The organism is Mycolicibacterium sarraceniae (genome assembly GCF_010731875.1).
GTDB lineage: Bacteria > Actinomycetota > Actinomycetes > Mycobacteriales > Mycobacteriaceae > Mycobacterium > Mycobacterium sarraceniae.
Genome location: NZ_AP022595.1, coordinates 788,907 through 844,284, shown reverse-complemented (window position 1 = coordinate 844,284; position 55,378 = coordinate 788,907). Strand labels below are relative to the sequence as shown.

Below are 55,378 nucleotides of genomic sequence, written 5' to 3'. Positions count from 1 at the left end.
CGGCCCGAGGGCATCGGCAAGACCCCGATCGCCAAGATCGGTGTCCTCGGCGCCGGCATGATGGGTGCCGGAATCGCCTACGTCTCGGCCAAGGCCGGGTACGACGTGGTCCTCAAGGACGTCAGCATCGAGGCCGCCGAGAGGGGCAAGAACTACTCGGAGAAGCTCGAGGCCAAGGCGCTCGAGCGCGGTAAGACCACCAAGGAGCGCAGCGACGCACTGCTGGCGCGGATCACCCCCTCGGCGGACCCCGCCGATTTCACGGGTGTCGACTTCGTCATCGAGGCCGTCTTCGAGAGCGAGGATCTCAAGCACCAGGTGTTCCAGGAAATCGAGGACATCGTCGAGCCCAACGCACTGCTGGGCTCGAACACCTCGACGCTGCCGATCACCGGACTCGCGTCCGGCGTGAAGCGCCAGGAGGACTTCATCGGCATCCACTTCTTCTCACCGGTCGACAAGATGCCGCTGGTCGAAATCATCAAGGGGGAGAAGACTTCTGACGAAGCCTTGGCCCGGGTGTTCGACTACACGCTAGCCATCGGCAAGACCCCGATCGTCGTCAACGACAGCCGTGGGTTCTTCACCAGCCGCGTCATCGGCACCTTCGTCAACGAGGCACTCGCCATGCTCGGCGAGGGCGTGGCACCGGCGAGCATCGAGCACGCCGGCGGTCAGGCCGGTTACCCGGCGGCACCGCTGCAGCTCTCCGATGAGCTCAACCTGGAGCTGATGCACAAGATCGCCGCAGCTTCCCGCAAGGCGCAGGAAGATGTGGATGCCGTCTACATTCCGCACCCAGCCGAGGCGGTCGTCGAGAAGATGATCGAGATCGGCCGGCCGTCGCGGCTGGCGGGCGCCGGCTTCTACGAGTACGTCGACGGAAAGCGCACCCAGCTGTGGCCCGGGCTCAAGGAGACGTTCAACTCCGGTAGCTCCGAGATCCCGATCCAGGACATGGTCGACCGCATGCTGTTCGCTGAAGCACTGGAAACCCAAAAGTGCATCGACGAAGGCGTGCTGATGACGACGGCTGATGCCAACATCGGCTCGATCCTCGGCATCGGCTTCCCGCCGTGGACCGGTGGCTCGGCGCAGTTCATCGTCGGCTATGAGGGACCGGCCGGTGTCGGCAAGGACGCCTTCGTGGCTCGCGCCAAGGAACTCGCGGCCAAGTACGGCGAGCGGTTCAACCCGCCGGCATCGCTGCTCTAGTTCGCCCACGACGCAAAGGCCCGTAGCGACGTCGAGTCTCTGCGGGCCTTCTGCGTCAGCCCTTCTGGATGATCGTGTTGGAGTCGTCGAAGTTGGTGATCACGGGATCGCCGCTGCGGTAGGTGACCACGTTGTGGTCTCCTGATGTGCGGATGCTGTCCGCCGTTTCGAGAACGACCATGTTGTCATTGCCAGAGATCCGGACCTTGCGGCAATGGCCGGTGACGGTCACTTCGTTGTCGTCGCCGACGATGTCGATATCCCCGCCGCCGCAGGCGTAGCTGGCCATCTTGTTGTTTCCGACGACGTCGACGCCGTTGGTCGGCGTTGCGGTCGGTGGCCCGTCGTGCTGATTGGCTGCGGCGACGGCCACGAATCCGGCCAGCGTCAGCCAGCCGATCATCACCACCAGCCAGACAACCATGCCGACCACCAGCCGGGGCCGCAGGCGGCCAACCCAATTGCCGGTCTCGTCGCGGTCCAGGTCGTAGGCGAACGCGGTGACGCACCGCGCCCGGCTTGGCCTGCGGGGGTCGGCGAGCACGACGCCGTCGGTGTATTCGCGGCCGCGCACCACGATGTCGCCTTGATAACCGTTCAGGCGATAGCGGACCTTGGTCTTGGTGCTCGGCCCGCTGTAGCGCGGCCGCTGCACGGTCCAGCCACTGGCCACCGGAAGATACGAGTTGTAATACGTGGTACCGCTGTAATACGTTCCGCGCGTGAGTGTTTCGGTACCATCGACGGTCGCCACCACGCCCCACTTCAACAGTGTCAGTCGCTGGGATGCGCCACAGAGCTGGTAGGCGTAGATCACCACCAGCGTGGCGACCGCCGTCGCGGTGAAGGCCATCGGAAATGTGCCCCAGAGCGCGATCAGTGCGACCGCGATCATGAACATGCCCCACAGGTACCACCAGCGGAACGGCAGCAGCTCGGCGAGTAAGAAGCCTGCGGGCACCCGTCGCGGGGCGGGCGCGAGCTCGCGCTCCCCGATGCGATTCTCCACCTCATCGAACGACGACGCCGGCAAAGCGTGGCACAGCTGTGAGGCGGCTGTATGTCGTTGAGCTGGGGGTCTGCTCTGAACCGGTGGGCTACGGGGTGCGGCGGAAGCAGACGATATCCGCTACATCGGGATTCTTTGGAGCGGTCCAGGACGAACCCGGCCGGCTCGCATAAGGTGAACCGGTCGGCGGGCAGGGGCTGCTCGAAGCCAGGATCGCGGCGGTCAGCCCGGACTGGGTCCGCACGAACGATCTCGTTGCCATCGACGTCGACGGATTCATCACACTGCGTGGCCGCGCCGACACGGCGATCAACCGAGGCGGATTCAAGGTCCTGCCGGAGACCGTTCGCCCCCGTAGGAGGCCGCCCTCGCGGGGCATTGCCAGAAACGTGGCGCGGGTGCTGGGCCGCGGGGCTCACGCCGACGCTCACCGGCCGGACGATGCCATCCCATCGCAAATCCGCTATGCAGACTCTGGTTCAAGTTTGAACTGCGACAAATGTGGACGCCGACATTGTGAGCAAACATCTGCGCGCTGTGCCTTTCGCGCTGCCACGAGCTCAGTTGCTGGCCGAATTGCTCTGCCGGCGGTTGGCACTCGATTTGCCGTCGCACGTCATACCGGCTAAGTGGTCCTGAATTCGACATTCGTCAAGGATGGGTGATCACCGGACGTGCTTGAGTTCATTTGCCTAAGTGTCGAGTGATTTTTGCTGAGTTGCAGCATCTCAGCTTGCTCTCAGTTAGATTTTGCGGTGTGATGAGAGTTTCGCCAGGGGAATGAGGAGGCAAGGGGAGCATTGGCCCCTCCCGTTATGGGAGGGGCCGATTGCTATCCAAGGCCCGTTCATTGAGGCGATATCTTCGGTCAAACCGGGGAAGTCGCCCACCTGGCCCGGATCGACGCCGTCACCCCCACGCTCAATGCCCTGATTGCTGCTGCCGACCCCGAACTGCTCCGACGCTGCGCGGCCAAGGCCGACCAGCCGATGGCGCGTGGCGAAGCGCTGGGCGCCATCGTGCTGGGGATGACCAACGTGCCCGAGATGGGCATCGGCGGCGGCTGGTGCGAGCATGAATGGCGCGCCTACGGATACGCGTTCCCGTCCGCGGGCGTGCGGTTGGCCAACGTCAACGCGATCATCGGCACCTCGGCTGCGAGTACGTGATCTGCTACTTCCCAGAGGCTGGCTACGACCGCTCCGGCATCGAGCTGTTGCGCTGGCGTGAGGTGATCCCCGCGCTGGCGTGACCTCGTGCTGCCGGAGAAGGGCGTGCATCCAGATGAGAATGAGGTTTCCGTACGCGACCAACAATGTTGTACGATCCCGCTAAAGACCTGGACTACGAAGGATGCCGCTATGCAAAAGGCCCTGGCGCCCGAAATCTCCACTTGGCCGGAAGAGAACCCGCAGCTGATTGGCAGTGAATGCGCCAGCTGTTCGGCCGTGGTCTTTCCCCGTCAGGAACGCTGCCCGCAGTGCAGCGCAGCCGGTATGAGCGAGGTCAAGCTGCCCCGCCGCGGCACGCTGGTGGCCTGGACCACCCAGGGCTTCGCGCCCGGTGCCCCCTACATCGGCCCGACCGGTAAGGATTTCGTGCCGTTCGGCGTCGGCCTGGTGCAGCTGGACGACGTCGTGCGCGTCGAGGGCCGGCTCACCGAGAACGATCCGGAAAAGCTGAAGTGGGGCATGGACGTCGAGCTCACGATGATCCCCTTCGCGACCGACGCCGACGGCAATGAGGTCGTCACGTTTGCCTTCGCACCGGTGGGGGCGTGAGCGGCATGAGTAATGACGTCGCAATCATCGGTGTTGGCCTGCACCCGTTCGGCCGGTTCGAGAAGACTGCCATGGAGATGGGCGCCGAGGCCATTGCCCTGGCGCTCGCGGACGCCGGTGCGGACTGGAAGGACATCCAGTTCGGGTTCGGCGGCAGCTATGAGGTGTCCAATCCCGATGCGGTGACGCGACTGGTCGGCCTCACCGGGATCACCTTCACCAACGTCTTCAACGCCTGCGCCACCGCGGCAAGCGCGATCCAGCAGACCGCGGACACGATCCGGCTCGGCAAGTACGACATCGGTATCGCGGTGGGTCTGGACAAGCACCCGCGCGGTGCCTTCACCGACGACCCGGCCAAACTGGCGCTGCCGCAGTGGTATGCGCAAAACGGGCAGTTCGTCACCACCAAGTTCTTCGGGATCAAGGCCAACCGCTACATCCACGATCACGGCATCTCCGAGGAGACGCTGGCGCGGGTGGCCAACAAGAACTTCCGCAACGGTGTGTTGAATCCGAATGCCTTCCGCCGCAGGGAGATCTCCGTTGAGGAGATCATGGCCTCGCCGGTGCTGAACTACCCGCTGCGGCAGTACATGTTCTGCGCTCCCGACGAGGGCGCCGCCGCGGTCATCATGTGCCGCGCCGATATCGCGCGCCGCTTCACCGACAAACCGGTTTACTTGCGCGCCAGCGAGATTCGCACCCGGACCTTCGGCGCCTATGAGGTGCACGGCACCTCCGCGCCGCTCGACGAGGACGTCTCGCCGACCGTCTACGCCGCCAAGGCCGCCTACGAGGCGGCCGGTATCGGGCCCGAGGACGTCGATATCGCTCAGCTGCAGGACACCGACGCTGGGGCCGAGATCATCCACATGGCCGAGACCGGGCTGTGCGCCGACGGTGAGCAGGAGAAGCTGTTGGCCGAGGGTGCCACCGAGATTCACGGCTCGCTGCCGATCAACACCGACGGCGGCCTGATCGCCAACGGTGAGCCGATCGGCGCCTCGGGCCTGCGCCAGATGCACGAACTGGTGCGCCAGCTGCGTGGTGAGGCCGGCGAGCGTCAGGTGCCGGGTAACCCTCGCATCGGCCTGGCGCAGGTCTACGGCGCGCCCGGAACCGCCTCAGCGACAATTCTTTCGCTGTAACAGGCCGGGTAGCTCAGACGTTGGTCTCCTGGCCCAAGAACCCTTGGACCGCCTGAAGCAGCACGAGCGCCTCGATGAGCGCCGCCGTGGTGACCAGCCCGCTGGTGGCGGCGATCGGAAGGCCGATGGCGTTGACGAGGCCGGTGATCACGTCACCGCTGAGCGCTTGCTGAATCCCGCCGAGGAACAGATTGATTCCGTACGCGGGCAGCATCGTGACGATGGCGTTGGCAATGTCCACCGTCGGTAGCACTGCCGCGTACAGAGCCGCCGTGGAGTTGGAGATGTTATAGGCGATGTCGGTGGTCAGCGTCTGCAGCGCGGATATGACCCCGGTGGGAGTCGGGAATACCGGCGCTGGAGCGGGTTTCGGCAGATGCAGCCCCGCCAGCTCCTGCCACATCACGCCGCCCGGGCTGACGTCGGCGACGAAGTTCTGGACACCCTGCGCAACACCGGCAACGAGGAGGTTGGCCACCTGGCCCCAGTTGACATCGGGGATGAAGCCGAAAGTTGTCTGCTGGTTGGCGAATCCCGCGTTGGACCAGCCGTACTGCGGGTCGCCGTAGCCCAGGTTCACGATCACCTTCAGGGCGGGCTGTAGCAGATCCGCGACTGGATTGCCGATGACGGGGATGAGGCGCAGCGGCTCCAGCAGCGGGAGATCCTCGGTCGGGATGATGTAGTACTTCTGGGTCGGATCGGTGGTCGGCAAGGCGATGGCCGAATTGACCTGTGCCGACGTGAGCTCGGCGTACTTGGTGTGGACGAAGATGATGCCCAGTCCGGCGTTGAGGACCGACAAGACGTTGAGCGGGTAGCGCGGGAAATCGGCGAATCCGTCGTACTCAAGGGTGTAGTTCGTAGTGGGGAAGGCATTTTCAGGCGTGGCACCGTAGAACGGCAGGCCGAGGCTCGGCAGGTTCAGCCCCGGGAACCGGGACAGGAGGCCGCCGTTGGGGTTCATCTCGTTGCCGACCAACACGAAGTTCACCGGCGTGCCCGCGGGTAGCTGGCTCATGATGAGTGAGGAGATGATGGCGCTCTGTGAATAGCCGAAAACCGTTGCGGTGTTGTCGTTGGCGACTTGCTGGGCGATCGTGGCGGCCAGGATCTCGATGCCCTGCTGGACAGATACGTTCAGCGGCAGGCTCTTCACTCCCGTGATCGGGTATAGCCCCTCGGGGGTGTCCAGCTGGAGCGGAACCGAGCCCGGATAGCGCGGGCTGATGTAGAGGTTGAAGACGTTCTGGATATAGGTGGGCTTCGGGATCGGGACACCGCTGGGCCCCATGATCACCGCAGTGTTCTGCGCGGCAAGCGCCTGCACCGCACGCTCGGGTGCCGGCGCTGACGCTGCGGCCGGGCGAGCCGACAGGCCCGAGTCGCGACGGCTGTAGGCCAGCGCCGCCTTCTTGGCCGGGCCTGCGGTGGCACCGGCACCGCCCGATGCCGAGTGGGCGGAGCCGGCATGCGTCGATGAATTGCCGGGGCCGGGACTGTCAGCCCAGGCCACCGCACCGCTGAATGCCGCGGCGCCCACTCCGAGCGCAACCGTTAACCCGCTAACCCGCCCAATGAAGCCCGCTGCGCTCATGAACGCCCCTTATTGTCACCCGCCACATATTGTGGCGAAGATTAGCGTGTTGCTGCGATGTTCGCTATCACATTGCTTTCGCGATCGCAGCGTCGATCGAATCGGATGATGAACTTTTGCTAACGGGGGGCTGTGGCTACCTTCCGCATTAGGTCAGATCGCGGGCCCGAGCAGGTCGTCGGCGTCCTGAATGATGTAGCCGTAGCCCTGTTCGGCCAGGAACCGCTGCCGGTGCGCGGCGTACTCGGCGTCGAGACTGTCGCGGGACACCACCGAATAGAACACCGCGCCGCCGCCGTCGTGCTTGGGGCGCAGCAGCCGGCCCAGCCGCTGCGCTTCCTCCTGGCGTGAGCCGAATGTTCCTGAAACCTGCACGGCCACTGACGCTTCCGGTAGATCGATGGAGAAGTTCGCGACCTTCGATACAACCAAGGTCTTCACCTCGCCGCGGCGGAACGCGTCGAATAGGACCTCGCGCTCGGCGTTCTTCGTCGAGCCCTGTATCACCGGCGCGTTCAGTTCGGCGCCGAGTTGGTCCAGCTGGTCGAGGTAGGCACCGATCACCAGCGTCGGCTCGTTCGGGTGCTTGGCCAGAATCGATTTGACCACCGCGATCTTGGAGTGCGCGGTGGAGCAGAGCTTGTAACGCTCTTCGGGTTCGGCTACCGCATAGAGCATCCGCTCGTTGTCGGTCATCGTGACGCGGACCTCGATGCACTCCGCGGGCGCGATCCAGCCCTGGGCTTCGATGTCCTTCCACGGAGCGTCGTAGCGCTTCGGGCCGATGAGGCTGAAGACGTCGCCCTCGCGCCCGTCCTCCCGGATCAGCGTCGCGGTGAGCCCGAGCCGGCGGCGCGACTGAAGGTCGGCCGTCATACGGAACACCGGTGCGGGCAGCAGGTGCACCTCGTCGTAGATGATCAGTCCCCAGTCGCGGCTGTCGAACAGCTCGAGATGCCGGTACTCGCCCTTTGTCCGCCGGGTGATGACCTGGTAGGTGGCGATCGTGACCGGCCGAATCTCCTTGCGCTCACCCGAATACTCGCCGATCTCCTCTTCGGTCAGCGAGGTCCGCGCGATCAGCTCGCGTTTCCACTGCCGGCCCGCGACGGTGTTGGTCACCAGGATCAGCGTCGTCGCCCCGGCCTTGGCCATCGCGGCCGCACCCACCAGCGTCTTGCCCGCTCCACACGGCAGCACCACCACGCCCGAGCCACCGTCCCAGAACGAATCGGCCGCCATCTGCTGGTAGTCGCGCAGTTCCCAGCCATCCTGATCCAGGTTGATCGGATGCGCCTCACCGTTGACGTAGCCGGCCAGGTCCTCGGCCGGCCAGCCGATCTTGAGCAGCATCTGTTTGATGTGGCCGCGCTCGCTGGCGTGGACGATGACGGTGTCCTCGTCGATGCGCGCGCCGAGCATCGGGATGATCTTCTTGTTGCGCATCACCTCCGCCAGTACCGCCCGATCGAGGCTGACCAGAACGAGGCCGTGGACCGGGCTCTTGACCAGCTGCAGACGGCCGTAGCGGGCCATGGTGTCGACGATGTCGACCAGCAGCGGCTGCGGCACGGCGTAGCGCGAGAAGCTGACCAGCGCGTCGACCACCTGCTCGGCGTCGTGACCGGCGGCGCGCGCGTTCCACAGGGCCAGGGGAGTGATGCGATAGGTGTGGATGTGCTCGGGTGCGCGTTCCAGCTCCGCGAACGGCGCGATTGCCGCCCGGGCGGCACCGGCCTGCTCGTGGTCCACCTCCAGCAGCACGGTCTTATCGGATTGCACGATCAAGGGGCCTTCAGTCACGCGCCCACCTGCCTAAAGCTCATAACCGTCCATTATCCAGTGCCGGCCGACATCACCGATGTCACGCGATGTACCGCGAACTCCCGCGGACGGCCCTGAGTGGGATCCCAGGCCAGTAGCTGCCCGCCACTGACCGTAAGGGGGCGCACCACCCGCTGGGTGGCCACGCCCGCCGCATCCACATAACCGATCACCACGTCTTTGTGTTCCATCGCTGCCTGTTGCAGCAGCGCCATCGACACCGCCGGGTCGAGGCGGACGTTGGCGAACGGATTGGCCGAGTCCACCCGGCGCAGCACCGCCACCACCGACGCCAGGGTTTCCACACTCGGCTTGGGCATCGGCCGGAACAGCCGGCGGTGTCCCGGCGCCGACACCCGGGCGCTGTGCGTGCGCAGATCGACGATCGCGCCCGAGGAGTCCTCGGCGGCCGGGGCGAACCCCGCCGCCCGCAACGCGGCGAGCAGCTCGCCGATCGGTGCTTGCGACACCGCCACCGTGGGCGCCAACAGCCGCACCTCGAGGTGCTCAAGGGCCTGCGCTGCCACCGCGTGCGCAAGCAGGCTCGGATCCTCGCAACGCAGGAACGACGATGCAATGCCGACCCGCAGTTGACCGTGCCGGCGCGCGACATCGTTGATCAGGTACGTCAAACCTTGGGGGACAGGGGTTTTCGAATGACCTTCGAAGAAGGCGTGCAACGATCCCGCGCTGCGACCGGTATCCAGTGCGTGCCGGATGGAGGCTTCGCTGACCCGGTACACCATGGCCGCACCCGCCGATTCCACCGCGGCCACCGACGCAAGCTCGTCGGCCAGCTCGCGTTGCAGGGGCCCGGGCGCCACCACGGTCAGGTCGGCCTGTACCAGGAAGTGATCGATCGGCGCGGGCAGGATCTTGTTCATCGCCTCGACGGCCGCGTCCTCGTCGCCGGTGAGCAGCACCCGCGCCGGTGTGCTCAAGGCGCCGCGGCCAACCAGTCCCAGGGTGTGCGCCTCGTCGAGCAGATGCGCGACGGGCTCGGGCTGCAACCGCGCAGCCCAGCGGGGCCGCTGCCAGATCAGCGCCTGCGAAGCGCACATCGCATCGACGCCCGACCCGGGCACCAGGGCGGCCAGCAGTTCCAGCAGCAGTAGGCGGTCCAGTGGCGCGGCCGTCGAGTACAGCGAATCAGACAGTGCCGCATACGGTTTCCCGTCAGGGCCGCGGCTGCCGATCAGACCGGGGCGTGACGGTAGCTCCAGCCAGGTGGTGGCCAGCAGATACCAGCGTGCGGCGGTGGGTGTTTCGAGGAACCGGTCGGCTGCCACCGTGGGCGTCCAGTACGGGCCCGGCCCATCCGCTGGCTGGGGATCGGGTGTGCCGCTGGCGATGAGACCGGCCGCCGCGCTGATCTCCAGGACCAGGCCAAGGCGTTGTTCGTCGATCCCGGTGAGCTTGCTCAGACGCTTAGCCTCGCGGACCCCCAGGCCGCCGCTTCGCAGCTCGGGAACCGTTGTGGTGGAAAGGGTTTCGATCACCATCTCGATCTCGCGGATCACGTCCAGCAACGCACCCGCCGCGGCGGCGTCGGCATCGGCGACGGTGGTGCTGCTCGTTACCGGGTCCGGCGCGCTCAGATCTGCCGGGCCGGGCTCCTCGCCGCGCAGCACCTGGCCGACCTGGCGCGGCAGGATCACCGTCTCCTCGTCGAGCTGGCGCAACAGGCCGGCCGCAAGCAACTGGGGCACCGGGCGGTCGGCAGGCGCGTCCGGTGCGGCGTCGCGGGTCCGGCCGACGGGAGAACCCGTCAACAGCAGTTCCAGCAATTCGGTCTGGGGTTCTGAGAGTGCGTCGATGGCGGCCGAGATCTCGGCGGCGGACTTCGAGGAGTCTTCGAGGATGGCTTGCCCGGGGTACCAGGGCAGCCCGGCGGCGGTCTCTGCCGATACCCGCACCCCGGCGTCGTCACCCCACACCAGGGCGCGGTCGCGCAGATCATCCAGAGCGGCCAGCACAGTTTGCTTGTCGCAACGCTTACCGATCAGCGCCACGACCCCTGCCACCGGCACGGCGGTGGTCTCGGCATGCAGCACCAGTAGTGCGTCGAGGATCGCCAGCCGCAGGAAGTCCAGCTCGTCGGTGGCAGCCTTCACCGACTGGCGGGCGACGGCCCGAGCGGCCAGTGCCGCGATGCTGCCGGGTGCGGGTTGGGCGAGGTCCGGCCGCAGTTCCAAAAGACGGATCAGCCGGTCGTCGGGCATATCCGCCAGCCAGGCGCCCAGCGGCATGCCTGGGGACGACGGTTCAGTCATTGTTGACCAGCGTAAAACAGCCGCCTGTGTGCACAACTTGGCCGTCGGAGTGTCAGAATGTTGCGGTGGCTGAGAAGAAGACTCCGTATGTCGATAATGGCTGGCCGACCCGCGACCCCGAGGACCACGCCGTGAGCGAGCTGGCCGCCGACCGGGTGGGCGCACTGTCCCCGTTCGGCGACATCACGTTCCCGCTGCCCGCCTCCGAACTGCCGTATCTGCACCCGGTCACCGTCGTCAACAAGTAACCGGTGACCAGCGGACCGCAGCCTCGTCTCTCGCACCTTGACGAGCACGGTGCGGCGCGCATGGTCGACGTCACCGAGAAGACCGCGACCACCCGTACCGCGATGGCAGCGGGCACCGTTCACACCACCGCCGAGGTGGTTGCCCTCATCGCGTCCGGCGGGCTGGCCAAGGGCGATGCCCTCGCGACCGCCCGGGTGGCCGGCATTTTGGCCGCCAAACGCACCAGTGACCTCATCCCGCTGTGCCACCATCTCGCGCTCACCAGTGTCGACATCGAGTTCGCGATCGGGGAGTCCGAGGTCGTCGTCACCGCTTCGGTGCGCACCACCGACCGCACCGGTGTCGAAATGGAAGCGCTGACCGCCGTCAGCGTCGCCGCCCTGACGGTGTACGACATGATCAAGGCCGTCGACCCCGCCGCGTGCCTCGAGAACATCCGGTTGCTGCGCAAAGAGGGCGGCAAAACCGGCTTGTGGGTGCGACAGGGGTGAGTAGGTCCGGTCGGGTCGTAATCGCCTCCACCCGGGCGGCGACCGGCGTTTACGAGGATCGCACCGGCCCGATCATCGTCGCCTGGCTCGCCGAACGCGGGTTCACCGTCCCCGATCCGGTCGTGGTGGTCGACGGCAGCGCCGTCGGTGACGCCCTGCGTGAGGCGATCGATGCGGGATCGGATGTCGTGATCACCTCCGGCGGGACCGGGATATCGCCGACCGACGCCACCCCGGAGGCCACGCTGGGCGTCCTCGACTACCAGATCTCGGGATTGGCCGATGCCATCCGCCGCTCCGGGCTGCCCGCGGTACCGACGTCGGTGCTGTCGCGCGGCCTGTGCGGCGTGGCCGGGCGCACGCTCGTGGTGAACCTGCCCGGATCCACTGGCGGGGTACGCGATGGATTGTCGGTGCTGGCCGATGTCCTCGACCATGCGCTGGACCAACTGTCCGGGGGAGACCACCGCTCATGACACGGATCCTGCGGGCCGCGCTCGTCGACGGCCCGATCTCGCTGACCGAACACGAGGAGCTCGTCGCCAGCGATGCCGCCGGCGCGGTGGTCGGTTTCTCCGGAGTGGTGCGCAATCACGACGGGGGCCGGGACGTGGTGCGGCTGGACTACTCCGCGCACCCGCTGGCCGAGCAGACATTGTTCGAGGCGCTGGCTGAGGTGGCCGCGCAATCTCCGGGTGTGCGGGCGCTCGCCGCCAGCCATCGGGTGGGAACGCTGCACATCGGGGATGCCGCCCTGGTGGCCGCCGTGGCGGCCGACCATCGCGGGGCGGCGTTCGAGGCGTGCGCCCTGCTCGTCGACACCGTCAAAGCGCGGCTACCGGTGTGGAAGCAGCAGTTCTTCGCCGACGGTACCGACGAGTGGGTGAATTCGGCCTGAGGGCTTATTGAGCCGGTGCCGGTACGGGCACGACCGGTGCGGGTGCCGCGGGCGCCGGTGCGGGGGCACCAGGAGCCGGCAGCGGAGCGTTCGGGTCAGCCGGCGGCGTACCCATGCTCGGATCGTTGGTCACCGGAGTGTTCAGCGGACGCTGGGTCAGCGCCAGCAGCGCATCGCCGCGGCTGACCTGCTGGGTCTGGACCGCATGCCAGAGTTCCTTGAGGTACGTGACGTTCGGACCGTCTCGCGGGCCTTCAGGAGCGTCGCTGGTTCCCGGCGGCAGGTTGTCCGGGCTCGTCAGGTGTGGGATCCCGTCGGGCGGCTGCGCGGGCTGGCCAGCTGCCACCACGGTGGCGTCCGGTGCGGGGGCAGCGGGAACCGTGGCCGGATCAGCCGGGGCGGGACCCGGCGGGATCGCCGGGTCGGCCGGGGCCTGCGGGAGGAAGTGGATCGACGACGCCTGCACGGTGACCGTCTGCTCGTCCGGGAGGGCCGGTGCGTCGGGGGCGGGCACCTGAAGTGCGGCGTCGACGACGGGCTCGGCGGCCTGCGGTGCGATCTCCTGGGAGACTGCGACGACACCGGCCTGCGGTGCCGGCGGCAGATCCTGCGGTGCCGGCGGCAGATCCTGGGGTGCCGGCGGCAGATCCTGCGGTGCCGGGGGGAGATCCTGCGGTGCCGGCGGCAGATCCTGCGGCGCGGGCGCCAGGTCAGCGGGAGCATCCGGAGCCGGTGCGTCGGGCAGTGGCGTATCGAACGATGCAGCCTGAACTGACAGTGCGTCGGGAGCGGGTTCGTTCACCACGTTGCGGGGCGTCGCACCCGACAGACCGCGACCGCACACCGGCCACGCGCCACGGCCCTGAGTGGCCAGGACATCCTCGGCGATAGCGATCTGCTGGTCCTTGGTCGCCATATTGGCGGCCGGGGCGTACTGGCCGCCGCCGTGCGCGGACCAGGTGCCGGGGGAGAATTGCAGGCCACCCTGGTAACCGTTACCGGTGTTGATGCCCCAGTTGCCGCCGGATTCGCAGCGGGCTACCTGATCCCATTCGGCGTCGGGAGCCGCTTGGGCCTGGGCGGCGAAGGCGATGCTTCCGCCTCCGATGACCGCACCCGTGACCGCGATCTTGGCGACGCTGACAGACGATGAAGTGGGCTTGCGATGCCGTCCACTCATAGAGCGATGTATTCCTCTCGTCGAGGCGCCTGCGAGGTCAGCTGTCGGGTTCGGGCTGGAGAGGTCGCCCGGCCGTGGTCGTCTCTGGTGGAAACGATCTCGGCTTCACCCCAAGGAACCTCGAGCGGTTCCTGGTCTCCTTGTCGGTGGACCGGTGGATCCCCCGCCTCCATCCATGGTTCTCGTTGGTCTCTCCGCTCTTTGGATGGAGCTAAGCGCTAAGAGCGGAGAGGGCCTTCCCCCAGGGGGAGGGGGTGGACCTGGCAGAGACGCTAACTGCAACCGAGAGTGCCGTCACCTTTTGCACATTCGGGCGTTTCTGCTACCGGCAAACCTTATAAAAGATTAAAGCCGCACCACAGGCTTGCATTCGCCCAGGTGATCCGGGCAGAAAATTCCGCCCTGGCCATCTCGTTACCCGATCGTGATGTGACGTAAATCACGATCATCCGCCGGCGAACGGGGGCAAGACGTCGAGAGTCTGGCCAGATCGCAGTTCAATGGCTTGATTGCGCACAGCGACCCCGTCGCACAGATATGAACACCGCAGTAACACTCGTGCCAATTCGTCACTGCGGCAGCGCAGTTCGCTCACCACGTCGGCGATGGTGGCACCCTGGCGCACGCTCAGCAGGTCGGACTCGGCACCGGCGGCGGCGCGGGACGCGGCGAAGAAACGCACAGTCACTTCTACCGGTGCGCTCACCTCAGCCACCGATGGCGCTCATCGACCGCTGCGGCTGCACAAATCCCGGGTCGTTGATGCCGTGCCCAGCCGCCTTGCGCCACATCGCGGCCCGCCAGACCAACTCCAGGGCGTCATCGTCGGCGCCGCCCCGCAGCAGCCCGCGCAGGTCCGTTTCGTCGGCGGCGAACAGGCAGTTACGGATCTGTCCGTCGGCGGTCAGGCGGGTTCGATCGCAGGCCGCGCAGAACGCGTGCGACACCGATGCGATGATGCCGACGGTCGCGGGGCCGCCGTTGACGCGCCACAGCTGAGCCGGAGCCGAACCCCGCGGCGCCGGGTCGGTGCGCAGCTCGAAGTGGGCGGCCAGGGCCGTGACGATATCGTCGGCCCCCAGAGTGGCGTCACGACGCCACAGGTGCTCGGCATCCAGCGGCATCTGCTCGATGATCCGCAGCTGGTAGCCGTAGCGCAGGCAGTAGTCCAGGAGTTCGACGGCATCCGAGAGGCCGGTGACCGGATCCAGCACCGCGTTGACCTTGACCGGCCCCAGCCCTGCGGCGGTCGCGGCCGACAGCCCGTCGAGGACGTCGTTGAGGCGGTCGCGGCGAGTGATGGCGGCGAAGTGCGCGGCGTCGAGGCTGTCCAGCGAGACGTTGACCCGATCGACTCCCGCATCGGCCAGTGCCTGCGCGCGCCGGGCCAGCCCCAGCCCGTTGGTGGTCAGCGCGATCTCGGGGCGTGGACGCAGCGCGGTCACTTCGGCCACCAGATCCTCCAGCCGGCGATACAGCAGCGGCTCGCCGCCGGTGAAGCGAACACTGTCTATCCCGAGCCGGGTGACGGCCAGGGTCAGCAGGCGGGTCAGCTCGTCGTGAGTCAGCAGTTCGTCGCCGGGTAGCCAGTCCATGCCCTCGGCCGGCATGCAATAGGTACAGCGCAGATTGCAGCGATCCGTCAGCGAAACGCGCAGGTCGGTGGCGACCCGGCCGAAGGTGTCGATCAGCGGGCCGGAGCGGGGCATCTCGGCTGCGGGGTCTCCGGCGTCGCGGCGGATCGCCGGCAAGCCCAGCGAGGTCATCGTCATGCGGCCGCCACCCGAGCCTGGTCGGCGGGGACGATCTCCTTGCCCAACGGCATCAGCGACACCGGTATGAGCTTGAGGTTGGCCAGCGCCAGCGGGATCCCGATGATCGTGATCGCCATGGCGGCCGCGCTCACCAGATGCCCGATCGCCAGCCAAAGCCCGAACAGCAACACCCAGATCACATTGCCGACGAGGGCACCCGGGCGCGGGCCGGGCTTATCGGCCAGAGTCCGGCCGAACGGCCACAGCGCGTAGTCGGCGATCCGCAGCGCGGCGAAGCCGAACGGAATCGTGATGATCAGAGCGAAGCAGATGAGTGCGGCGAGCAGGTAGCCAAGGGCGAGCCACAGTCCGCCGAACAGCAACCAGACGACGTTCAAGATCAGGCGCATGTCTCCTCCAGCGGTGTGCCCAGCCTACCGAACTAAACTCAGGTGCTGGCCCCACTTCTTCCCGAGTAGGATCACCGACACGCGTCCTGCACCCGCGGGACGCTTCGTCATGTTGTCATGGACCCGTTAGACAAGCAGGTGAGACCAGTGCCGACCGGCAAGGTGAAGTGGTACGACGCCGAAAAGGGATTCGGCTTCCTGTCCCAAGAGGACGGCGAGGACGTCTATGTCCGTGCGTCGGCACTGCCCGAGGGCATCGAAGGTCTCAAGGCCGGTCAGAAGGTCGAGTTCGGCCTCGCCTCCGGCCGTCGCGGGCCACAGGCGTTGAGCGTCAAGCTGATCGACCCGCCGCCGAGCCTGACCCGGACGCGGCGGGAGGCCACACCGGTCGAGCGCAAGCACACGCCGGACGAACTGCACGGCATGGTCGAGGACATGATCACGCTGCTGGAAGGCGCGGTGCAGCCCGAGTTGCGCAAGGGGCGCTATCCGGACCGCAAGGTCGCCCGGCGAGTGTCCGAAGTCGTCAAGGCGGTTGCGCAGGAGCTCGACGCCTAGGCCCGCCTCGACCCGCACTGGGGGCTGGGGAACACTGGTGTCGTGGGTTCCTCTATCGCCGGCGGCGGCGAGTTCAAGCGCGATACCAACTACATCACCACGCGGATCACCGCCGACGGTGCCGACGGGTACGCGAGCGAACCCGGCCGCTACCGGCTGATTGTTGCTCGGGCGTGCCCGTGGGCCAATCGGACAATCATCGTGCGACGGCTACTCGGTCTCGAGGATGTGTTGTCCATCGGGTTCTGCGGGCCGACGCACGACGAGCGCAGCTGGACCTTCGATCTCGATCCCGGTGGGGTCGACCCGGTGCTCAAGATTCCGCGGTTGCAGGACGCGTACTTCGCGCGCTATCCCGGCTATGCCAAGGGCATCACCGTCCCGGCGCTTGTCGAAATCGCGACCGGGCAGGTGGTCACCAACGACTTCGCGCAGATGACGCTGGACTTCTCCACCCAGTGGCAGGCCTTCCACCGCGACGGTGCGCCGCAGCTGTATCCCGAGCCGCTGCGCGACGAGATCGACGAGGTCGGCAAGAGGATCTACACCGAAGTGAACAATGGCGTGTATCGCTGCGGGTTTGCCGGCTCTCAGGAGTCCTACGAGGCGGCCTACGACAGGTTATTCATTGCGCTGGACTGGCTTTCGGAACGGCTGACCAGTCAGCGTTACCTCGTCGGCGACACGATTACCGAGGCTGATGTGCGGCTGTTCACCACGCTGGCCCGCTTCGATCCGGTCTACCACGGCCACTTCAAGTGCAACCGGTCCAAACTGGCTGAGATGCCGGTGCTCTGGGCCTACGCCCGAGATCTGTTCCAGACGCCGGGTTTTGGCGACACCACCGACTTCGTCCAGATCAAACAGCACTACTACATCGTGCACGCCGACATCAATCCCACCCGGATCGTCCCGAAGGGGCCTGAGCTTTCCAATTGGTTGACACCACACGGTCGAGAAGCCCTGGGCGGCAGGCCGTTCGGTGACGGCACCCCGCCGGGGCCGACGCGCGAGGCCGAGCGGGTACCGGTTGGGCATGGCGCGAACGTCGACTGGGTGTCGACAGGCGCGACGATCGAGGGCGACAACTCGACGTTCGCCGAGAATCCCTAAGGCCAGACCAGCCGAACCGACCACTCCGCGTGCGGAGCGTCCCGCAACTCGCCGCTCGGGTCCTGCACCAAGGTCAGGAGTTGCACCACCACACCGGTCAGCTTCCCGCGCTGCGGGTCGACCGTCGGAATCGTCACTGCCAGTTCGGTGTCGGGCCGGTAGATGGTGGTGGTGGAATTGCGCTCATCCTCGTAAACCCGCAACAGCCGCCACGGTGCCCGCCCGATGGCGGCCGGCACCGACAGCTGGACGGGATCGCGGTCGTTGACCGACAGCTCGCCCTGAGTCTGCGGGCTCTGGCACTCGTTGAGGTTCATCACGTTGCAGTACACGAACGGCCCGACCCGCACGGTACGCCCGTGGGTGTAGGCACTGATCTCGGGCAGCTTCGAACCGGTGTCCCGAGTCAGCGCCCATGCACCGATCCCGGCGCCGACCGACGCGAGAACGACGACCACCACCAGAAGCCAGCGGGCTAACCGTGTCACTGGTTGGTCACCGCCGATGCCCCTTCGGGTTCGGCCAGCACCGGACGGTTACCGCCGAACCCGGGGATCAAGGAATCACCGCGGTAGCTGACGATGGTCTGGGCCAGGCCGGGAATCAGCAGCGCGGTGATCGCGGTGAAGCCCACCCACAGCTGGGTGGACACCAGCACGCCGAGCGCGCCTCCGAGCACCCAGGCCAGCTGTAGCACCGACTCCGAACGCCCGAATGCTGATGCTCGTGATTCCTCGGGCAGGTCGTCCTGCAGCGACGCGTCCAGGGACGCCTTGGCGATCGCGGTCGATGCCGAGGTGATCAGCGCGGCCACTGCCACCACGATCAGACTGCCGGTGACCGCCGCGACCAGGGCAACCACCGTCACCGCCACCGTCATGCGCGCGACGAGCATCGCCGGCCGGCCCAGCCTCATCCGCGCCGCGGTGAAGTTCCCCGCGAAGTTCCCGATCCCGGCCGCCGCACCGATCAGGCCTAGCACGGCCAGCTGCTCCCAGCTGCTGGCGTCATGGGATTTGGCGACGAACGCCGGGTACAAGAACAGGAACCCGACCATCGCCTTGATCGTGCAGTTACCCCATAGCGATGTGATGATGTTGCGGCCCAGCGGTTGTCGCCGGGCGCCCTTCTTGCTGGCCGGCTCGTGGTCGGGCCGTCGCAGCGCCCCGGTGTCACCGTGGTAGGTCAGTGTGGTCGGCACCTCGCCTTCGGTCACCTCTACCCAGCGCGGGATCCGCATGGACCATGAGGCACCCGCGACGGCGACGAAGACGACCACGAACAACGCGCCGGGCAGTTGGAAGACCGTGGTGAGCAGATACTCCGCCCCTGCCGCGATACCGCCCCCGACGATCGTGCCGCCGATCAGGCCGAACATCGTCAGCCGTGAATTCACCCGCACCAGGTCGATCGTGGGTGGCATCACCCGGGGCGTGACCGCGCTGCGCAGCACGCTGAACGACTTGGACAGCACCATCATTCCCAGCGCACACGGATACAGCACCCACGACGGGTAGTTGTTGGTGGCGCCGTCGTAGTTCATGATCAGCACGATCCCCAGCACAGCGCGCAGGATGAACGACATCGCCAGCGCCGCACGCCTGCCGTGCTGCACGCGGTCCAGCGCAGGCCCGATGAGTGGGGCGATCACCGCGAACGGCGCGATCGTGATCAGCAGGTAGAGCGCGACTTTGCCCTTGCTCTCCCCAGATGCAGCGGCGAAGAACAATGTGTTGGCCAGGGCGACCGCCATGGCCGAGTCGACCGCGAAGTTCGCGACTACCGGCCAGGTGAGCGCCGTCAGACCGGACTTGTCGGCGCCATCGGCGGTGGCCGCCCGGTGCACCATCGAGTACATCCGCGAGCCCATTTCGCGGCTGCGCATCGCCGCGGCCCGCGTGACAGTGACGCGTTCGCCCGCACCGCCACCGACGCCGCCACGCGAGCCCGGCGGTGGCCCGGACAGCTTCTCGGTGCGTTGATCCTGATCGCCCAGCGGCGGCAGGTAGCGGTTGGCGCTGGGGATCGGGTTGGACCGCCGGGTGCCTCCGGAGCGGCGGATGCCGTCACCGTCGCTGGGGTAGTTGGCCATGCCGGGGTGTTCGTCGGGGGCGCCGGCCGACGAGCCGCGATAGGGCCCGAAAGCCGGATTCCCGCGGGGTTCGTCACGCCGGCCTCCAGACACGCCACGATTGTCTCTCATCCCGGCGCGGGCGGCGCGCACGTGACCGGTGTGGCTGCGCACCGGGCCCGTGAGGCAAGATTGGTGACGATGGACATCTCGATCGACTCCGCAGAACCCACGGTTGCCGCCCCGCCGGCCGCGCCGTCGGACGCAGCTGCCGCTGTACTGAGCGGTGCCATGGAGCAGGCCCGGCAGGCGATCATCGAGTTCAGTGGCGACACAGTGGGCGAGTACCTCGGCGTCAGCTTCGAGGACGAATCCGCGGCAACCCACCGATTCCTGGCGAACATGCCCGGCTATCAGGGCTGGCAGTGGGCCGTGGTTGTAGCTGCCTACCCTGGCGCCGAGCACGCGACGGTCAGTGAAGTTGTGCTGGTGCCGGGCCCGACTGCGCTGTTGGCACCCGCCTGGGTGCCATGGGAGGAGCGCATCAGGCCGGGCGACCTGAGCCCGGGCGATCTGCTCGTGCCGGTGAAGGACGATCCCCGGCTGGTTCCGGGTTACGCGGGAACCGGGGACCCGGCGATAGACGATGTCGCTTACGAAATCGGGTTTGGCCGCCGTCAGGTGCTCAGCGCCTTCGGGCGCGACGAGACCGCGCAGCGCTGGCATGACGGTGACCACGGTCCCGGCGCGCCGATGGCCCGCGGCACCAAGCGGGTATGCCGCGATTGCGGATTCATGAATCCGCTCGCCGGTGCGCTCGGTTCCATGTTCGGGGTGTGCTGCAACGAGATGTCGGCCGACGCCCGTGTGGTCGATTTCGAGTACGGCTGCGGCGCGCATTCGGACACCCCGCCGGCCCCGGGAACCGGTTCGCCGCTGTATGACCCGTACGACGACGGAGTGGTCGAGGTGGTCGAGACTCCCGAAGTGATCGAAGGGTCTTAACCCTCGGCGGCGGCCTTGATGCGCGCTAGCGACATGTTCATTCCGGCAACGAGTTCCCTCTCGAAGCTCTGCACCCCACCCATGACCGCATTGACCGTCATATTCGACACAGCCTTGACGCCGTTCTCGGCGTGGCGAGTCTCGACAACCCGAGTGCCGGTGGCCGTCGGTTCGAGCTCATAGCTCCAGACGGTGTTGTTCGCGTTGACCCGGAACGCCAGTTTGCGCTCCGGGATGAACTCAGTGATCGTCGATGTTGTCGGCCAGAACAGTCTGTTGCGCCGATTCAGGTTGATGGTGCGCGTGCCCGGACGAACCTCGCCGAGCGCCTTCATCAGCCGGCACTGTGGGCTCCACCGGGGCATGTTGCCCAGGTCCGCGATCAGTGACCACACCCGGCTCACCGGGGCGTCGATATCGATCTCGGCCTGTAATAGCGGCGCTGTCATCAGGTCTCCTTAGCTTGTCGGCGTTTTATCGGTCGCTCGGGCGGCGTCTGGGTTTCCAGCCCGGTCTGCGCGCCCCGCGCGCCCCGCCGGGCGGCGGTGCGCTGCCACAGGAAAATCGATGTGCCGACGACGCCGGTGCCCAGTCCGGCAAGCGCGATGGGGCGCCAGGACTCGCACGCGCCGATAGTGAAGGCGGCGATGGTGACCAATGCCCAGAGTGCGGCGCCGGCGACGATCACCGGCCACGGATCCAGCAGTGCCGCCGGCAACGCCGGCGGTTCGGGTTCAGGATGATCGGAAGGCATTGCCATCCAAAGTAACCGATCGAGGAGGCGGCCCGCTCCGCGCCGCGAGACTTGTCCGGTTCATCTTTGGTCGGGTGTTGGTGTGTCGTAGTGTTTGCGCTTGTGTTGGACGGGGACCTGCGGCTTGCCAGCGATTTGTCGCTGGCCGTGATGCGGCTGGCGCGTCAGTTGCGCTTCCGCCGGCCCGAATCACCGGTCACCCTTTCGCAGTTGTCCGCCCTGGCGACCCTTGTCAAAGACGGGGCGATGACACCCGGTGCGCTGGCCGTCAAGGAGCGGGTCCGGCCGCCGTCGATGACGCGGGTGATCGCCTCGCTGGTCGACCTCGGGTTGGTAGTGCGAACATCGCACCCCGCCGACGGCCGCCAGGTTCTGGTCGCGGTGTCCGAGGCCGGTGCGGGGCTGGTCGACAGCGAACGCCAGGCCAGCCAGGACTGGCTGCGTGCCCGGCTGGCGACCCTGGACAGCGACGATCGCGGCGTTCTGCTGCGCGCGGCGGACTTGATGACCCTGCTCGTCGACGAAGAAGCGTGAGCAACAAGGCTTTTGGGGCGCGCGACGTTGTCGACATCACCGATCCCGGTGATCCCCGCGTCGACGACTTCCGCGACCTGAACAGTGTCGATCGCAGACCGGACCTGCCCAGCGGCAAGGGGCTGGTGATCGCCGAGGGCGTGCTCGTTGCCCAACGCATGATCGCCTCGCGGTTCACCCCACACGCTTTCCTGGGCACCGACCGACGCCTCGATGAATTGGGTGACGGCCTGAACCGGGTACCGGCTCCGTACTACCGCGCCTCAGCCGAGGTGATGGCCGAGGTGGTCGGCTTCCACCTCAACCGGGGTGTGCTCGCCGCGGCGCGGCGCCCCCGTGAGCTGACGCCGGCCGAGGTGCTCGACGGCGCGCGGACGGTCGCCGTCCTGGAAGGCGTCAATGATCACGAGAACCTCGGGTCGATCTTCCGCAACGCGGCAGGGCTCGGCGTGGACGCGGTCATCTTCGGCATCGGCTGTGCCGACCCGCTCTACCGGCGGGCGGTGCGGGTCTCGATGGGCCATGCACTGCTGGTGCCCTTCGCCCGGGCACTGCACTGGCCGGCCGACCTCGATGAGCTGCGCCGGCGCGGGTTTAGGCTGCTTGCCATGACACCCGATCCGGCGGCGCAGACCCTGGCCGAGGCGATGACCGGCCTGGCCGATCACAACGTCGCCGTGCTCGTCGGCGCGGAGGGGCCCGGGCTGACCGAGACGGTAATGCGGGCCAGCGATGTGCGGGTCCGTATCCCGATGTCGCGAGGCACCGATTCGCTCAATGTCGCGACCGCGGCGGCGCTGGCGTTCTACGAACGTGCTCGCGGATAGGCTTTCCCGGTGGGCAGGAGCGAAGCAACCCGGGAGATGACCCCGTGAACGATGAGTCGACACCGTGGGGGACCGGACTGACCGTCTCGGCATTCGTCGCAGCGATCGTCGTCGCAGCGATCGTGGTGCTGAGCCTGGGCATGATCCGGGTGCATCCACTGGTTGCCATCGTGCTCAACCTGATCGCGGTCGGCGGGCTGGCTCCGACACTCTGGGGCTGGCGCGACATCCCGGTGCGACGCTGGTTCGTCCTCGGCGCCGGTATCGGCGTCGCCGGCGGCTGGGTGACGCTAGTGGGGTTGCTCGCCGCGCGCTAGGTGCAGGTCAGCGCTCGCCGCTGGAACGCACGCCCAGCAGGACGTCCTCCCAGCCGGGCACCGCTGGCCGGGCCTTGGCGCGCCGCGCACGGGGTGCCGGCGCGGGAGCAGGAGCCGGTGTCTCTTCGACCGGGGCCGCTGGCGCGGGAGCCGGTGTCTCCTCGAGAGCCAGCTGCGCGACGGGGGCCACCGGTCGCAGCACCGGACGCTCGAACTTGGGGTCGATCAGCTCGCTGGCGGCGTCATCGAGAGCGGCAACCGTGCCGCCGTGCGCCCCCGGGCTGAAGCGGAAATGGGCGACGTTATCGGATAACCCGGCCTGCCAGGCCACCTGGACTACCCAGCGGCCGTCTTCGGCACGCCAGGCATCCCACTCCGTCGCCTCGGGGCTGAGCCCACGCGCTACCAGGGCCTTGGTGATGGTTTCCTGCAGCGTCGTCACCGCGGGCCCGTCGGCCAGGACCGGATGCGCGGCGGACGCCAGCTCGGCTGCCCGCGCGCGCTCCAGAAGCACCGGGTGCGCGAAACGCTCGACCTTGCTGATGTCCATACCGGACGACTGGGCAACCTGCTCGACGGACGCACCCGCACGGATGCGGGCCTGAATATCCCTTGGTCGCAACACGCCTTTGACCTCTTTGTCCCTCAGGGTCTGGCCCAGCGACCGGTCGCCGCGGATGGCGGCGCGCAGTCGATCGTCGACCTGCAGGGTGAACTTGTCGGCCGGGTCGGGACCTTCACAAATAATGTGCCTGCCGTCGACATCGAGTCCGATCACCCTGAGTTCTCGCATGTCGACCTCCTTCTCCGTCCGGAATCTAACCCAGACAGCGGACTATCACGGTTAGGACACGCCGAGCGTTCTTACAGGCGTTCCACAACCCAGTCGACGCACTGTGTCAGCGCCGAGACGTCATCGGGCTCGATCGCCGGGAACATCGCGACGCGCAGCTGGTTGCGGCCCAGTTTGCGGTACGGCTCGGTGTCGACGATGCCGTTGGCCCGCAGCACCTTGGCGACCGCGGCGGCATCCACTGCGTCGGTGAAATCGATGGTGCCGACCACCTGGGAACGCAGGGCCGGGTCGCTGACGAACGGGGTGGCGAACGAAGATGCCTCGGCCCAGGAGTAGAGCCGCTGCGATGAGTCGGCGGTGCGCTTGACGGCCCAGTCCAGCCCGCCATTGCCGTTGAGCCAGTCGACCTGCTCGGCCATCAGCACCAGGGTGCCTATCGCGGGGGTGTTGTAGGTCTGGTTTTTCAGGCTGTTGTCCACCGCGACCGGAAGCGACAGGAACTCCGGCGCCCAACGGCCGGAGGCGGCGATGGACTCGATGCGGGCCAGCGCCGCGGGGGAGACGACCGCCAGCCACAGCCCGCCGTCGCTGGCGAAGTTCTTCTGCGGCGCGAAGTAATAAGCATCGACGTCGTTGACGTCGACCGGGAGACCGCCCGCGCCCGATGTGGCGTCGATGAGGACCAGGGCGTTGCCGGAGTCGGCCGGGCGGCGCACCGGTACCGCGACGCCGGTCGAGGTCTCGTTGTGCGCCCAGGCGATCACGTCGACCGACGGATCGGACTGCGGCTCGGGGGCGCTGCCCGCATCGGCTTTGATGACGATCGGGTCGTCGATGAACGGGTTGGCTGTGGCGGCCGAGGCGAACTTCGCGGAGAACTCGCCGTAGGTGAGATGCAGCGAGCGTTTGTCGATCAGGCCGAACGCGGCGGCGTCCCAGAACGCGGTCGCGCCGCCGTTGCCCAGGATCACCTGGTAGCCGTCGGGTAGCGAGAAGAACTCGCGAAGGCCCTCGCGGACTCGTCCGACCAGGTTTTTCACCGGCGCTTGGCGGTGCGAGGTGCCGAACAACGCGGCCGAGTCGCGCAGCGCTTGCAGCTGCTCGGGCCGGACCTTCGAGGGGCCGCAGCCGAAGCGGCCGTCGGCGGGCTTGAGGGATTCGGGGATCACGAGATCAGCCATGCCCTCAAGCCTAGAAGTCCGCGCGACCGGTTTTGACACAGAGGGGGTACACCCGGCTAATCAGCAAACGCGAAAACAGGTCTGGACAGGTATGCGATACCTGCGGTACCGTTTAGACAACACACGCCCCAATGTAAACCTCTCTGAGGAGGCTGTCATGGCGAGAACCAAGATGATCCGGCGCTGGCGTCGCAATATGGACGTACAGGACGATGTCGCCTACGTGGACATGCTGACCACGCTGTCCGAAGGCTCGGTCCGGCGCAATTTCAACCCCTACACCGATATCGACTGGGATTCGCCCGAGTTCGCCGTGGTGCCGAATGACGAGCGCTGGATTCTCCCCAGCACCGACCCGATCGGCCAGCACCCCTGGTATCAGTCACAGTCCAAAGAGCGCCAGATCGAGATCGGCATGTGGCGACAGTCCAACGTCGCGAAGGTCGGCCTGCACTTCGAGTCGATCCTCATCCGTGGATTGATGGAATACGCCTTCTGGACGCCCAATGGCTCACCGGAATACCGGTACTGCCTGCACGAGGCGGTCGAAGAGTGCAACCACACGATGATGTTCCAGGAGATGGTGAACCACATCGGCGCCGACGTGCCGGGTATGCCGCGCTTACTGAAGTGGATTCAGCCGGCGATCCCGCTTGTCGCTGGACCACTTCCGATCCCGTTCTGGTTCGGCATCCTTGCCGGCGAGGAGCCCATCGACCACACGCAGAAAAACATTCTGCGAGAAGGCAAAACGCTGCACCCGATCATGGAGCGCGTGATGGCCATCCACGTCGCGGAGGAAGCCCGGCATATCTCGTTCGCGCACGAGTATCTGCGTAAGCGGGTGCCGCACCTGCCGAGGCGGAAACGATTCTGGCTGTCGCTCTACGTACCGGTGGTGATGCGCGTGCTGTGTTCGGCCATCATCGTTCCGCCCAGGGCCTTCTGGAAAGAGTTCGACATCCCGCGCTCGGTGCGCAAGGACATCTTCTTCAAGTCCGCAGAGTCGCGACAGATGTTGCGCGACATGTTCGGTGATGTCCGGATGCTCGCCACCGACACCGGGTTGATGAACCCGCTGGCGAAGCTGATGTGGCGGATCTGCCGGATCAACGGCGAGCCGAGCCGCTATCGCAGCGAGCCGCAACGCCGGCACGTCGTGAGCGCCGCGTAGAACCACCCGCCGATGCCACACGTCATCACTCAGTCGTGCTGCAGCGACGGGTCCTGCGTCTACGCCTGCCCGGTCAACTGCATCCATCCCAGCCCCGATGAGCCAGGCTTCGCCACCGCCGAGATGCTGTACATCGATCCGGTGGCATGCGTGGACTGCGGTGCCTGCGTCAGCGCGTGTCCGGTCGGCGCGATCGCGCCGGATAGCAAACTGACCGACAAGCAGTTGCCGTTCATCCCGCTCAACGCCGCTTTCTACCCCGAGCGGCCCGCCGGCGTTAAGCTGCCCCCGACGTCCAAGCTCGCGCCGGTGCTGCCCGCACCTCAGATACGTCGCAGCGGAGCGGATCTCACGGTGGCCGTTGTCGGTTCGGGGCCTGCGGGGATGTATGCCGCCGACGAACTGCTCACCCAGAATCGGGTGCGGGTCAACGTTTTCGACAAGCTGCCCACCCCGTTCGGTTTGGTGCGCGCCGGCGTCGCCCCCGATCACCAGAACACCAAGGGCGTGACGTCGCTCTTCGAGCGGATCAACAGCCGGACTGGTTTCACGTTCTACCTCAATGTTGAAGTGGGCCGGCATCTTTCCCATGAGGAGTTGTTGCGGCACCATCACGCCGTTGTCTATACCGTCGGTGCGCCGAACGACCGCAGGCTCGACATCGCTGGCATGGACTTGCCCGGTGCCGGTACGGCCACCGAGACGGTGGCCTGGATCAACGGCCATCCCGATTTCGCCGACCTGACGGTCGACCTTCGCCACGAACGGGTGGTGGTGATCGGCAACGGCAACGTGGCCCTTGATGTGGCCCGGATCCTGACCGCCGATCCGGATGACTTGGCTCGCACCGACATTTCGGATACCGCGTTGGATGCCGTGCGCAATTCGGCGGTGCGCGAGGTCGTCATCGCGGCGCGCCGCGGGCCGGCCGATTCGGCATTCACACTGCCTGAGCTGATCGGGCTGACGTCGACGGCCGAGGTCGTTCTGGCCGCCGAAGACCACGATCTTGTGCAGCAGGACCTGGCAGGCGCCAGCGACCCCCTGACGGTGGGCAAGCTCGAGATCCTCGCCACCTTGCCGGTCGCCTCGCAGACCGCCGCTCGCCCTCGAATCCGGTTGACTTATAACCTGACCCCGCACAGTGTGCTCGGCGACGAACGGGTCGACGGGATCGAGTTCCGCCGCACCGGCACTGACGAGGCAGTGCGGCTCGACACCGGGCTGGTGCTGACCTCGATCGGCTACCGTGGTGCGCCGATCACCGGCCTGCCGTTCGACGATGCGGCGGCCGTCGTTCCCAATCGGGACGGCCGGGTGATCGATCCCGCCACCGGCAATCCGGTCGCCGGGGCGTATGTCGCCGGCTGGATCAAGCGTGGCCCGACGGGTTTCATCGGCACCAACAAATCCTGCGCCATGCAGACCGTCTCGAACCTGGTCGACGACTTCAACGCGGGCCTGCTCACCGATCCCGCCGCGCGACCGGCCCTGCTGGACAAGCTGATCCGCTGCCGCCAACCCGATGTGGTCGACACGGCCGGCTGGCGCGCGATCGACGCCGCCGAGACCGCGCGCGGCGATGCCGAGGGCCGGCCGCGGGTGAAGTTCACCGAGGTGGCCGATATGGTCGCGGTGGCCGCCGCCGTGCCGGAGCCGCCGATCGCCAGACGGCTGCTGGCCGGACTGTTGCGTTAGGCCTTGTCCCGCAAGTAGTTCAGCACCGCGGCCCAGTCTGGGAACTGCGTCGAACCAAACTGTAGCGCGGGAACGCTCGCCCCAGTCCATGCCCAGATGGTGTCTATGGTGGGTGTGCGGGCGAGGATGAGTTAGTCGAAGAGATGTCGAATTTCGTTGAGGGTGAATGGAATCAGGCTAGGCGGTGCGGGTGTGCCGACGTGACCTTTGGCGGCCTGGAAGGATTCCTCGACGGTCCAGCGCCGTCCGGCGACCCGCGCCAAAGTCCTCAGCGGGACCGGGTGTGGTGACCAGCACCGGTAGTAGCCAAGTTCCTGTGTGGAATCGTTGCGTCGCACCATGATCCACTCATATCCAGGAAGGGCTGAGGCGATATCGATCAGCAACCACCAGTACAGGCGCGGACCCTTGCTGCCGGCCCCGGCCGACAGGCGCTGCCAGGCGAACCTCGGCATCTGGGTCAACAGCGCATCGACGCGACACCCCGCGGTGACCACGTGGTGGCAGTGCCCGCGCGCGGCAGCGTAGGTCAGATAAACCCCGATCTGAGAGTTTCCGATACGCCCCGGCCAACGCAGTGTTCACGTCGTCACGCACATCTGCGGCGACCGCGTCTTCATCCCACGAGGCACGCGAAAGCATGTGCTGCAACCCCATATGGCGTGCCATCACCGCGTTCCTCGGCGATGGTCCAGCAGTTCTCGCGTTCCAGATTCGACATCAACCCCAGCATCAACCCCGCCGCATGGCGAGCGGGCTCACAGCGGACGAACCGAGGCCGGACACGATCCATCAGCGCGCCGAACCCATCGAGCCAGTCGCCGGGATCTATGCTCAACGGCGCGGTCAGCGCCGCGTTCTTCGTTGTCTTCACCACCAACGATGATCGCGCGCCGACCGTCTCCACCAGTGCAAACACGCCGCAACCCGATCTACAACAGCAGTGCTAGACGGTCGCACAGTCGAGATCCACGGCTCGCGGTGGAGTACGGTTCGGGCTGACGCAGGGAGGCCAACGATGACTAACACGACAGTGCCGCGGTCGAGCGCCGCCGAAACCCGGCGGGCCATCGGGAATACGATCCGAGGGTCATCGGGCAACCTGGTCGAGTGGTATGACGTCTACGTCTACACCGTGTTCGCAACGTATTTCGAGGGCCAGTTCTTCGAGGAGTCCGAGAAGAACTCGACGGTCTACGTCTACGCGATCTTCGCGATCACCTTCGTGATGCGCCCCGTCGGGTCATGGTTCTTCGGCCGTTTCGCGGACCGGCATGGCCGACGCGCGGCGCTGACGGTGAGCGTGTCGCTGATGGCACTGTGCTCCTTGATGATTGCGGCGGTGCCATCGCAAGCGGTGATCGGGATGGCGGCACCGATCGTCCTCGTCATCGCTCGACTGGTGCAGGGCTTCGCAACCGGCGGTGAGTACGGGACGTCAGCGACCTACATGTCGGAGGCCGCGACACGGGAGCGGCGCGGGTTCTTCTCGTCATTCCAATACGTCACGCTCATCGGTGGGCATGTGCTGGCGCAGTTCACGCTGCTGATCTTGCAGTCGGTCCTCACCGAGGCCCAGTTGCGCGAGTTCGGTTGGCGCATCGCGTTCGCCGTGGGCGGCGTCGCGGCGGTGGTGGTGTTCTGGTTGCGGCGCACCATGGACGAGTCGCTGCCCGAGGACGTCATCGAGGCGGCCAAGGCGGGGAAGGACCCCGGTGCCGGGTCCATGCGAACACTGTTGACGCAGTACTGGCGGCCCTTGCTGCTGTGCTTCCTCATCACGCTTGGCGGCACGGTGGCGTTCTACACCTACAGCGTCAACGCGCCGGCGATCGTCAAGACCGCGTTCAAGGGCGAGGGCATGACCGCGACATGGGTGAACCTGGCTGGGCTGATTTTCCTGATGGTGCTTCAGCCGGTCGGTGGGGTCATCAGTGATCGGATCGGACGCAAGCCAATGTTGGTGTTTTTCGGTGTCGGCGGCGTGTTCTACACCTATGTCCTCATCACATATCTGCCCCAGACACGCTCGCCGCTGGCGTCTTTCGCGCTAGTAGCGGTCGGTTACGTAATCCTGACGGGGTACACCTCGATCAACGCGCTGGTGAAGTCCGAGCTGTTTCCGGCGCAGGTGCGGGCGCTCGGTGTGGGAGTCGGCTACGCTCTCGCGAACTCCATCTTTGGTGGGACGGCGCCGCTGATCTACCAGGCGGCCAAGGAGCAGGGTCACGTACCGCTGTTCATCGGCTATGTTACGGTCTGCATCGCCGTGTCGCTGGTCGTGTACGTGTTCTTCCTGCGCAATAAGGCCGAGACGTATCTTGATCGGGAACGGGGTTCGGCGTTCAAGGCCTGACCCGCGGCATCGGTCGCTAGACGGTGCTGGATCGTCTAGCTCCTCCTCCGCCTCGTTGCTCGGCGGCATCGGTCGCTAGACGGTCGCGTGCTTGATGTCGTCCCAGCCGTCCACCCACTCCACCGACCGCGGCGCCGGCCCCACGTAGATCGCGGACGGGCGGACCAGCTTGCCGAGCCGCTTCTGCTCAAGGATGTGCGCGCACCACCCCGCGGTTCGGCCGCAGGTGAACATCGCGGGCATCATCCTCGCCGGGACCTGGGCGAAATCGAGGATGACCGCCGCCCAGAATTCGACGTTGGTCTCGATGGCCCGGTCCGGCCGGCGTTCGCGCAGTTCGGCCAGCGCCGCCTGCTCGAGTGCGCTGGCCACCTCGTACCGCGGTGCCGCCAGCCGCTTGGCCGTCGCGCGCAGTACCCGTGCGCGGGGATCCTCGGCCCGGTAGACCCGATGCCCGAAGCCCATCAGTTTTTCGTTGCGGTCCAGGACGCCCTTCACCACCGCGCGGGCATCCCCGCTGCGCTCGACCTCTTCGAGCATCGGGAGCACCCGGGCCGGCGCGCCGCCGTGCAGCGGGCCGCTCATCGCGCCGATCGCGCCCGAGAGTGCGGCCGCGACATCAGCCCCGGTGGAGGCGATCACGCGTGCGGTGAACGTTGAGGCGTTCATCCCGTGTTCGGCCGCTGAGACCCAATAGGCGTCGATTGCTTCGACATGCCGCGGATCCGGGTCGCCCTGCCAGCGCGTCATGAAACGCTCTGTGACAGTAGAGCATTCGTCGATCGCGCGCTGCGGTACGGCGGGCCGGTAGATGCCGCGAGCGGACTGGGCAACGTACGACAAGGCCATCACCGACGCGCGGGCGAGGTGGTCACGTGCGGTCTCACCGTCGATGTCCAGCAGCGGGGCATAGCCCCAGATCGGTGCGAGCATCGCCAGGCCGGCCTGCACGTCGACGCGCACGTCGCCGGTGTGGATGGGCAGTGGGAAGGGTTCGGCGGGCGGCAGGCCGTCGCCGAACCGGCCGTCGACCAGCAGGGCCCACACATCGCCGAAGGTGACCCGGTTGCCGACCAGGTCCGCTATGTCGACACCGCGATAGCGCAGCGCACCACCATCTTTATCGGGCTCGGCGATCTCGGTGGTGAACGCCACCACGCCTTCCAGGCCGGGCGCGAAATCGTCGGGCACCAGAGTCATGATTCGGATTCTGCCACTCGCCGATTGGGCCGCCGCTACCGGTCGGTAACAGGTGCTCAGCAGCTCCGGGCGTACCGTTATGCCGTGGAAAATCCCGATGATGATCGCTTGGCGGCGATGCGTGTCGAGTACGGCTCGGTCGAAAAGGACGGCAGCACCGACCTCGACGTCGACTGGCTCGCACAGGGCTGGCTTGCCTTGTTGCACAGCTGGATAGCCGACGCGCAGGCTGCCGGCGTGGCCGAACCCAACGCCATGGTGCTGGCCACCGTCGATTCGGGAAGACCGGTCAGCCGCACGGTGTTGTGCAAAAGCGTGGACGAGACCGGCATCACTTTCTACACCAATTACGACTCCGCCAAGGGCTCCGAACTGGCGGCGACGCCGTACGCCTCGGTGACGTTCCCCTGGTACGCACTCGGCCGGCAGGTGCACATCCGCGGTGCGGTGACCAAGGTCACCGCCGAGGAAACCGCCCGTTACTGGGCATGGCGGCCGCGCGGTTCACAGCTGGGCGCGTGGGCGTCGGCGCAGTCCCAGCCCATCGGCTCCCGCGCCGATCTGCTGGGTCGGCTCGCCGAAGTTACCGAACGCTTCGCCGGCGACGAGCACGTGCCGGTGCCTCCGCACTGGGGTGGCTACCGGATGGCCCCCGAGGTCGTCGAATTCTGGCAGGGCCGGGAGAACCGGGTCCACAACCGGATTCGTGTGACAGGCGGAACCCGCATCGAGCGGCTGCAGCCTTAGGTGGCGCGGCTCTTCGCCGACACCACCCCACTGAAAACGCCGGATTTCCGCCGTCTGTGGGTGGCCGGCATCGTCACGGTCATCGGGGCGAACCTCACCATCTTCGCCGTTCCCGTGCAGTTGTACGCACTTACCCAGAGCTCGGCATACGTCGGCTTGTCCGGAGTGTTCGCGCTAGTTCCGCTCATCGTGTTCGGGCTGCTGGGCGGCGCCTGGGCGGACGCCATGGACCGGCGGGTGTTGCTGATCATCACCTCCTGCGGGCTGGGGGTGTCCTCGGTGCTGTTGTGGCTGCAGGCCGCGCTCGGGCTGAACAACGTGTGGGTGGTGTTATGCCTGTTGTCGGTTCAGCAGGCGTTCTATGCCATCGACAGCCCAACCCGCTCGGCGGCGATACCGCGGATGATCCCCGGTGACCAACTGGCGGCGGCCAACTCGCTGAATTTCACCGTGTTCCAGTTCGGTGCCATCGTCGGCCCGCTGATGGCCGGCGTGATGCTGCGGTGGGTCGACCTGTCCACGCTGTATCTGATTGACGCGGCGACCTGCCTGGTGCCCATGTGGGTGGCGTGGCGACTCGCGCCGATACCGCCTTCGGTCAGCGGGCGGGGGATGGGATTTGATGCCGTCCGCTCGGTGTTCGAAGGTTTCCGCTTCCTGTCCGGGAACAAAGTGGTGCTGATGTCTTTCGTTGTCGACCTCATCGCGATGATCGCCGGCATGCCGCGGGCGTTGTTCCCGGAAATGGCGCACCAGAGTTTCGGCGGACCGATCGAGGGGGGTACCACCATGGCGCTGTTGGCGGCGGCAATGTCGATCGGAGCCGTCGTGGGCGGAGTGTTTTCCGGCTGGTTTCCTCGCATCCAGCGCCAAGGGTTGGCGGTGGTGATTGCGATCGTGGTGTGGGGCGCGGCGATGATCGGCTTCGGTGTGGCCGGCGGGCTGGCGCATGGCAGCGCCGGCACGATGCTGTGGATTGCGGTGGTGTTCCTCGCCATTGGCGGCGCCGCGGACATGGTGTCGGCGGCATTCCGGTCGACGATCCTGCAGCAGGTAGCTTCCGACGACCTGCGCGGTCGGCTGCAGGGCGTGTTCACGGTCGTCGTTGCCGGTGGTCCCCGGCTGGCCGACACGGCACACGGGGTGGCCGCCGCCATGGTGGGCACCACACTTGCGGCCGCCGGTGGCGGCGCGCTCGTGGTGATCGGCGTCGTGGTGGCGGCCGCGGCGGTGCCGGTGTTTGTTCGCTACCGGGTGCCGCCGACGAAACCGTAAGTTGGCGTATTCCGACGACGATCGGCCAGGTGGCGGACGTCGTCGTGCACGCACGTCCCGGGCTGCGCGACCTAAAGAAGCAACGCACCCGCGCCATGCTGGTCGATGCGGCCGCGACCCGGCTTGCGCTACTGGTTCCTGGGGTTGCCGCCCAGCTCGGCGTCGACGCCAGAGATCGCCGGGTGGCGCCGATCGTGTCGCCGCGTGTTACGCCCGCCAGCCGACCGATATCACCCAGTACGAGGCCCTGGCCCGCGCGCACCTCGAGACCTTCCGCAGCGCTCAGTACGGCGACCCGCATTCGGCGGCCTTCGAACGGATGCGACTGTTGCTGACGATCGTGAACTCCGCCCCCGCCATCGGTCTGGGGCCCTTCATGTTCCGCACCGAAGGCTTCCACTACGCGGCGATCGAGGTGGCGGCGCGGCGGATGGGCGTACCCGCCGGTCACCCAGCCATCCGCATCCTGTTCGACACCTGGGCGGTGGTGATGGGGGTGGCCTGTCGCGGCCTCGGCGCCGCGGACGGACCACCGGTCGAGCCCGACGTCTTGTGTCGCCGAATCGAGTCGGTGTACGACGTTTTCACCCGGCTCTGGAAGTCCTGACCTACCCCGCGCCAACCCCCCGCGGGCGGGTAGGCAGAATAGCGACTACCTTCACCTAGTACGGACGCCTCAGCCGGTGTCAAAGAGCTCAGAAGGGGTTCATGTGGCCGCAACCGACGAGACCGCCACCCTGAAGTATCCGGGCGGCGAGTTGGACCTCGACGTCGTGCACGCGACCGAGGGGTCGGACGGGATCGCCTTGGGGTCGTTGCTGTCCAAGACCGGCTACACCACGTTCGACCAGGGTTTTGTGAACACCGCGTCGACCAAGAGCGCCATCACCTACATCGACGGTGACGCCGGGATTCTGCGCTATCGCGGGTACCCGATCGAGCAGCTCGCCGAGAAGTCGAATTTCATCGAGGTGAGCTACCTCCTGATCTACGGCGAGCTGCCGACCACCGAGCAGCTCGAGAGGTTCACCAACCAGATCCAGCGGCACACTCTGCTGCACGAGGATCTCAAGCGGTTTTTCGACGGCTTCCCGCGCAACGCGCACCCGATGCCGGTGCTGTCCAGCGCGGTCAACGCGCTGAGCGCCTACTACCAGGACTCGCTGGATCCGCTGGACCATGAGCAGGTCGAGCTGTCGACGATCAGGCTGCTGGCCAAGATGCCGACAATCGCGGCCTATGCCTACAAGAAGTCGGCCGGACAGCCCTTCCTGTACCCGGACAACTCGCTGACTCTGGTGGAGAACTTCCTGCGGATGACGTTCGGCTTCCCAGCCGAGCCCTATGAGGTGGATCCCGAAATCGTCCGCGCGCTGGACATGCTGCTGATCCTGCACGCCGATCACGAGCAGAACTGCTCGACGTCGACGGTGCGGCTGGTCGGTTCCTCGCAGGCCAACCTGTTCACCTCGATCTCCGGCGGCATCAATGCACTGTGGGGCCCGCTGCACGGTGGCGCAAACCAGGCGGTGCTGGAGATGCTGGAGAAGATCCGCGCCGGCGACGACGATGTGCAGACCTTCGTCAAGAAGGTCAAGAACCGCGAAGACGGCGTGAAGCTGATGGGCTTTGGCCACCGGGTCTACAAGAACTACGACCCGCGGGCGCGCATCGTCAAGGAGCAGGCCGACAAGATCCTCGGCAAGCTCGGCGGCGACGACGAGCTGCTGGACATCGCCAAGCAGCTCGAAGAGATCGCACTGACCGATGATTTCTTCATCGAGCGCAAGCTGTACCCGAACGTCGACTACTACACCGGCGTGATATACCGCGCGATGGGCTTCCCGACGCGGATGTTCACCGTGCTGTTCGCCCTGGGCCGGTTGCCAGGCTGGATCGCGCACTGGCGGGAGATGCACGACGAGGGCAGTAGCAAGATCGGCCGCCCGCGCCAGATCTACACGGGCTACACCGAGCGCGATTACGCCGCCATCGACGGGCGTTAACTGCCGTACAGGCGTCTATCTGCAGGCCGCCTGTATGGCCACTGTGGCCGAATCTGCTTCCCGCAGAGGATCATTGAGATCGGCAGTCTGCTTGCCCACCAAGTACTGAATGGTGATGTACCGATAGGACTCGGCAAGCTTCCGCACGGGTGCCGCGAGGTCGGCCGGGGTGGCGGGATTTCGAATCAGGGTATCCATGAGGTAACCGCCACCGACATACAGAGCCAAGCGCGCGTTTGCCGCTACGGCTAATACTGTCGTTGGGTTGGATCCGCCGTCGCGGCGTGTGTTGATGATCACCGCGTTGTGGACCGTCTCGAATGCGTCGCACACTGCTTTCTTCGAGAGGGCCACGTCTTCAGTGCTGTAGGTCTTGGCCGCGTGCGGCTCAGCGTTGGGCGCGGGCTTGAACCATGCCGCGATCGCAATCGCGCCGACGACGAGGCCGATCACAATTGCGACGATCGACAGGATGGTCGGGAGTCGGGACGGCTTTGGCGCTGGTGGCCACGGCTCCGGCGCTGGCGGCCAAACATCGGGTCCAACGGGCGATCCATACGGGGGCTGTGACATGCGAAGCATGCTATTCCCGGCGTCTGCCGGCGTGTTGCCCACCCCGGATATCGACGTCGAACAGCGATTTCGTGAGTGATCTACGCTATCGCCGATTTTGGCGCCGTCCCCAGCTTGACCTCCGCACGATTGTAGTTTCACAATGGTTGTGTGATTACAACTGTCGTTGACCTCAGCGCGCGGCGGAAAGCCATCATCTTGGCGTCCTGCTGCCTGAGCCTGCTGATCGTCTCGATGGACTCGACGATCGTGAACGTCGCGATCCCGGCGATCCGCACTGACCTGCACGCCTCTGCCTCGCATATGCAGTGGGTCATCGACGTCTACACCCTCGTTCTCGCGTCGCTGCTGATGCTGTCGGGTGCCGCCGGTGACCGGTTCGGCCGCCGCCGGGTGTTCCAGATCGGTCTGACCGTCTTCGCGCTGGGCTCGCTGCTGTGCAGCCTGGCTCCCGATATCGACATGCTGATCGGCGCGCGGCTGATCCAGGGCCTCGGCGGCTCGATGATGAATCCCGTTGCACTGTCCATCATTTCGCAGATCTTCGTCGGACGGGTGGAGCGCGCCCGCGCGCTGGGCCTGTGGGGTGCGGTGGTCGGCATCTCGATGGCGCTCGGTCCGATCGTCGGTGGCTTCCTTATCCAGGCAATCAGCTGGCGCGCGGTGTTCTGGATCAACCTGCCGATCTGTGCGGCGGCGATCATCCTCACCGCGATCTTCGTTCCCGAGAGCAAGTCGGCCACCATGCGCGATATCGATGCGGTGGGTCAGCTGCTGGCTGTGCTGGCGTTGTTCGGTGTGGTGTTCGTGCTCATCGAGGCACCGGGGTTGGGCTGGACCAACCCGCGCATCCTGGCGATCGCCGCGGGCGCGGTGCTGGCCCTGCTCGGGTTCTTGCGCTACGAGTCCCGCCGCCACGATCCCTTCATCGATCTGCGGTTCTTCCGGAGCATTCCCTTCGCGTCGGCTACGGTCACCGCCGTGTGCGCCTTCGCTGCCTGGGGAGCCTTCCTGTTCATGATGTCGCTGTATCTGCAGGGAGAGCGCGGCTATTCAGCCGCCCACACCGGCCTGATCTACCTACCGATCGCCATCGGCGCACTGTTCTTCTCACCGCTGTCGGGCCGGTTGGTCGGCCGTTTCGGCGCGCGCCCGTCACTTCTGGTGTCGGGGATCCTGATCACCACCGCGTCGGTGATGTTGAGCTTCCTCACCGCCACCACGCCGATCTGGGCACTGCTGGTGATCTTCGCGGTGTGTGGCATCGGCTTCGGCATGGTCAACGCGCCGATCACCAATGCCGCGGTGAGCGGGATGCCACGCGATCGAGCCGGGGCCGCCTCGGCGGTCACCTCGACCAGCAGGCAGGTTGGAGTGAGTATCGGTGTGGCACTGTGTGGTTCGGTCGCCGGGTCGGCGCTTGCGGTAGCCGGGGGGGACTTCACCTCGGCAGCCCGGCCGCTGTGGTGGGTCTGCATCTGTCTGGGTCTGGTGATCACCGTGTTGGCGGTCGTCTCCACGTCGAGACGCGCCATACTGTCCGCGCAGCGGCTGGCTCCACTGATCGATAGCCATCGAACCGAGCCCGCGCATGTCGGGTAGTCCGGTGGCCGATCAGGTCTGGCGCGCGATGTCGAGTCTGGTGCTGGACAACAAGGACGGCTGGCGCCGCGCAGTGGTCGACCGAACCGGCTTGCCGTTCAGCAGGATTCGGATCCTGTGCCGGCTCTCGTCACAACCGATGACGGTCAAAGAGGTCGCTGAGGCGGCCACCATCGACGCACCGGCTGCCACGGTGGCGGTCAACGATCTGGAAGCCCGCGGGCTGGTGGTCCGCAAACCCCACCCGGACAACCGACGCTGCAAGCTGGTGTCACTGACCGAGGCGGGGCGCGATGTCATCGCGGTGCTCGACGCCACCGACGACCCGGCCCCCGCGGCGCTGGCCGCCCTCGACGGGCAGGATCTTGCGGCGCTGCGGACGATCCTGTCGCGCGTGATCAGCTGAGGCAGCCCTCGACTTCGTCGCCGGGGCGCACGCTGGCGTCGCTGGGGCCACCGCCGGTTTCACGCAACTCGCGCTCCTGGGCGACGAGGTCGTGGATGCGGATGAGTGTTTCGCTCTCTGTGCCACAGTTCCAGTGTGTCCGACGTTGCTCTGGTCAGAACGGTGAAGCGACAATCGCGCCGAACTCGGTGCAGAACCAGTCGACGTCCGAGCTCGAGAACACCAGCGGCGGGCGGATCTTCAGCACGTTGCCGTCGCGGCCGCAGACCGAGATCAGCACCCGGCGCTCCCGCATGGCGTTGACCAGTGCCCGGGCACCCGCCCGGTCCGGTGCACCGGTCTCGGAGATGACCTCGACACCGACGTAGAGACCGGTGCCGCGCACATCGCCGATGCGGGGATGGTCGGTGCCCAGTCGGGCCAGCTCGGTGCGCAACTGGGTGCCCACCTCACCCGCGTTGCGCATCAGCTTCTCGTCCTCGATGACATCGAGCACGGCTGCGGCGGCGGCCACCGTCACCGGGTTACCGCCGAAGGTGTTGAAGTACGGGATCCCGCGGGCGAAGACGTCCAGGATGTCGGAACGGGCCGCCATCGCCGCGATGGGCAGCCCGTTGCCCATCGGCTTGCCCATCGTCACCAGATCCGGTGCGACGCCGTGTCGGAGGAAGCCCCACATCGCCTCGCCGGTACGGGCGAACCCGGGTTGGACTTCGTCGGCGATGAAGACCCCGCCGGCGCGGTGCACCGCCTGCACTGCGGGAGCCAGCACCGAGGGGTCGGGATAGATCCCGTCGGAGGAGAAGATGGTGTCCACGATCAGCGCGGAAAACCCGGCACCGGAGGACTTCAGGTCGGCGATGGCGGCGACGACATCGTCGGTGAACCGGGCGGACAGCTCGATCGCCGGGATCCGGTAGCTATCTGGTGGGGGAATCGCGCGGACGTGTGCACCGAGTGCGGTCGCGCCGCCGATGGACGGCGAGATCGCGGTGACGGAGGCGGTGTTGCCGTGGTAGGCGTCGCTGGTGACGATGACACCTGCTGCACCGGTGTGCATTTCGGCGACGCGCAGGGCCAGATCGTTGACCTCTGAGCCGGTGCAGGCGTACATGACCTGATCGATCTGCTCGGGCATGGTGTCGAGCAGTCGCCGGCTGTAGTCGACGATGCCGCCGTGCAGATAGCGGGTGTGGGTGTTCAGCGTGGACAGCTGCCTGCTGACGGCCTCCACCACGTGCGGGTGGCAATGGCCGACGCTGGCGACGTTGTTGTAGGCGTCGAGGTAGCAGGCGCCGTCGGAGTCATAGAGCCGGGTGCCCTCGCCGCGCACCAGGTGTACCGGCCGTTCGTAGAACAGCCGGTACGCCGGGCCCAGCATGCGGTCACGGGCCGCGATCAACGATTCGGTGGCGGGATCGACCGGGTGATCCGCGGAATAGCTGTTGGAATCCATGATGTTGGAGAAACTCACTGCGCTATTCCTTCGCCTCGTTGACGCGACCCGCGACTGCCTTGCCTAACGTTCGTGCGCCTCCTCAAGGACTGTCCGGCCCAGCTCCGAATAGCGCTGCGGGGACGTGTATTTCAGCACCACGGCCAGCAGGAGGCCGCCGATGCCGACCGCCGCAACCACATACGGGATCGCGGCAAAGACCCAGTCGGTGGCGGCGGTGCCCGCGGCGAACGATGCGTTCTTGCCCAGTAGGTAGACCACGTACAGCATTCCCAGCCCGCCCAGAAGTGGCGCAAGGAACGTGCGGAACCAGTTCGCCGTCTCGGGGTGATTCTTGCCGATGTGGAAGTAGGCGATCACCGCGAACGCGGCCAGCGCCTGCACCAGCATGATCGCGGTGGTGCCCAGCAGTGCCATCAGCCCGTACAGGCCGGTGTAGGGGTCACGGCCGGTCAGCGCGAAGAACAGCACCACGACGGTGGCGAACCCGGTCTGCACGAAACCGGCGATGTGCGGGGAGCCGTGCGTGGCGTGGGTGGCGCCGATCGTCTTGCGCATTCCGGGGATCACGTTCTCCCGGCCGAGCGCGTAGATGTAGCGGGCGGCACAGTTGTGGAATGCCATACCGCAGGCGAACGAACCGGTCATCAGCAAGATCTTGAACAGGTCGACGGCCCACGTGCCCAGGTGCGCACCGACCGGGCCGAAGAAGATGTCACCGGCTGTTGTCGAATCCTGGGCCAGTGCAACGGCATTCTGCGGTCCGGTGCCGACGATCGCCAGCCACGAGATGATCACGTAGAACACGCCGATGCCGATCACCGAGCTGATCACCGCGATGGGGATGATCTTCTTGGGGTTCTTGGACTCTTCGCCGTACATGGCGCTGGACTCGAAGCCGACCCATGACCAGAACGCGAAGAACAGCCCGATGCCGGCGGACCCGGCTACCGTGATCATGCTGCCGTCAGCGCCGGCCACCGCGCCGGAGAGATTCTGAAATGCGTTGATCGGGTTCAACGATCCCCATGACCAGCCCTGTGGCCCACCGCCGGTGAAGAGCACCGACAGCGCCATCAGCGAGAGCATCACGATCTCGGTGATCAGGAAGACCCCGAGCACCCGTGCGGCGACGTTGATGTCGAAGTAGGTCAGCAGCGCGTTGATCGCGAGCATCGCGATCGCGAACACGATCCACGGGATATTCACGTGGAAAAGGGAATTGAAGGTGTCATTGCCGAAGAAGGCGAAGATGCCGATCAGGGACGCCTCGAACACCATATAGGCCATGGCGGTCAGGAAGCCCGCGCCGAGACCGACGATGCGGCCGAGACCGTGCGAGATGTACCCGTAGAACGCGCCGGTGGCGGTGATGTGCTTGCTCATCGCGGCGTAGCCGATGGCGAACAGCGTCAACACGATCGTCGCGACGAAGTATCCTGCGGGGGCGTAGATCCCATTGCCGAAGCCGACCGCGATCGGCACGTTACCGACCATCGCGGTGATCGGTGCGGCGGTGGCGACGGCCATGAACAGGACGCCGATCAGCCCGACGGCGTTGGGCTTGAGTCGCTGTACGGTTTCGGTGCTGGCACCGGTGCCCGCGACGGCGGGCGGATCGATGATGTCGCTCATAGTGTGAATATCCCATCTCCTGCGCGACTGGGGTCGCGCTCGCCTTTTGGTCTGGTTCAGCTGGTCTGGTTGAGCCCGGGTCTTGGTGTGCCGGGGAGCGATGGCTTGTCGACAACAGCTCTGTGGTGCGACGTCGACATTGTTACCCCCGCCAGATCGCCTGGTCAACAGGAAGAATCGAGCGATACCGGCTGAATGTTTCGGCGGTGTTTCCCATGGCTCGGGTAGGAAACAGCGGCGTTAAACCTGCCGATTTGGTATGCCCGTGACGCGGTTATGGTCCAGACTGTTCGCATGCCGGGACTGCCGCCGACTCATGAGTTGTTCGCGCGCGCCGCCCTGAACGCCTATGGCCGCGACAGTGAGACCCCGCTGCGGCTGCTCAGCCTCTCCGAGAACGCCACCTACCTGGTCGACGACGATGATCCGATCGTGTTGCGCGTGCATCGGCCCGGGTACCACTCCTTGGAGGCGATTCGTTCGGAGCTGGCGTGGATGCGGGCGTTGCGCACCGAGACCTCAGTCACCACACCGGAGTTGGTTGCGGCCCTCGATGGTTCCGATGTCGTGATCGCCAAAGTGGACGGTGGCGCTTTGCACGTCGACGCGGTGACGTTTGTCGCGGGGTGCACGGCCGAGGAAGATCCCGATGCCGTCGGGTTCGGCGAGCTCGGCCGGCTCACCGCCATCATGCACGAGCACGCTCGGAACTGGTCGTTCCCCAAGGGATTCACCCGGTTTCGCTGGGACGTGGATACGATCCTGGGTCCGCAGGCTCGGTGGGGCAACTGGCGCCTGGCGCCCGGGCTGACCGACGCCGACCTCGTCGTCATCCAGCGCGCCGCCGACGATATCACCAAGAAGCTCACCGAATTCGGAAGCACTCCAGATCGTTTCGGGCTGGTGCATGCCGACATGCGGCTGGCCAATCTCATGGTGGACCCGGCCGACGCGGCGGCGGGGATCACCGTGATCGACTTCGACGACTGCGGCTGGTCGTGGTATCTGACCGATGTCGGCGCGGCAGTGTCGTTCATTGAGGACACGGCGGCTGGCGAACGGATCATCGCCGACTGGCTCACCGGCTATTTCGAGGCCGGGTCTTTTCCCGCCGAGCATCTCGCGTTGATTCCGTCGTTCGTGATGATGCGCCGGATCATGCTCACCGCCTGGATCGCATCGCATTGCGACGCCGATGCCGCGATCGGCGTCGGCGAGCAGTTTGCCCCCGACACCGCTGCACTGGCGCATCGGTATCTCCAAGATCGGACCTGGTTACAGGATGCGATCTTTGGATCACGCGTCTGAATGTGACTGCGGCAGAAAGGATTGCATGTGTTTGACCTCCAGTCTACTTCGGTCGTGGTGACCGGCGGTAGCAAGGGCATTGGGCGGGGGATCGCCGCCGTGTTCGCCACTGCCGGAGCCAACGTGACGATCGCGGCGCGGTCAACGGCCGAACTCGACTCGGCGGTGGCCGATCTCGAGACGCTGGGTGCCGGGAAGGTGCTGGGCGTGCAGACCGATGTCGCCGACCCTGCGGCCTGTGCCGGCCTGGCTGCCGCCGCCATTGATGCGTTCGGCGGTATCGACGTCGTTTGCGCCAATGCGGGAATCTTCCCGGACGCACCGCTGGCCACGATGACCCCGGCCCAGCTGTCGGAGGTCCTCGACGTCAACGTCAAGGGCACGGTGTTCATCGTGCAGGCCTGCCTGGACGCGCTGATCGGCTCCGGGCGCGGCCGGGTGATCTTGACATCGTCGATCACCGGTCCGATCACCGGCTTCCCCGGCTGGTCGCATTACGGGGCCTCGAAATCCGCTCAACTGGGTTTTATGCGCACCGCCGCAATCGAATTGGCTCCGCACGGGATCACCGTGAACGCGGTGCTTCCGGGCAACATCTACACTGAAGGCCTCTATGACAAGGGGCCGGAGTACATCGCCGGCATGACGGCGGCGATCCCGGCCGGCGTGCTGGGAAAGCCCGAGGACATCGGGCATCTCGCCGCGTTCCTGGCCACGGTCGAGGCCGGGTACATCACCGGTCAGGCGATCGCGGTCGATGGCGGCCAGGTGCTGCCGGAGTCGCCGGACGCGGTGCGCCCCTAGTCCGATGGAGGAATCGGAGGGGGGGCCGATTGCCGAGGATGTGCGGCGGCGCATCCTGTCGATGCTTGCCCAGGGCACACTTCGGCCCGGCTCGCGGTTGGGTACCGAACGCGAGATGGCCGACCGCTTCGAGGTGTCCCGGTCCACCCTGCGCAGCGCGCTGCTGCCGTTGAGCCGCGCTGGGGTGCTGGAGCGCCGGACCGGCCGCAACGGGGGCACGTTCGTGCGCGCCGACGTGGTGGAACGCAATGCCGCCGAGCTGGCCGGCCTGCCGTCCCGACTGCGCAGCGGCGGGCACACCAGCGCCACTCGGGTGCTTGCCACCGACCGCAGGCCGCCGACCCCGGCGGAGGCTGCGGCGCTGGAAATCGGTGTTTGCCGCGAGGTTTTCGCGATCCGTCGGCTGCGTTACGCCGACGGGGTGCCGCTGTCGGTGGACTTCTCCTGCTTCGTCGCCGACCACGTCGTGGATCTGCTCGAGCAACCGCTGGGCGGCTCGCTCTACGAATTGTTCGCCGTCCGCTACGGGCTGGTGCCTGCCACGTCCAGCGAGACCATCGAGGTCGTCAGCGCCAGTCCCAGGGAAGCACAGTGGCTCGGCGTTGCCCACCGGCGCCCGCTGGTGGCGATCACCCGGGTCACTCGCGACGCTGGCGACCAGCCATTCGAATACGCCTATGACCTGTTCCGCGCTGACCGGGTCCGGTTGACGGCGACGACGTCGACGGTCACCGCACGGGAACGCCGCGGTACGGACGGTCGGGTGGAACGCTCGGTCAGCAGCGCGTGACCGGTTAGTCTGACGGCGTGACCAAACCCGTGATCGAATTCCCCGACGGCCCGGCACCCACCGAACTGGTGATCACAGACCTGGTGGTCGGCGACGGCGACGAGGCCACTCCCGGTGCCGTCGTGGATGTCCACTACGTGGGTGTCGAGTACGACACCGGTGAAGAGTTCGACAGCTCGTGGAATCGCGGGGAGTCCATTTCCTTCCCGTTGCGCGGACTGATCCAGGGCTGGCAGGACGGCATTCCCGGGATGAAGGTCGGCGGTCGGCGGCAGCTGACGATTCCGCCCGAGCAGGCCTATGGCCCGGCCGGCGGCGGACATCAGCTGTCCGGCAAGACGCTGATCTTCGTCATCGACCTGCTGGCCACCCGCTAGTTCGGTTTCCGTTGACGCGCGCGTTGCGCGCCCGGCGTGTGTGATGCCGGAGTGTCGTGTGTGATGCCGGAGTGTATTGGTAGATCCGAGAACAGGTGTCGGGATGGGCGGGGTTGAACGACGCCAGCAGCAGATCCGGTCGACGGTGCGCCCTGGGCGCCGAAAAGTTCTGTGGTCAAGGCGATTCGGTCCAGGCCCGCGCTCAGTGCAGCTCGTGCGTCGTGCGAGGCGAACACCGCGGAGTTCGGGTTGACCAGGACCAGCGCCTCGACCAGGCGCTCTCCTGGAGCACCTCGGTGTCCGGGCCTGCCACGCAGACGCGTGATCGTTGCCGTTGGCGTGCTGGACGACCGCCGTCGCGCAGGGCGAACGTGTACGTCAGTCCGGCCGGGGTGACGTCCCATGTGGTTGCCACCAGCGGCGCGATCTTCGTGAAGCCCGGCGCGTACTGACGCAGTCCCTGATAGGTCGAGGTCATGATCATCAGACCCTCGGGCTGGTAGAAGGTGTCGGGGTTTCGGCGGTGTGACACGACGGTCACCACCTTCTACGATCGTCCAAGTTTTGGAGGATCGAAGGGAGCAAGCGCAATGCCCGCTACGCCACGCGCGTTCGATCTCACCGGCCAGGTGGCTCTGGTCACCGGGTCGAGCAGCGAGCTCGGGATCGGTTTCGCCTCGGCCCGACTGCTGGGTCAACTCGGGGCCGCGGTGATGGTGACCGGAACCACCGACCGGGTGTACCAGCGCGCCGAGGAACTCGCCGGCGACGGCATCGTGGCCGATGCGTATATCGCCGACCTGTTCGATCCCACCGCGGCCGATGGCTTGGTCACCGCCACGGTCGCAGCGTTCGGCAAGCTGGACATCCTGGTGAACAATGCTGGCCTGGCCTCGGTGCACAGCCCGGAAGAACCCAACCCGTTGATGGTGATGACCGATGAGGAATGGTCACTTGCGTTGCGCCGCAACCTGCACAGTGCGTTCTATGTCACCCGGGCAGCACTGCCGGGGATGGTCGAACGCTGCTACGGCCGTGTCGTCAACGTGGGGTCGACGGCCGGTGTGCTGACCGCCTATGCCGGAGATGTCGGGTATCACACCGCCAAGGCGGCGATGCTGGGGATGACCCGTTCGCTGGCCGTCGACTACGCCAAGACCGGTATCACCGCCAACCTCGTCCTCCCCGGGTGGATCGCGACGGCCGCGCAGTTGCCGTCCGAGGTCGCCGCCGGGAATGCCACCCCGATCGGGCGGTCAGCCACCGCCCACGAGGTCGCGTCCGGTGTCGTCTACCTGGCCACCCCCGGCGCCTCGTACGTCACGGGCACTACGCTGATCATTGACGGCGGTAACGCCATCTGCGGGGCAACGCCGGCGGCCTAATGTGGCGCGGGCAGGCTCAGCACCAACCGCGCACCGCCGAGCGGGCTGTTCGCCAGTGAGGCTGTCCCACCGTGCAATTCGGCCTGCTGCGCCACCAGGGCCAGGCCGAGCCCTGAGCCGGAATGCGACGCCGTCGATCCGCGCTTGAAGCGTTCGAAAACCTCGGAGCGTTCGGCTTTCGGCACACCGGAGCCATTGTCGTCGACGGCGATCTCCACGCCGTCGCGCGAGCTCACGGCCGAGAGTTGCACCCGGGTCGCGCCACCGTGCTTGACCGCGTTGGCGATGGCGTTGTCCACCGCAAGCCGAAGGCCGGCGGGCAGGCCGATGATGATGCATGTCGGCGACGGCGCCAGTGACACCTCGAGCTCGGGGTAGACCCGCATCGCGGTCAGCGGCGTGCGCAGCTCGTGGGCCGACACCGCAGCGAAGTCGCGGGCCGAGGCCAGTGCGGCCTGGGTCCGCTCCTGTTCAGTCCAGATCCGCTCCAGCAGACCCTTGATCGCCTCACCGATCTCCACTGCCTCAGTGGCGCCACCGATCTCGACGTCGGGCGCCTTGTCGCCGGCCTCGATCTGCCGGGTCTGGGCGGCCAGCCGCCGGAACGGCCGGACCGCGAACGTGGCCAGTGCCCAGCCCAAGAACGCGGCGGCACCGACGGCGAGTGCGCAGATCACCAGCACCCGGCGATGCAGGTTGTTGGTGTCGGCGATGGTGTCGTCGTAGGTGGCCCCGACTTCCAGCGTGGTTGCCTCGGGGTAGGAGAGCTCCACGGTGCGCACCCGGTAGCGGATGCCGTCGACCTCGGTGGTGGCGTAGTCGGAGTTCTGTCGAGGCAGCACGACATCGGAGTTGGACCGGACCTGGTCGCCGCGGCGGACGGTGATCACCACGTCCTGGTCGTTGGGTGACGGCGGGATCTGGTCCAGCCCGCGCGGCACGAATGGGACCGCGAAGCCCGCGGCTTCGTCCAAGCGCCGGTCCAGTCGTTCCAGGCGGTCGTTGGTGATCCCGATCCAGACGATGGTGCCGACGATCGTCACCACGATCGCCGCGCCGATCGCCGTCGCGAACGCCACCCGGGTGCGCAGCGAGGGCGTGCGGCGAAAAATCGGCGCGAGCGGCATGGGGGGTTACTGGGTGCGCAATACGAAGCCCACGCCGCGCACGGTGTGCAGCAGTCGGGGCGCGCCGCCGGCCTCGAGCTTGCGGCGCAGGTAGCCGATGAAGACGTCGACGACGTTGGTGTCGGCGGCGAAGTCGTAGCCCCACACCAGCTCGAGCAGCTGAGCGCGGGACAGTACGGCCGTCTTGTGCTCAGCGAGCACCGCCAGCAGATCGAACTCGCGCTTGGTGAGGTCGACGTCGACACCGTTGACTCTGGCCCGCCGGCCGGGGATGTCGACCTCCAGTGGGCCGACCTGGATGGTCTCCGAGGAGAACGTGGCCGTCGCGCCGCGGCGGCGCAGCAGCGCCTTGACCCGGGCTACCAGCTCGGCCAACACGAACGGTTTGACCAGGTAATCGTCCGCCCCGGCCTCCAAACCCGCGACCCGGTCGTCGACCGAGCTGCGGGCCGAGAGCACGCAGACCGGCACGTCGTTGTCCATCGCGCGCAGCGCGGTCACCACGCTCACACCGTCCAGCACCGGCATGTTGATGTCGAGGACGATCGCGTCGGGTCTGGTTTCGGTGGCCGAGCGCAGGGCTTCGGCGCCGTCGACGGCGGTCGCCACCTCGAATCCGGAGAGCCGCAGCCCACGCTCCAGCGATGCGAGCACGTCGGGATCGTCATCGACCACCAGTACCCGGGGTGCGGTCGAACTACTGTCCATGGCCCACATCTTGCCTGATCGACGGCCGTACCCGTGGGAGGCCGCCGCGACACGGCGACATCCGGGGGAAGGGTTTGAGCTCAATCATTGTTCAGGTTTTAGCGTGGCGATGTCGTGTCCGATAACCGATTGCCGTGCGTGCGATCATCGAATGCGGGGGGTCGTGTCGTACCGGCCGCATAGCTTCGGCGGTAGTCGATGACGAAGGAAATGGTTTTGACGCGGTGCATGTGGTGACTTCTGTTCCAGGTGGGCTGCCCGAATCCGGCGCAGTGCGCCCGGATCCGGCGATCGCCGCGCCCCGGCCCGCGCCACGGGCCGCCTCCGACCTGCTGCGGTTACTGCCCTACCTGATGCCGTATCGCGCGCGCTGGGTCGCGATGCTCATTGTCGCGATCACCAGCCTGGTGGCTACCGTTGCCATCCCGCTGATGACGAAGGCTGTGATCGACGGTCCGGTACGCCACCAGGATCAGCACGGGCTCTGGGTAGTCGGTGCGGCGGCCACGGCAGTAGGCATCTCCGAGGCGGTGCTGTGGTTCATCCGGCGCTGGCTGGTGGCCCGGGCCACCATGGGCGTGGAGGTCGATATCCGCAAGGATCTCTACGCGCGCTTGCAGATCCTGCCGATGTCGTTTCACGGCCGCTGGCAGTCCGGTCAGTTGTTGTCACGAATCATGAACGACCTCAGCGTGATTCGGCGGCTGCTGTCGTTCGGATTGGTGTTCCTGATCCTCAACGTCCTGCAGATCACCGTCGTCACGATCATCCTGCTGGCGATGTACTGGCCGCTCGGGGTCGTGGTGCTGGTCTCGATAGCGCCGATCACCCTGACCGTGCTGCACTTCGAGCGGGCCTTCACCCGGCTGTCCCGCCAAGCCCAGGACCAGGCCGGCCACGTCGCCACCCATGTCGAGGAATCGGCGCTGGGATTGCGGGCGGTGAAGTCCTTCGGTCGCGAAGACTACGTCTACGACCGCTTCGACGAGCAGGCCAGCACGCTATACGACACCCAGATCCAAAAGGTCGCGGTGTCGGCGAAGTTCTGGACCATGCTCGAAGTGATCCCCAACCTCACACTGATCGTTGTGCTGGGGTTCGGGGCGTATGCGGCCGGACACGGCCTGGTCACCATGGGCACCCTGGTCGCGTTCATCACGATGATGCTGTCGTTGGTGTGGCCGATCGCCTCGCTCGGCTTCCTGCTGTCGATGACCCAGGAGGCGATGACGGCGGCCAACCGGATCGCCGAGATCTTCGACTCGCCCCTCGAGATCACCGACGGCCCCGGCGTGGAAGTGCCGCAGGTCGGCCGATTGGAGCTCGCCGACATCGGATTCAGGTTCCCCGACAGCGAGACGTTCGCGCTGCGGCACGTCGATATCACCGTCGAACCGGGGGAGACGCTGGCGTTGGTCGGCGCCACCGGGTCGGGCAAGTCGGTGCTGGCCTCGCTGCTGCCCCGGCTTTACGACGTCACCGAGGGCGCGATCCGCATCGACGGCACTGATATCCGCGAGCTTTCCCTGAAGGCACTGCGCGAGACCGTCGCCACCGCCTTCGAGGACCCGACGCTGTTCTCCATGTCGGTGGCCGAGAACCTGCGACTGGGTCGGCCGGACGCCAGTGCCGACGACCTCGCCCGGGCAGTCGAGATCGCGGCCGCTCGGTTCGTCTACGATCTGCCGTTCGGCCTGGATACCCGCATCGGGGAACAAGGCATAAGCCTGTCTGGCGGTCAGCGGCAACGGCTTTCGCTGGCCCGTGCCATCCTGGCCGCGCCGCGGATCCTGGTGCTCGACGACACCCTGTCGGCCCTCGACGTGCACACCGAGGCCGTGGTCACCGAGGCGCTGGGGCGGGTGCTGTCCGGCGTCACCGCGGTGGTCATCGCCCACCGCGCCTCGACGGTCCTGCTGGCCGACAGGGTCGCGCTGCTGGACACCATCGACGGCGCGGGGACCATCACCCATATCGGCACCCACGCCGAATTGCTGGCCACCGTGCCGCGATACCGCTTCCTGCTGGCCGCTGACGATGAACTCGACGACGGCTGTGAGCAGCGGCCCGGGTGGGAGGACTACGACCAGCGCCAGCGGCTGGATCGCGCCTATGAGGAGGCCTGCGAGGAGCGCGCCGTCCGCCGTGGCGGCGAATACGTGGCGTCGGAAGGCAGGCGGCGATGACCGCCACCGAATGGCGCGGTCGGCTCGACGAAGAGCCCGACGACCTGCCGATCGACGAAATCACACCGCGCCGCCGCGAGGCCCGCGCGCTGCTGGGCTCGCTGCTGGCGCCGTTCAAGGTGACGGTCGGGCTGCTGGCCGTGGTCGTCGTTGTGGAAAACATTGCGCGACTGTCGGTTCCGCTGCTCGTTCAGCGCGGTATCGACCACGCGATCCCGCCGCTGCTGGCCGGCGGCACGGCCGGCGAGCTGGTCATCGTCGTCGCGGTGCTGTGCGGTGTGGTGTGCGTGCAGGCAATCAGCCGGCTGATATTCCTGAACCGCTCCGGGCGGATCGGCCAGCGGGTGCTGCTCGAAGTCCGCCGGCGGGTGTTCCGGCACTTCCAGCGCCTCGATGTCGCCTTCCACGACCGCTATACCTCCGGGCGCGTGGTGGCCCGGCTGACCAACGACGTTGACGCGCTCCAGGACATGCTGGAGACCGGTTTCGACAGCCTGATCACCGCCGTGCTGACGCTGTTCGGCACAGCCATCCTGCTGGTCGTCCTCGACGTGCGGCTGGGGTTGATGTGTCTGGCCGCCTTCCCGATCCTCGTCGTACTGGTGTGGTGGTTCTCGTCCGAGTCGGCCAAGACCTATCGCCGGGTGCGCGAGAGTGCCGCGCTGGTGATCGTGCAGTTCGTCGAGACGATGACCGGTATCAAAGCGGTGCAGGCCTACCGCCGCGGGCCGCGCAATCAGGAGATCTTCGACGAGGTCGCCGATCGGTACCGCGCGGACAATGAGGAGACCTTCCGGCAGCTCGCGGTTTTCATGCCCGCGGTCAAGCTCGTCGGCAACCTGACCACCGGTGTGGTCTTGCTCTACGGCGGTTACCGCGTGCTGCACAGCGAGATGACGATCGGCACCCTGGCGGCGTTCCTGCTCTACCTGCGGATGTTCTTCGAACCGATGCAGGAGATCTCACAGTTCTTCAACACCTTCCAGTCGGCATCGTCGGCACTGGAGAAACTCGCCGGGGTGCTGGCCCAGAAGCCGGCGATCGCCGACCCGCCGTTGCCCGTGAACCCGGAGCGGGTTCGCGGTGAGATCGCTTTCGGCGCCGTGCAATTCGGCTATGTGCCGGATCGCCCTGTGCTGCCAGCGCTGTCGCTGGTGGTGCCCGCCGGGCAGACCGTCGCGCTCGTCGGTACGACCGGTGCGGGCAAGACCACCATCGCTAAGCTGATCGCCCGGTTCTACGACCCGACGTCAGGCTCGGTCGCCCTCGACGGCGTGGACCTTCGCGACTTCGCGCAGAGCGATCTGCGCCGACATGTCGTGATGGTGACCCAGGAGAACTTCCTGTTCTCCGGAACTGTGGCCGACAACATCCGGTTCGGCCGGCCGACGGCGACGGACGCCGAGGTGCACGCCGCCGCGGAAGCGGTTGGCGCCGAAGAGTTCATCGCCGCACTGCCCGAGGGTTACGACACCGACGTCGCCACCCGCGGCGGACGGTTGTCGGCCGGACAACGACAGCTGATCGCGTTCGCCCGGGCGTTCCTCGCCGACCCGGCGGTGCTCATTCTCGACGAGGCCACCTCCTCGCTGGACATCCCGAGCGAGCGGCTCGTGCAGCGGGCACTGCGGACGGTGCTGGCCGACCGGACGGCGCTGATCATTGCCCACCGGCTGTCGACGGTCGAGATCGCTGACCGAGTGCTCGTGCTCGAGCACGGCCGCATCGTCGAGGACGGCCCGCCCGCTAAGCTCATCGACTCCCGTGGCCACTACGCCGCGCTGCACCGGGCCTGGCTGGAATCCCTGGCCTGAGGCCTGCCCCGAGGCGCAGACTCGACGTATGCGGCGTTACGCCGATCGGGCCGATGCCGACGACGTCATATGTCCCGGTGCCCCACAGCATTTCAGCGCGGTAGGGCAGGGCTACGACAACTTCCAGCAGACCGAGGACGAGGGAGTTTGCGCACTGCTGCAATGCGCGCAGCGCAGCTTTACGCAATGATGAGTTATTCAGCGATACAACAGATCACCCACTGTCCGAATATCCGCGCCCGAGTGTGGCCGTGGATACCGCACTGCTGACCCTCGATCCGGCCGACCCGGAGTTGATGGTTCTGCAGGTGCGTCGCGCCGACGCTCCCGGCTGGGGGCTACCGGGCACCTTCCTGCGCCCCGGCGAGCGGCTTGCCGATGCGGTCGAACGCTCACTGCAGACCAAAGCCGATGTGCGCGGAGTGCGCCCGCGCCAGCTGCATGTGTACGACGACCCGGCGCGCGACAGCCGCGGGTGGGGCATGTCCGCGATCGCTATGCCGAGCAACCCGACCCCGGCCACCTGCTCGGGCGGCAGTTCACCCTCGGTGAGCTGCACCGGGTCCACCAAGCGATCGCCGGCCGTCCGCTTCAGCGCGACGGGTTCCGCCGGCTGATGAAACCCCTGCTGCGCCCCACCGGGCACCTCGTCACGCGTACCGGCGGGCGGCCCGCGGAGCTGTTCCGGCGGCTGGCCTGAGGCTCTCCGAACCGCTAGGCGGAATCCCACCAGGCCAGAACTCGAATCCCGCTCAGGGTCAACCATTTCGACGGTTCACCCGCCGGTGCGTCGATTTCGAACCACACTCGCCCCGGCTGGCGACCAGCCTGCAGCCACGTGCCGTCGGGCTGTCGGGCAGCACGGATCATGTCGATCGCATCGCCCATGCGAGGGTCAGGTTTCACAGTGTCGAACAGCGCGGCCTGGCGGAAGTAGTCCGCGGCATTGAGGATGCGGTAGGTCCAGCGGTAGGGGCCTCGCAGAGCGAAGCACCGGGCACGGAGGTGTCATCGCCCGATTGTGGCTGATGTGATGATGGTGGCCACGCTATCGACGACTTCAGATAGCGGGCGGTCGGTGCGTACTTCGTGGGTGGCACCCTCGATCCATCCACCCTCGTCGGTGTCAACGGTTGAATAGCCGGGCCGGGCAAGCTCGCTCAGCACCGTGGATTTACCCACGCCAGACATCCCCGTCACCAAAAATGCCCCGCGCCCCGTACGCGACATCAGTTGAGTAAACCCCTAACCCGGCAGGCCGATCCGCCGATACCGCCGCAGGCGGGCGGCATAACGCGATTCCGACGGCTTCGCCCGCAGGCCGTGAATCTCGCGGGCGATCGCATCGGACATCCGGCGCGCGAACTCGACAGGCTCATCGGCGGCATCGGGATATTCGGGCACGATCGCATCGACGATACCGTTGCGCAGCAAATCTACCGACCGAATTCCTTGTGCTGCAGCCAGTTCCGGGGCATGTGCGGTATCGCGGAAGACGATGGCGCTGGCGCCTTCCGGCGGCAGCGGGGCCAGCCAGCCATGCTGGGCGGCCAGCACCCGGTCGGCCGGGACCATCGCCAGCGCGGGCCCGCCGCTGCCCTGACCCAGCAGCACCGACACCGTCGGGGTATCCAGCGTGACCAGATCGGCCAGGCAGCGGGCGATCTCGCCGGCCAACCCGTCTTCCTCGGCCTCCTTCGACAGCGCGGGTCCCGCGGTGTCGATGACCAGCACCAGCGGCAGGTGCAGGCTCGCGGCCAGTGCCATCCCGCGCCGCGCCTCGCGCAGGGCGACCGGGCCTACCACTCCGCCGACCACGCGTCGCTGACCGACGACGACGGCAGGCTGGCCGCCGAAGCGGGCCAGCGCGAGCACGGTGCTCGCCGCCTCGCCGTGCGTGCCGGACAGCAGCACGCGATCGGTGGCCGCCTCCCGCAGCAGCCAGCTCACCCCAGGCCGGTCCGGGCGCCGCGAGGCGATCACGGAATCCCACGCCGGTATGTCGGGCACCGGCGCGTCGGGGACGGCCGCAGGCGGCGCGGTCGGTGCATCGGTGATGACGGTCAGCGCGCGATCTAGCATCCCCCGCAGCGCCTCAACGCCAACCACCGCGTCAATTACGCCGTGCCGCAGCAGGTTCTCCGCGGTCTGCACTCCGGGCGGGAACGGTTCGCCGTAGAGGTGCTCGTACACCCGCGGCCCGAGGAAACCGATCAGCGCGCCGGGCTGTGCCGCGGTGATGTGCCCCAGCGAACCCCATGACGCGAAGACCCCGCCCGTCGTCGGATGCCGCAGGTACACCAGATACGGCAGGTGCGCCCGCTTGTGTTGGGTGACCGCGGCGGCGATCTTCACCATCTGCAGGAACGCGACCGTCCCCTCCTGCATGCGGGTGCCACCCGAGCTCGGCGACGCCAGCAGCGGCAGTTTCTCGGCGGTCGCGCGCTCGACAGCAGAGGTAATGCGTTCGGCGGCGGCCACCCCGATCGACCCGGCGAGGAAGTCGAACTCGCACGCGACCACGGCTACCCGGCGACCGAACACAGTGCCTTCACCGGTCAGCACCGCCTCGTCGAACCCGGTGGCGGCGCGGGCCTGCTCCAGCTCGCGGGCGTACGCCGCGTTGGCCTCGACGAGCAAAGGTGCGTGATCCCAGCTTCGGAACGACCCAGGGTCCAGCGCGGCGTCGCGCAGCTCGGCAGCCCCGATCCGACTCATGAAGCGAGGTTAATCGGCCAGTACCCTCAAACCATGATCGGTATCAACCACGTGGGCGATGTGACGACGATCGAGCTGCAGCGTTCGGAGCGACGCAATGCACTCAACTCCGAACTCGTCGACTCGCTGCGCGAAGCGGTGGAGAAGGCGGCGGCCGACGATGTCCGCGCGATCGTGCTGACGGGCCAGGGCACGGTGTTCTGCGCCGGGGCTGATCTGTCCGGTGACGTGTTCGCCGCCGATTTCCCGGCCAAGGCCATCGCGCTGAACAAGGCGATCGACGCCGTCCCGATGCCGGTGATCGGTGCGATCAACGGCCCGGCGATCGGCGCGGGTGTGCAGCTGGCGATGATCTGCGATCTGCGGGTGGTGGCGCCGAGCGCCTACTTCCAGTTTCCGATCGCCAAATACGGTCTAGCGCTGGATAACTGGAGTGTCCGTCGGTTGAGCTCACTGGCCGGTTACGGGCGCGCCCGTGGCATGCTGCTGGGTGCGGAGAAGCTGGACGCCGAGACGGCGCTGATGACCGGGATGGCCAACCGGCTCGGTGAGCTGGCCGATGCACAGGCCTGGGCCGCCGAGATCGCCGGCCTGGCGCCGCTGTCGTTGCAGGCCTCCAAACGGGTGCTTAACGACGACGGCGCCTACGAGGAGCAGTGGCCCGTCCACAAGGAACTGTTCGATAACGCGTGGGGCAGCCAGGACGTGATCGAGGCCCAGGTGGCCCGCATCGAAAAGCGCCCCGCGAAGTTCAACGGGGCCTGAGTCCAATGTTGAGAGCCGCACTTCGGCTGGCCGCCGGGACCGCATCGCTGGCCACCGGCGGCTGGGTCCTACGCGCCCTGAACGACGCCCCCGCGTCGCTGGGGGCTGGGCCAGGTGAGATCCGCTCGGTCTCTGCCGGCTCACCCAACTACCGCGACGGCGTGTTCCACAACCTGGAGCCCGCGTCGCCGCTGCGGCTGGACGCCGAGGAAAACCGCCTCGTGCTGTTCGACATGCTCGGCCGCCGCTCGGCCAGCCGCCCGCCCGGAAAGATTCCGCT

60 protein-coding genes, 1 pseudogene and 1 riboswitch (2 of these 62 only partly in view) are annotated in these 55,378 nt (G+C 66.8%); of the genes and pseudogenes, 36 read left to right on the top strand and 25 right to left on the bottom strand.

The features are described from left to right. Nucleotides 1-1,215: the 3' portion of a 3-hydroxyacyl-CoA dehydrogenase NAD-binding domain-containing protein gene (locus tag G6N13_RS04385; protein WP_163694962.1), read on the top strand. The gene continues 930 nt to the left of window position 1, outside the view; the window shows 1,215 of its 2,145 coding nt (coding positions 931-2,145); its start codon lies beyond the left edge, outside the window; its stop codon occupies nucleotides 1,213-1,215. 55 nt (nucleotides 1,216-1,270) lie between these two features. Here G6N13_RS04385 and G6N13_RS04380 read toward each other — a convergent pair whose 3' ends face one another. Beyond that, nucleotides 1,271-2,224 (bottom strand): DUF3060 domain-containing protein, encoded by a 954-nt coding sequence (locus G6N13_RS04380; protein ID WP_163694961.1) that lies wholly within the window; start codon nucleotides 2,222-2,224, stop codon nucleotides 1,271-1,273. Between the two features lie 179 nt (nucleotides 2,225-2,403). Here G6N13_RS04380 and G6N13_RS24855 point away from each other — a divergent pair. The 4 genes and pseudogenes from G6N13_RS24855 to G6N13_RS04360 form a co-directional block, all read left to right on the top strand. After that, nucleotides 2,404-2,574 (top strand): annotated as a pseudogene (locus G6N13_RS24855) (long-chain fatty acid--CoA ligase); the annotation flags it as partial. A gap of 639 nt (nucleotides 2,575-3,213) precedes the next feature. Then, nucleotides 3,214-3,393 carry a hypothetical protein gene (locus G6N13_RS24275; RefSeq protein ID WP_179964977.1) on the top strand — a complete coding sequence of 60 codons (180 nt, stop codon included), beginning with the start codon at nucleotides 3,214-3,216 and terminating at the stop codon, nucleotides 3,391-3,393. 192 nt (nucleotides 3,394-3,585) lie between these two features. Further along, on the top strand, nucleotides 3,586-4,005 hold the full coding sequence (locus G6N13_RS04365; RefSeq protein ID WP_163701684.1) for a Zn-ribbon domain-containing OB-fold protein: 420 nt from the start codon (nucleotides 3,586-3,588) through the stop codon (nucleotides 4,003-4,005). Nucleotides 4,006-4,010: 5 nt separating this feature from the next. Beyond that, the gene (locus G6N13_RS04360) at nucleotides 4,011-5,156 is read left to right on the top strand and encodes a thiolase family protein (RefSeq protein ID WP_163694960.1); all 1,146 of its coding nucleotides are present in this window, start codon (nucleotides 4,011-4,013) and stop codon (nucleotides 5,154-5,156) included. A 13-nt stretch (nucleotides 5,157-5,169) separates the two neighbouring features. On the opposite strand, the gene G6N13_RS04355 is transcribed toward G6N13_RS04360, so the two are convergent. From G6N13_RS04355 to G6N13_RS04345, 3 genes are all read right to left on the bottom strand, one after another. Next, nucleotides 5,170-6,753 carry a PE-PPE domain-containing protein gene (locus G6N13_RS04355; RefSeq protein WP_163694959.1) on the bottom strand — a complete coding sequence of 528 codons (1,584 nt, stop codon included), beginning with the start codon at nucleotides 6,751-6,753 and terminating at the stop codon, nucleotides 5,170-5,172. Nucleotides 6,754-6,906: 153 nt separating this feature from the next. Next, nucleotides 6,907-8,556 carry a DNA repair helicase XPB gene (locus tag G6N13_RS04350; RefSeq protein WP_163694958.1) on the bottom strand — a complete coding sequence of 550 codons (1,650 nt, stop codon included), beginning with the start codon at nucleotides 8,554-8,556 and terminating at the stop codon, nucleotides 6,907-6,909. 32 nt (nucleotides 8,557-8,588) lie between these two features. Continuing rightward, nucleotides 8,589-10,850 (bottom strand): helicase-associated domain-containing protein, encoded by a 2,262-nt coding sequence (locus tag G6N13_RS04345; protein WP_163694957.1) that lies wholly within the window; start codon nucleotides 10,848-10,850, stop codon nucleotides 8,589-8,591. A gap of 65 nt (nucleotides 10,851-10,915) precedes the next feature. Here G6N13_RS04345 and G6N13_RS04340 point away from each other — a divergent pair, with 65 nt between their 5' ends. The 4 genes from G6N13_RS04340 to G6N13_RS04325 are packed head-to-tail and all read left to right on the top strand — an operon-like array spanning nucleotide 10,916 to nucleotide 12,488. Further along, nucleotides 10,916-11,098 (top strand): hypothetical protein, encoded by a 183-nt coding sequence (locus G6N13_RS04340; protein WP_179965078.1) that lies wholly within the window; start codon nucleotides 10,916-10,918, stop codon nucleotides 11,096-11,098. Between the two features lie 60 nt (nucleotides 11,099-11,158). After that, the gene (gene moaC / locus G6N13_RS04335) at nucleotides 11,159-11,590 is read left to right on the top strand and encodes a cyclic pyranopterin monophosphate synthase MoaC (RefSeq protein ID WP_163701681.1); all 432 of its coding nucleotides are present in this window, start codon (nucleotides 11,159-11,161) and stop codon (nucleotides 11,588-11,590) included. Further along, nucleotides 11,587-12,066 (top strand): MogA/MoaB family molybdenum cofactor biosynthesis protein, encoded by a 480-nt coding sequence (locus G6N13_RS04330; RefSeq protein WP_163694955.1) that lies wholly within the window; start codon nucleotides 11,587-11,589, stop codon nucleotides 12,064-12,066. The genes moaC and G6N13_RS04330 overlap by 4 nt, the downstream gene beginning before the upstream one ends. Next, on the top strand, nucleotides 12,063-12,488 hold the full coding sequence (locus G6N13_RS04325) for a molybdenum cofactor biosynthesis protein MoaE (protein ID WP_163694954.1): 426 nt from the start codon (nucleotides 12,063-12,065) through the stop codon (nucleotides 12,486-12,488). The genes G6N13_RS04330 and G6N13_RS04325 overlap by 4 nt, the downstream gene beginning before the upstream one ends. A 4-nt stretch (nucleotides 12,489-12,492) precedes the next feature. Here G6N13_RS04325 and G6N13_RS04320 read toward each other — a convergent pair whose 3' ends face one another. The 4 genes from G6N13_RS04320 to G6N13_RS04305 form a co-directional block, all read right to left on the bottom strand. After that, complete coding sequence (locus G6N13_RS04320) at nucleotides 12,493-13,668, bottom strand: transglycosylase family protein (RefSeq protein WP_163694953.1); 1,176 nt, start codon at nucleotides 13,666-13,668, stop codon at nucleotides 12,493-12,495. A 9-nt stretch (nucleotides 13,669-13,677) separates the two neighbouring features. Continuing rightward, nucleotides 13,678-13,863, bottom strand: a riboswitch (cyclic di-AMP (ydaO/yuaA leader). 250 nt (nucleotides 13,864-14,113) lie between these two features. Continuing rightward, a complete protein-coding gene (locus G6N13_RS04315) occupies nucleotides 14,114-14,383 on the bottom strand; it encodes a MoaD/ThiS family protein (protein WP_163694952.1) in 270 nt (89 codons plus the stop codon). Then, entirely contained in the window at nucleotides 14,376-15,440 is a 1,065-nt protein-coding gene (gene moaA / locus G6N13_RS04310; protein WP_163694951.1) for a GTP 3',8-cyclase MoaA, read from the bottom strand. Before moaA ends, G6N13_RS04315 begins: the two co-directional genes overlap by 8 nt. Continuing rightward, nucleotides 15,437-15,832, bottom strand: coding sequence for a YccF domain-containing protein (locus G6N13_RS04305; protein WP_163694950.1), 396 nt, complete (start codon nucleotides 15,830-15,832; stop codon nucleotides 15,437-15,439). The genes moaA and G6N13_RS04305 overlap by 4 nt, the downstream gene beginning before the upstream one ends. 147 nt (nucleotides 15,833-15,979) lie before the next feature. Here G6N13_RS04305 and G6N13_RS04300 point away from each other — a divergent pair, with 147 nt between their 5' ends. Next, on the top strand, nucleotides 15,980-16,390 hold the full coding sequence (locus G6N13_RS04300) for a cold-shock protein (RefSeq protein ID WP_163701678.1): 411 nt from the start codon (nucleotides 15,980-15,982) through the stop codon (nucleotides 16,388-16,390). 42 nt (nucleotides 16,391-16,432) lie between these two features. Beyond that, nucleotides 16,433-17,503: a glutathione S-transferase family protein gene (locus G6N13_RS04295; RefSeq protein WP_235677924.1), complete on the top strand. Its 1,071-nt coding sequence runs from the start codon at nucleotides 16,433-16,435 to the stop codon at nucleotides 17,501-17,503. Here G6N13_RS04295 and G6N13_RS04290 read toward each other — a convergent pair. Together G6N13_RS04290 and G6N13_RS04285 are read right to left on the bottom strand one after the other, a co-directional pair. Then, entirely contained in the window at nucleotides 17,500-17,991 is a 492-nt protein-coding gene (locus G6N13_RS04290; protein WP_163694949.1) for a DUF2771 domain-containing protein, read from the bottom strand. The two genes, G6N13_RS04295 and G6N13_RS04290, sit on opposite strands and share 4 nt — an antisense overlap. After that, a complete protein-coding gene (locus G6N13_RS04285; RefSeq protein ID WP_163701675.1) occupies nucleotides 17,988-19,595 on the bottom strand; it encodes an MFS transporter in 1,608 nt (535 codons plus the stop codon). Before G6N13_RS04285 ends, G6N13_RS04290 begins: the two co-directional genes overlap by 4 nt. Before the next feature lie 180 nt (nucleotides 19,596-19,775). Here G6N13_RS04285 and G6N13_RS04280 point away from each other — a divergent pair, with 180 nt between their 5' ends. Then, complete coding sequence (locus G6N13_RS04280) at nucleotides 19,776-20,579, top strand: DUF3027 domain-containing protein (RefSeq protein WP_163694948.1); 804 nt, start codon at nucleotides 19,776-19,778, stop codon at nucleotides 20,577-20,579. Here the strand turns inward: G6N13_RS04280 and G6N13_RS04275 are convergent. Next, nucleotides 20,576-21,028: an SRPBCC family protein gene (locus G6N13_RS04275; protein WP_163694947.1), complete on the bottom strand. Its 453-nt coding sequence runs from the start codon at nucleotides 21,026-21,028 to the stop codon at nucleotides 20,576-20,578. The two genes, G6N13_RS04280 and G6N13_RS04275, sit on opposite strands and share 4 nt — an antisense overlap. Then, nucleotides 21,028-21,339 carry a DUF2530 domain-containing protein gene (locus G6N13_RS04270; protein ID WP_163694946.1) on the bottom strand — a complete coding sequence of 104 codons (312 nt, stop codon included), beginning with the start codon at nucleotides 21,337-21,339 and terminating at the stop codon, nucleotides 21,028-21,030. The genes G6N13_RS04275 and G6N13_RS04270 overlap by 1 nt, the downstream gene beginning before the upstream one ends. A gap of 96 nt (nucleotides 21,340-21,435) precedes the next feature. Here G6N13_RS04270 and G6N13_RS04265 point away from each other — a divergent pair, with 96 nt between their 5' ends. From G6N13_RS04265 to G6N13_RS04255, 3 genes are read left to right on the top strand one after another with little or no spacing between them, the layout of a single operon-like run. After that, nucleotides 21,436-21,867 (top strand): Rv0880 family HTH-type transcriptional regulator, encoded by a 432-nt coding sequence (locus G6N13_RS04265; protein ID WP_163694945.1) that lies wholly within the window; start codon nucleotides 21,436-21,438, stop codon nucleotides 21,865-21,867. Beyond that, complete coding sequence (locus G6N13_RS04260) at nucleotides 21,864-22,694, top strand: TrmH family RNA methyltransferase (RefSeq protein ID WP_163694944.1); 831 nt, start codon at nucleotides 21,864-21,866, stop codon at nucleotides 22,692-22,694. The genes G6N13_RS04265 and G6N13_RS04260 overlap by 4 nt, the downstream gene beginning before the upstream one ends. A 44-nt stretch (nucleotides 22,695-22,738) precedes the next feature. After that, on the top strand, nucleotides 22,739-23,011 hold the full coding sequence (locus tag G6N13_RS04255; protein WP_163694943.1) for a DUF2537 domain-containing protein: 273 nt from the start codon (nucleotides 22,739-22,741) through the stop codon (nucleotides 23,009-23,011). A 7-nt stretch (nucleotides 23,012-23,018) separates the two neighbouring features. Here G6N13_RS04255 and sepH read toward each other — a convergent pair whose 3' ends face one another. Together sepH and serC are read right to left on the bottom strand one after the other, a co-directional pair. Next, nucleotides 23,019-23,804 (bottom strand): septation protein SepH, encoded by a 786-nt coding sequence (gene sepH, locus G6N13_RS04250; protein ID WP_163694942.1) that lies wholly within the window; start codon nucleotides 23,802-23,804, stop codon nucleotides 23,019-23,021. 71 nt (nucleotides 23,805-23,875) lie between these two features. Next, complete coding sequence (serC, locus tag G6N13_RS04245; RefSeq protein ID WP_163694941.1) at nucleotides 23,876-24,988, bottom strand: phosphoserine transaminase; 1,113 nt, start codon at nucleotides 24,986-24,988, stop codon at nucleotides 23,876-23,878. A 157-nt stretch (nucleotides 24,989-25,145) separates the two neighbouring features. On the opposite strand from serC, the gene G6N13_RS04240 reads away from it, so the two are divergent. Together G6N13_RS04240 and G6N13_RS04235 are read left to right on the top strand one after the other, a co-directional pair. Next, nucleotides 25,146-26,162 (top strand): AurF N-oxygenase family protein, encoded by a 1,017-nt coding sequence (locus G6N13_RS04240; RefSeq protein ID WP_163694940.1) that lies wholly within the window; start codon nucleotides 25,146-25,148, stop codon nucleotides 26,160-26,162. A 12-nt stretch (nucleotides 26,163-26,174) separates the two neighbouring features. Continuing rightward, a complete protein-coding gene (locus G6N13_RS04235; protein WP_163694939.1) occupies nucleotides 26,175-27,860 on the top strand; it encodes an FAD-dependent oxidoreductase in 1,686 nt (561 codons plus the stop codon). Nucleotides 27,861-27,991: 131 nt separating this feature from the next. On the opposite strand, the gene G6N13_RS04230 is transcribed toward G6N13_RS04235, so the two are convergent. Further along, nucleotides 27,992-28,357 carry a hypothetical protein gene (locus G6N13_RS04230; RefSeq protein ID WP_163694938.1) on the bottom strand — a complete coding sequence of 122 codons (366 nt, stop codon included), beginning with the start codon at nucleotides 28,355-28,357 and terminating at the stop codon, nucleotides 27,992-27,994. 119 nt (nucleotides 28,358-28,476) lie between these two features. Beyond that, nucleotides 28,477-28,779, bottom strand: coding sequence for a hypothetical protein (locus G6N13_RS04225; protein ID WP_235677923.1), 303 nt, complete (start codon nucleotides 28,777-28,779; stop codon nucleotides 28,477-28,479). 99 nt (nucleotides 28,780-28,878) lie between these two features. On the opposite strand from G6N13_RS04225, the gene G6N13_RS04220 reads away from it, so the two are divergent. Then, nucleotides 28,879-30,216, top strand: coding sequence for an MFS transporter (locus G6N13_RS04220; RefSeq protein WP_163694937.1), 1,338 nt, complete (start codon nucleotides 28,879-28,881; stop codon nucleotides 30,214-30,216). Between the two features lie 75 nt (nucleotides 30,217-30,291). Here G6N13_RS04220 and G6N13_RS04215 read toward each other — a convergent pair whose 3' ends face one another. Further along, nucleotides 30,292-31,416, bottom strand: a complete 1,125-nt coding sequence (locus G6N13_RS04215) for a citrate synthase 2 (RefSeq protein WP_163694936.1) — start codon at nucleotides 31,414-31,416, stop codon at nucleotides 30,292-30,294. Between the two features lie 117 nt (nucleotides 31,417-31,533). Here G6N13_RS04215 and pdxH point away from each other — a divergent pair, with 117 nt between their 5' ends. The 4 genes from pdxH to G6N13_RS04195 all read left to right on the top strand — a co-directional run bounded on the left by pdxH (nucleotide 31,534) and on the right by G6N13_RS04195 (nucleotide 35,444). Then, nucleotides 31,534-32,163: a pyridoxamine 5'-phosphate oxidase gene (gene pdxH / locus G6N13_RS04210; protein WP_407663905.1), complete on the top strand. Its 630-nt coding sequence runs from the start codon at nucleotides 31,534-31,536 to the stop codon at nucleotides 32,161-32,163. Then, nucleotides 32,164-33,438 (top strand): MFS transporter, encoded by a 1,275-nt coding sequence (locus tag G6N13_RS04205; protein ID WP_163694934.1) that lies wholly within the window; start codon nucleotides 32,164-32,166, stop codon nucleotides 33,436-33,438. Nucleotides 33,439-33,757: 319 nt separating this feature from the next. Continuing rightward, nucleotides 33,758-34,045, top strand: a complete 288-nt coding sequence (locus G6N13_RS04200) for a hypothetical protein (protein WP_163694933.1) — start codon at nucleotides 33,758-33,760, stop codon at nucleotides 34,043-34,045. Nucleotides 34,046-34,148: 103 nt separating this feature from the next. Beyond that, nucleotides 34,149-35,444 carry a citrate synthase gene (locus G6N13_RS04195; RefSeq protein ID WP_163694932.1) on the top strand — a complete coding sequence of 432 codons (1,296 nt, stop codon included), beginning with the start codon at nucleotides 34,149-34,151 and terminating at the stop codon, nucleotides 35,442-35,444. Between the two features lie 15 nt (nucleotides 35,445-35,459). Here G6N13_RS04195 and G6N13_RS04190 read toward each other — a convergent pair whose 3' ends face one another. Next, nucleotides 35,460-35,897 carry a hypothetical protein gene (locus tag G6N13_RS04190; protein WP_163694931.1) on the bottom strand — a complete coding sequence of 146 codons (438 nt, stop codon included), beginning with the start codon at nucleotides 35,895-35,897 and terminating at the stop codon, nucleotides 35,460-35,462. A gap of 270 nt (nucleotides 35,898-36,167) precedes the next feature. Here G6N13_RS04190 and G6N13_RS04185 point away from each other — a divergent pair, with 270 nt between their 5' ends. Next, entirely contained in the window at nucleotides 36,168-37,619 is a 1,452-nt protein-coding gene (locus G6N13_RS04185) for an MFS transporter (protein ID WP_163694930.1), read from the top strand. Next, entirely contained in the window at nucleotides 37,609-38,025 is a 417-nt protein-coding gene (locus G6N13_RS04180; protein ID WP_163694929.1) for a MarR family transcriptional regulator, read from the top strand. The genes G6N13_RS04185 and G6N13_RS04180 overlap by 11 nt, the downstream gene beginning before the upstream one ends. 154 nt (nucleotides 38,026-38,179) lie before the next feature. On the opposite strand, the gene G6N13_RS04175 is transcribed toward G6N13_RS04180, so the two are convergent. Together G6N13_RS04175 and G6N13_RS04170 are read right to left on the bottom strand one after the other, a co-directional pair. Beyond that, nucleotides 38,180-39,499: an aspartate aminotransferase family protein gene (locus G6N13_RS04175; RefSeq protein WP_163694928.1), complete on the bottom strand. Its 1,320-nt coding sequence runs from the start codon at nucleotides 39,497-39,499 to the stop codon at nucleotides 38,180-38,182. Nucleotides 39,500-39,544: 45 nt separating this feature from the next. Next, on the bottom strand, nucleotides 39,545-41,116 hold the full coding sequence (locus tag G6N13_RS04170; RefSeq protein WP_163694927.1) for an APC family permease: 1,572 nt from the start codon (nucleotides 41,114-41,116) through the stop codon (nucleotides 39,545-39,547). A gap of 294 nt (nucleotides 41,117-41,410) precedes the next feature. Between G6N13_RS04170 and G6N13_RS04165 the strand changes: the two genes are divergently transcribed. Genes G6N13_RS04165 through G6N13_RS04150 form a run of 4 tightly spaced genes read left to right on the top strand, consistent with a single transcriptional unit; the run spans nucleotide 41,411 to nucleotide 44,395 of the window. After that, on the top strand, nucleotides 41,411-42,424 hold the full coding sequence (locus tag G6N13_RS04165) for a phosphotransferase enzyme family protein (protein WP_163694926.1): 1,014 nt from the start codon (nucleotides 41,411-41,413) through the stop codon (nucleotides 42,422-42,424). A gap of 27 nt (nucleotides 42,425-42,451) precedes the next feature. Next, complete coding sequence (gene fabG, locus G6N13_RS04160) at nucleotides 42,452-43,228, top strand: 3-oxoacyl-ACP reductase FabG (protein WP_163694925.1); 777 nt, start codon at nucleotides 42,452-42,454, stop codon at nucleotides 43,226-43,228. Nucleotides 43,229-43,232: 4 nt separating this feature from the next. After that, nucleotides 43,233-44,018 carry a GntR family transcriptional regulator gene (locus G6N13_RS04155; RefSeq protein ID WP_163694924.1) on the top strand — a complete coding sequence of 262 codons (786 nt, stop codon included), beginning with the start codon at nucleotides 43,233-43,235 and terminating at the stop codon, nucleotides 44,016-44,018. A 17-nt stretch (nucleotides 44,019-44,035) separates the two neighbouring features. Further along, nucleotides 44,036-44,395: an FKBP-type peptidyl-prolyl cis-trans isomerase gene (locus G6N13_RS04150; RefSeq protein ID WP_163694923.1), complete on the top strand. Its 360-nt coding sequence runs from the start codon at nucleotides 44,036-44,038 to the stop codon at nucleotides 44,393-44,395. A 202-nt stretch (nucleotides 44,396-44,597) separates the two neighbouring features. Here G6N13_RS04150 and G6N13_RS04145 read toward each other — a convergent pair whose 3' ends face one another. Further along, on the bottom strand, nucleotides 44,598-44,936 hold the full coding sequence (locus tag G6N13_RS04145; protein WP_163694922.1) for a hypothetical protein: 339 nt from the start codon (nucleotides 44,934-44,936) through the stop codon (nucleotides 44,598-44,600). 49 nt (nucleotides 44,937-44,985) lie between these two features. Between G6N13_RS04145 and G6N13_RS04140 the strand changes: the two genes are divergently transcribed. Then, nucleotides 44,986-45,780 (top strand): SDR family NAD(P)-dependent oxidoreductase, encoded by a 795-nt coding sequence (locus G6N13_RS04140; RefSeq protein WP_163694921.1) that lies wholly within the window; start codon nucleotides 44,986-44,988, stop codon nucleotides 45,778-45,780. Here the strand turns inward: G6N13_RS04140 and G6N13_RS04135 are convergent. Next, nucleotides 45,777-46,907: a sensor histidine kinase gene (locus G6N13_RS04135; protein WP_163694920.1), complete on the bottom strand. Its 1,131-nt coding sequence runs from the start codon at nucleotides 46,905-46,907 to the stop codon at nucleotides 45,777-45,779. The two genes, G6N13_RS04140 and G6N13_RS04135, sit on opposite strands and share 4 nt — an antisense overlap. A 6-nt stretch (nucleotides 46,908-46,913) precedes the next feature. Next, nucleotides 46,914-47,615 (bottom strand): two-component system response regulator PrrA, encoded by a 702-nt coding sequence (gene prrA, locus G6N13_RS04130; protein WP_407663869.1) that lies wholly within the window; start codon nucleotides 47,613-47,615, stop codon nucleotides 46,914-46,916. Nucleotides 47,616-47,848: 233 nt separating this feature from the next. Between prrA and G6N13_RS04125 the strand changes: the two genes are divergently transcribed. From G6N13_RS04125 to G6N13_RS26075, 5 genes are all read left to right on the top strand, one after another. After that, complete coding sequence (locus G6N13_RS04125; RefSeq protein WP_407663868.1) at nucleotides 47,849-49,801, top strand: ABC transporter ATP-binding protein; 1,953 nt, start codon at nucleotides 47,849-47,851, stop codon at nucleotides 49,799-49,801. Then, entirely contained in the window at nucleotides 49,798-51,615 is a 1,818-nt protein-coding gene (locus G6N13_RS04120; RefSeq protein WP_163694918.1) for an ABC transporter ATP-binding protein, read from the top strand. The genes G6N13_RS04125 and G6N13_RS04120 overlap by 4 nt, the downstream gene beginning before the upstream one ends. A 28-nt stretch (nucleotides 51,616-51,643) precedes the next feature. Next, nucleotides 51,644-51,805, top strand: coding sequence for a hypothetical protein (locus G6N13_RS04115; protein ID WP_179965076.1), 162 nt, complete (start codon nucleotides 51,644-51,646; stop codon nucleotides 51,803-51,805). Nucleotides 51,806-51,866: 61 nt separating this feature from the next. Further along, nucleotides 51,867-52,232, top strand: a complete 366-nt coding sequence (locus G6N13_RS04110; protein WP_407663867.1) for an NUDIX domain-containing protein — start codon at nucleotides 51,867-51,869, stop codon at nucleotides 52,230-52,232. Continuing rightward, entirely contained in the window at nucleotides 52,169-52,315 is a 147-nt protein-coding gene (locus G6N13_RS26075; protein WP_407663904.1) for an NrtR DNA-binding winged helix domain-containing protein, read from the top strand. Before G6N13_RS04110 ends, G6N13_RS26075 begins: the two co-directional genes overlap by 64 nt. A 308-nt stretch (nucleotides 52,316-52,623) precedes the next feature. On the opposite strand, the gene G6N13_RS04105 is transcribed toward G6N13_RS26075, so the two are convergent. Both G6N13_RS04105 and G6N13_RS04100 read right to left on the bottom strand, forming a co-directional pair. Continuing rightward, a complete protein-coding gene (locus G6N13_RS04105) occupies nucleotides 52,624-52,797 on the bottom strand; it encodes a hypothetical protein (RefSeq protein WP_163694273.1) in 174 nt (57 codons plus the stop codon). 63 nt (nucleotides 52,798-52,860) lie between these two features. Next, nucleotides 52,861-54,333: a carboxyl transferase domain-containing protein gene (locus tag G6N13_RS04100; protein WP_163694917.1), complete on the bottom strand. Its 1,473-nt coding sequence runs from the start codon at nucleotides 54,331-54,333 to the stop codon at nucleotides 52,861-52,863. Between the two features lie 33 nt (nucleotides 54,334-54,366). Here G6N13_RS04100 and G6N13_RS04095 point away from each other — a divergent pair, with 33 nt between their 5' ends. Both G6N13_RS04095 and G6N13_RS04090 read left to right on the top strand, forming a co-directional pair. Next, nucleotides 54,367-55,098 carry an enoyl-CoA hydratase gene (locus tag G6N13_RS04095; RefSeq protein WP_163694916.1) on the top strand — a complete coding sequence of 244 codons (732 nt, stop codon included), beginning with the start codon at nucleotides 54,367-54,369 and terminating at the stop codon, nucleotides 55,096-55,098. 5 nt (nucleotides 55,099-55,103) lie between these two features. Continuing rightward, nucleotides 55,104-55,378, top strand: the 5' end (the start) of a protein-coding gene (locus tag G6N13_RS04090; protein ID WP_179965075.1) for an MBL fold metallo-hydrolase. 835 nt of this gene lie beyond the right edge of the window; only the first 275 of its 1,110 coding nucleotides appear in the window; the start codon lies at nucleotides 55,104-55,106; its stop codon lies off the right edge, out of view.

Bases quoted from the DNA above. Each gene is read 5' to 3' on its own strand.
- G6N13_RS24275 (WP_179964977.1), top strand. From the start codon at position 3,214: ATGGCGCGTGGCGAAGCGCTGGGCGCCATCGTGCTGGGGATGACCAAC.
- G6N13_RS04365 (WP_163701684.1), top strand. From the start codon at position 3,586: ATGCAAAAGGCCCTGGCGCCCGAAATCTCCACTTGGCCGGAAGAGAAC.
- G6N13_RS04360 (WP_163694960.1), top strand. From the start codon at position 4,011: ATGAGTAATGACGTCGCAATCATCGGTGTTGGCCTGCACCCGTTCGGC.
- G6N13_RS04355 (WP_163694959.1), bottom strand. From the start codon at position 6,753: ATGAGCGCAGCGGGCTTCATTGGGCGGGTTAGCGGGTTAACGGTTGCG.
- G6N13_RS04345 (WP_163694957.1), bottom strand. From the start codon at position 10,850: ATGACTGAACCGTCGTCCCCAGGCATGCCGCTGGGCGCCTGGCTGGCG.
- moaC (WP_163701681.1), top strand. From the start codon at position 11,159: ATGGTCGACGTCACCGAGAAGACCGCGACCACCCGTACCGCGATGGCA.
- G6N13_RS04325 (WP_163694954.1), top strand. From the start codon at position 12,063: ATGACACGGATCCTGCGGGCCGCGCTCGTCGACGGCCCGATCTCGCTG.
- G6N13_RS04320 (WP_163694953.1), bottom strand. From the start codon at position 13,668: ATGAGTGGACGGCATCGCAAGCCCACTTCATCGTCTGTCAGCGTCGCC.
- moaA (WP_163694951.1), bottom strand. From the start codon at position 15,440: ATGACGATGACCTCGCTGGGCTTGCCGGCGATCCGCCGCGACGCCGGA.
- G6N13_RS04305 (WP_163694950.1), bottom strand. From the start codon at position 15,832: ATGCGCCTGATCTTGAACGTCGTCTGGTTGCTGTTCGGCGGACTGTGG.
- G6N13_RS04285 (WP_163701675.1), bottom strand. From the start codon at position 19,595: ATGGCCAACTACCCCAGCGACGGTGACGGCATCCGCCGCTCCGGAGGC.
- G6N13_RS04280 (WP_163694948.1), top strand. From the start codon at position 19,776: ATGGACATCTCGATCGACTCCGCAGAACCCACGGTTGCCGCCCCGCCG.
- G6N13_RS04275 (WP_163694947.1), bottom strand. From the start codon at position 21,028: ATGACAGCGCCGCTATTACAGGCCGAGATCGATATCGACGCCCCGGTG.
- G6N13_RS04270 (WP_163694946.1), bottom strand. From the start codon at position 21,339: ATGGCAATGCCTTCCGATCATCCTGAACCCGAACCGCCGGCGTTGCCG.
- sepH (WP_163694942.1), bottom strand. From the start codon at position 23,804: ATGCGAGAACTCAGGGTGATCGGACTCGATGTCGACGGCAGGCACATT.
- serC (WP_163694941.1), bottom strand. From the start codon at position 24,988: ATGGCTGATCTCGTGATCCCCGAATCCCTCAAGCCCGCCGACGGCCGC.
- G6N13_RS04240 (WP_163694940.1), top strand. From the start codon at position 25,146: ATGGCGAGAACCAAGATGATCCGGCGCTGGCGTCGCAATATGGACGTA.
- G6N13_RS04235 (WP_163694939.1), top strand. From the start codon at position 26,175: ATGCCACACGTCATCACTCAGTCGTGCTGCAGCGACGGGTCCTGCGTC.
- G6N13_RS04220 (WP_163694937.1), top strand. From the start codon at position 28,879: ATGACTAACACGACAGTGCCGCGGTCGAGCGCCGCCGAAACCCGGCGG.
- G6N13_RS04215 (WP_163694936.1), bottom strand. From the start codon at position 31,416: ATGACTCTGGTGCCCGACGATTTCGCGCCCGGCCTGGAAGGCGTGGTG.
- pdxH (WP_407663905.1), top strand. From the start codon at position 31,534: ATGCGTGTCGAGTACGGCTCGGTCGAAAAGGACGGCAGCACCGACCTC.
- G6N13_RS04200 (WP_163694933.1), top strand. From the start codon at position 33,758: ATGCGACTGTTGCTGACGATCGTGAACTCCGCCCCCGCCATCGGTCTG.
- G6N13_RS04180 (WP_163694929.1), top strand. From the start codon at position 37,609: ATGTCGGGTAGTCCGGTGGCCGATCAGGTCTGGCGCGCGATGTCGAGT.
- G6N13_RS04170 (WP_163694927.1), bottom strand. From the start codon at position 41,116: ATGAGCGACATCATCGATCCGCCCGCCGTCGCGGGCACCGGTGCCAGC.
- G6N13_RS04165 (WP_163694926.1), top strand. From the start codon at position 41,411: ATGCCGGGACTGCCGCCGACTCATGAGTTGTTCGCGCGCGCCGCCCTG.
- G6N13_RS04155 (WP_163694924.1), top strand. From the start codon at position 43,233: ATGGAGGAATCGGAGGGGGGGCCGATTGCCGAGGATGTGCGGCGGCGC.
- G6N13_RS04140 (WP_163694921.1), top strand. From the start codon at position 44,986: ATGCCCGCTACGCCACGCGCGTTCGATCTCACCGGCCAGGTGGCTCTG.
- G6N13_RS04135 (WP_163694920.1), bottom strand. From the start codon at position 46,907: ATGCCGCTCGCGCCGATTTTTCGCCGCACGCCCTCGCTGCGCACCCGG.
- prrA (WP_407663869.1), bottom strand. From the start codon at position 47,615: ATGGACAGTAGTTCGACCGCACCCCGGGTACTGGTGGTCGATGACGAT.
- G6N13_RS04120 (WP_163694918.1), top strand. From the start codon at position 49,798: ATGACCGCCACCGAATGGCGCGGTCGGCTCGACGAAGAGCCCGACGAC.
- G6N13_RS04115 (WP_179965076.1), top strand. From the start codon at position 51,644: ATGCGGCGTTACGCCGATCGGGCCGATGCCGACGACGTCATATGTCCC.
- G6N13_RS04100 (WP_163694917.1), bottom strand. From the start codon at position 54,333: ATGAGTCGGATCGGGGCTGCCGAGCTGCGCGACGCCGCGCTGGACCCT.
- G6N13_RS04095 (WP_163694916.1), top strand. From the start codon at position 54,367: ATGATCGGTATCAACCACGTGGGCGATGTGACGACGATCGAGCTGCAG.